Origin of the sequence: Paenibacillus sp. NRS-1782 (assembly GCF_050467685.1) — a bacterium.
Lineage (GTDB): Bacteria > Bacillota > Bacilli > Paenibacillales > Paenibacillaceae > Paenibacillus > Paenibacillus terrae_A.
The window spans coordinates 1-57671 of the sequence record NZ_JBITPH010000003.1 but is presented as its reverse complement, the minus strand read 5'-3'; the positions used below and the strand labels follow the sequence as shown (position 1 = coordinate 57671).

Sequence of the window (57671 nt, the reverse complement as noted above, 5' to 3'; positions counted from 1 at the left end):
TCAGATTAGCGAGGTCTATCAGGATGAACTGCCCAAGCTGCTGAGCTATCGCTTTTACTTCCCGGGAACTGCACTCCTGATGGAAGACGAGCTTCCCAAGCCTGTTCAGGTAAACAGCTCGTTTAACTTAAAGCAGTTCACGGAAGAGATGAAACGCGAGCATTTTGATACGGCCTTTCAGGACTTAAGATCTTATGTAGCTGCCATGTCCCGCAACTATACCTCCACCGCTTTTGAATTCAAATCTCTTCTCGGAAACATCGTGTTTAACATTACGACCTTGCTCGGGAATCAGGGGTATGATATGAAAGAGCTGGATGCGGAAAAATACTCCTATTTCAAAGCCATAAATGATACACCTCATGTACATGAAGCTGTGCGATTGCTGGAGACCTTTTTAGAGGAAGCGAATATGCAGATTTTGGCTAAAACGCAGCAAGGAAGCAGTGCGAGCATGAAGAAGCTGCTGGAATATATTGAGGAGCATCACGCCGAGACGCTCAATTTGACGACACTCGGTCAATATTTTCATTTTAATCCCTCCTATTTGTCGAGCTATTTTACAGCGCATCATACAGAGGGCTTCAGCGAGTATTTAAATAAAATTCGGGTTGAAAAGGCTGCGGAGCTGCTGCGGTCGGGTACGATGTCCATTTCGGATATTAGCAGCACTGTCGGCTATTCGGACCCCAGCTATTTTACCAAGGTGTTCAAAAAGGTGACGGGTTACTCCCCCAGTCAATACCGCCGAGAGCATCTCCATTAGAGAGCAAACGCATATTTGCCAACAGAAAAGAGATTGAATATGAAAAGGTATATGCATAAAATCAAATATCAAGGTCTGTTCTTTAAAATATTTGTCGTTATGGTGGTCAGCATCACTGCGGTGTCCTTGCTGACCTCTTTGGTGACGATTCGAATGTCTGAACGACTCTTTGCCGAGACATTCAGTATTACGAATGCCAAGGTACTCAGCCAGATTCAGTCCAGCTTTGAGTCCTTCAATGACTCGATTGTGAATGCCGTAACCCATGCCTCGGAAAACGGGACGGTCAAAAACTACCTGACAGGCGGTCAATCCGATTCCATTAACTCGGCACGCATCTACTTCGGTATGGCACAGCAGATGAAGCAGATTAAATCAAATGTCGACGCCTATGATGTCAGTGTCGCCATAACGGGCATGAACGGCCGAAGCTTCTATTCCGACTCGTCCTACTGGCCGGTAACTGCGGAGGAGCTCAGGAACAATTTGATTACAGCCCGAAGCTCCGCACAGCCGACACGGCTTATGTATCAGTTGGATACGGATTTACTTCGTCAGCAAATAAATAATACCGGGCAGAAACCGACACCCTATATTATCGCCTCCAAGGCTTTTATGGAGCGAACTAGTGGTACGTTGTATGGCATGATCTACATTGCCATTCGCGAGCCGGAATTCCGCCGCTTCTATAATAACTTCACAAGCAACGGCAATGATGTACTCATTTTGGACAAGTCAGGACTGATTGTATCGAGCAACCGTCAGGATCTGATCGGACAACGTTCCAATGAGCTGCTAGGCTATGCCACAAAAATCAATGAGCAAGGGCTAAATTACATTAATGCGAACGTGATGAACAAGGAAAGTATCCTCCTTTCCAACTATATTCCTTCGTATGATTTTTACCTGGTTAACATGATTGACAGGCAAACCGCAATCGGACAAATTATTGACGTTAAATCGGTTGTATTGATCTGCATTGGCATCGTGCTGATTGCTTTGTTGATCGTTTTTCTGATTTCCCGGCGTTTAATTCGTTCTTTGACTCGGCTGGTCAAGCAAATGTCGACTGTCCGCGAGAAAAATTTTGATAACTATCTCCCGGTAACGGGCAGCTATGAGGTCAGGCAGTTGAGTCATGCCTACAATTACATGCTGGATGAACTGAATGACTATATTCGCAAGCTGCTGGAGACGCAAAAAGGACAACGGAATGCAGAGCTGGCTGCACTGCAACGACAGATCAACCCGCATTTTCTGTACAATACACTGGCTTCGATCAAAATGCTGGTGCTCAAAGGAAACAAGGAAACCGCCGCTGAGACGATCAATGCGCTCATTTCCCTACTACAAAATACAATCAGCAATGTGAGCGAAACGATCACCATCGAGCAGGAAATGGCCAACATGCAAAATTATGTGTTCATTAATCATGTTCGCTACGGACAGCGGGTACAGGTGAATTATTTTGTATCGCCGGATTGTCTGGAGTACCATGTGCCCAAGCTGATTATTCAGCCTTTTATCGAAAACTCGTTTTTCCATGCATTTAATGAGAAAACCGCGGGGCACATCTATATACTGGTGTCCAAAACGGATGATACATTAATCTGCGAGGTGGCTGATGACGGAGACGGTATGGATTTGGACGGGCATACGGCAAAGGACGGATTGCCTAATCCTAAAAGCAAGCGCCAACTGTTCACGGGTATCGGCATCCAGAATGTACACAACCGCATTACCCTTCTTTATGGAGAAGAGTATGGCGTGACCATCTCCAGCAAAAAAGGCGAGGGTACCAAAGTGAAAATGACACTGCCATTGATCGTAAAACCCGCCTCTCCTATCTAATAAAAATATAGGCTGAACTAAAGACAAAGAAGGTGGAACAAGAACGGAGTGGGCGGAATGGTGCTGTACAAGCGTAGCGGTCGCCTAAAAGCTTTCCATAGGAAAGCTCGCATCGGAAGCATAAGCTGTATCCGGATTTCAACCTTATATAATTTGAATAAAGAAATCTGGATACAACAGCGATGGGAAGCACCATCCGACCGCGCAGTGGCGCTTCGTGTACAACTTTAGTTCAATCTAAAAAAAATACCTAAATCTAAAAAAAGAACAAATGTAAGCGGTACCTTTTTTGATAAATCATAATAATAAGACAAATCCGTATAAAGATATTCCTAACTGCCCGCAGAGCAAGGATGATAAACTAGATTCATAAACAAGGTAACCGCTTTCAATAAATTTTAAATGATTATAAAAAAAGAGTAGGGGTTGAACGAAATGAAAAAAATGACTTTCCTTCTGCTGATCGCAAGCTTGATCTTGCTATCTGCATGTTCCAGCAATTCCGAGAAAGCCGCGACCACCACGGATTCCGGTAAGAAAGAAATCACGGTCTGGGCTTGGGACCCGAACTTCAATATCGCGGCCCTAAAGCTGGCGAAAGATCGCTACGTCGCCAAACATCCTGATGTAAACGTAAACATTGTTGAATATGCTCAAAATGATATCGTGCAAAAAATGAATGCCGGTCTTAACTCCGGTTCTACCAAAGGATTGCCTAACGTGGTTCTGATTGAGGATTACCGGGCACAAAACTTCCTGCAAGCCTATCCTGATTCCTTCCATGATATGAGCAACTCGATCAAAGCATCCGACTTCGCCGATTATAAAATTGGACCGACCAGCTACAACGGCAAGCAATACGGTGTTCCATTCGACTCCGGTGTTATGGGTCTGTATGTAAGAACGGATTATTTGGAACAAGCTGGCTACAAAGTAGCTGACCTGACCAACATTGATTGGGACAAATTCATTGAAATCGGTAAAGCCGTAAAACAAAAAACAGGTAAAGATATGCTGACTCAAGATCCAAACGACCTCGGTCTGATCCGTGGTATGATCCAATCCGCAGGTTCATGGTACCTGAAAGAAGACGGTAAAACACCAAACCTGGCAGGTAATACAGCTCTGAAAGAAGCGCTCTTGACGTACAAATCCTTGTTCGATGCGAACATTGTTAAAATGAATGCCGACTGGAGTCAATTCCTGGCAGCCTTTAATAGCGGTGCAGTTGCTTCCGTACCAACAGGTAACTGGATTACACCTTCAATCAAAGCAGAAGCTTCGCAATCGGGTAAATGGGCCGTTGTTCCTTTCCCTAAATTGAAAAATGTACCTGAATCCGTGAATGCTTCCAGCCTCGGCGGCAGCTCCTGGTATGTCCTGAATACAGATGGTCAAGATATTGCTGCTGATTTCCTGAAAGAAACATTCGGTTCAGATCAAGATCTATATCAAGATATGCTGAGCAAAATCGGAATTGTCGGTTCATTAAACGCAGCTTCCAGCGGTAAAGCTTATGACGAGACAGATCCGTACTTCGGTGGCGACAAAGTCTACAAGAAATTCGCAGAATGGACCAAACAAGTTCCAAAAGTCAATTATGGCATGCACACTTATGCCATTGAGGACATCATGACCGTTGAAATTCAAAATTACTTGAACGGCAAAGATGTAGACACCGTTCTGAAAGATGCTCAAGGACAAGCAGAAGCACAGCTTAAATAAGACAGTCCATCTAGCCAAGGCTAAACAATAAAACGATAAGCACTTAAAACCTTGGGCTTGCGAGTTCAAGGTTTTAATGCTGCATAGGGAGTTGATATGGTTATGAAAACAGCCGCACCCAAAATGACGACATCGCGTTTCAAGGCAGGTATGACAGGATGGTTGTTCATATCCATCGCAGTGATCATGATTGCAGCCTTTTATTTCTACCCGATGATCCAGGCGCTTATCTTGTCCTTCAAGACAGGCACGGGGTCTAATCTGACCTTCAACGGCATTGACAACTACAAGCGTCTGTTCACAGATAAAATGTTTATAACCGCCGTGAAGAACACATTTATCTATCTGATTTTCCAGGTGCCATTGATGGTGATTCTGGCTCTGTTCATTTCAGTATTGCTCAATGATAAAAATCTTAAATTCAAGGGCTTTTTCCGCACAGCCATCTTCTTGCCTTGTATTACATCGCTGGTAGCCTATTCCGTTGTGTTCAAGTATTTGTTCTCGGCTGACGGACTGGTAAACTCCTTATTGCTGAATCTGCATGTGATTGGCACGCCGATCCAATGGATTACAGACCCTTTCTGGGCCAAGGTTACGATTATTATTGCGATCACATGGCGCTGGACTGGCTACAATATGATCTTTTACTTGTCTGGTCTCCAGAATATTGACAGCTCCATCTATGAAGCGGCCCGTATTGACGGTGCTTCCCCTATTCGACAGTTTTTCAACATTACGGTTCCACTGCTTAAGCCGATTATCCTGTTCACCTCGATTACATCGACGATTGGTACACTCCAGCTCTTTGATGAAATCATGAATATTACCAAGGGTGGGCCGGGGAACGCTACATCGTCTATTTCGCAATATATCTACAACCTGTCCTTCAAATATTCATCCGACTTTGGTTATGCGGCGACCGTATCCTACTCTATCGTCATTATGATCATTATCTTGTCGATCATCCAGTTCAAAGTGGCAGGTGAGAAAAAATGATGAAAACGAAAAGATTATTTACGTATGCCTTTCTGATCATTATGTCGTTCGTTTCGATCTTCCCGTTCCTGTGGATGCTATCCAGTTCTACCAACCTGTCGGTCGATGTGACTAAAGGTAAGCTTCTGCCCGGCTCCCACCTGATGGATAACATCCATCATCTGATGGATAAGGTGGACATCGTCACTGCGCTGAGCAATTCGGCGAAAATCTCGATTTCCACGACACTGCTGGCGATGCTGATTGCCTCCCTGGCAGGCTATGGCTTTGAAATTTACAGAAGTAAAGCCAAGGATATTGTCTTCAATATCCTGCTGATGTCTATGATGATTCCGTTTGCGGCGATCATGATCCCGCTCTATCGGATGTTCGGCAGTATCTCCAACACACTGCCTTGGATCGGCATTGATACACTTTCGTCTGTCGTCATTCCGACGGTGACTACGGCGTTTCTGATCTTCTTTTTCCGTCAAAGCACCAAGATGTTTCCCAAGGACTTGCTGGAAGCTGGTCGCATGGACGGATTGTCCGAGCTGGGTCTGTTCTTCCGGGTGTATATGCCTACGATGAAAACAACCTATGCCGCTGCCGCTATCATCACGTTCATGTCGAGTTGGAATAACTATCTCTGGCCTCTGATCGTGCTGCAAACGCCGGAAAATCAAACGATTCCGTTGTTGATTTCGAACCTCGGCTCCGGCTATGCACCAGATTATGGTGTGATTATGATTGCTATTGTCCTGTCCACCTTGCCGACTGCACTGGTATTTTTCCTGATGCAGAAGCATTTTGTAGCGGGTATGGTAGGCTCGGTAAAATAACGGGTTCGCTGTTGTGAAATCCCTTCATATTAATTTAAAAATAAGGAGTGTTCGCCTTGACTATTCACACCCCCAGCCTGGATTGGCTAACCGACGTAACCAAGTTTGCAGTACATCGGCTGCCTGCCTATTCCGATCATAAATATTACGCTACACTTCAGGAAGCGGAGCGTCATGCCGATATGGCTTGGCGTCATAGCCTGAACGGTAGCTGGAAATTCAACTATGCTACGAACCCGGTCAGCCGTCCGGTTGAGTTCCATGCCCCTGATTTTGAATACGGTGGCTGGAGCGACATCCAGGTACCGGGTCATATTCAGACGCAAGGCTTCGGCCAAATGCAGTACGTGAATACGATGTATCCGTGGGACGGACAGTCCGACGTTCGCCCACCACATATTCCAGAAGATCACAACCCGGTCGGAAGCTATATCAAAAGCTTTGTTTTGCCGGAGCATATGGCTTCTGACGGTCAGCCTGTGTTCATTTCCTTTCAGGGCGTCGAGTCGGCCTTCTATGTGTGGTTGAATGGGCAATTTGTCGGGTACAGCGAGGACAGCTTTACACCGTCCGATTTTGAACTGACACCGTTCCTGCAAGCTGGCGAAAACAAGCTGGCGGTTGAGGTATATCAGAGAAGTACAGGAGCATGGCTGGAGGATCAGGATTTCTGGCGTTTTTCCGGTATTTTCAGAGAGGTATATCTGTACACCATCCCATCTGTTCACGTACGTGATCTGCATGCCAAGGCCGATCTGGACGCCCCGTATGCGCAGGGCCTTCTGGAGCTGGAGCTGACCTTGGAAAAAGAAGTAGCAGCCTATGCAGCCGTCGATGTCAAAGATGCTACGGGCCAGATTGTAGCTTCTTTGAAGGCGGATTTTACAGATGGCAAGGCTTCGCTGTCAGCGACACTGGATCAAGTCCAGCGCTGGAGCGCCGAAAAGCCTTACCTGTACACCTTGTTCATCCAAATTCACGAGCCGGACGGGACACTGGTGGAGGTCATTCCGCAGAAGATCGGCTTCCGCAAGTTTGAACTGATCAACAAGGTGATGCATCTGAACGGCAAGCGGATCGTCTTCAAGGGCGTAAATCGTCATGAATTCAACGCCCGCACCGGACGTGCGATTTCGCGTGAAGATATGCTATGGGATATTCGTACACTCAAGCAAAACAATATGAACGCGGTTCGCACCTCTCACTATCCGAATCAGACCCTGTGGTATGAGCTGTGTGATGAGTACGGGGTGTATGTGATCGACGAAATGAACCTGGAAACACACGGCTCCTGGCAAAAGCTTGGCGCAGTCGAGCCTTCGTGGAATATTCCCGGCAATCTGCCTGAGTGGCAGGATATCGTTATGGACCGCGCCATTTCCATGCTGGAACGAGACAAAAACCATGCGTCCATCCTGATCTGGTCCTGCGGCAATGAGTCCTATGCGGGTGAAGTGCTGCGGAATGTAGCCAATTATTTCCGAGCCACCGACCCAAGCCGTCTGGTGCACTACGAAGGCGTATTCCACAACCGCACGTACGATGATACCAGCGATATGGAGAGCCGGATGTACGCCAAGCCCGCAGATATCGAGCAGTATTTGAACGACAATCCGCAAAAGCCGTATATTAGCTGTGAGTACATGCATGCGATGGGTAATTCCGTAGGCGGTATGCACAAATATACAGAGCTGGAGAATAAATACGAGCTATATCAGGGCGGTTTTATTTGGGATTATATTGATCAGGCGGTTATGAAAAAAGATCGTTATGGACGCGAGTACCTCGCAATCGGCGGCGACTTTGACGACCGGGCCACAGACTATGGATTCTGTACGGATGGAATCGTCTATGCAGATCGGAAGGTTTCACCGAAGATGCAGGAGGTCAAATTCCTGTACCAAAATCTGAAGCTGACCCCGGATCGCACAGGCGTGACGATTCGCAATGAAAATCTGTTCGAGGGAACGGATGACTACGAGCTGGTATACAGCCTGCTGCATGAGGGCCGGGAAATCGCACGGAACGTGATTCAAGTGGGCGTAGCCGCACAGACAGAAGCTCATATTCCGTTGACGCTGACAGATACGGCTGGAGTAGATGCGCCCGGTGAATATGTTATTCACACGTCTCTGGTCTTGAAAGAAGCTACACTCTGGGCGGAGGCTGGATATGAAGTAGCCTTCGGACAGCATATTTTCATCGTGGAAGATACCCGTCCACAGACTGTTCCTGCCGGCAGCATTCGCATCGTGCATGGTGATGTAAACATTGGCGTTCACGGTGCAGATTTCAGTATCATGTTCTCCAAAGGAGCAGGCAGCCTGACTTCACTGCGCTACGCTGGACGCGAGATGATCGCCATTCCTCCTGCCCCATTGTTCTGGCGTGCAACCACGGACAATGACAGAGGTGTAGCGCTTGGGTTTGAAGCGGGCGGTTGGTTTGCTGCGAGTCTAACACGCAAATGCGTGGGAATTGAAGTCACGGAGGAGCAAACTGATCACGTAACCGTTACGTTCCGCTATACACTAAGCATTCATGCAGACGTACAGGTAACCGTAGCTTATACCGTCTTTGCCGATGGCAGCCTGAAAGTGAAATCCACTTATGAAGGCGTATCCGGGTTGCCTAATCTGCCGATCTTTGCCCTTTCTTTCAAGGTTCCATCAGACTATCGCCATCTGGAATGGTACGCTATGGGACCGGAGGAAAACTATATCGACCGGGCCTTTGGTGCAAGACTCGGCGTATTCCACAACGAGGCAGCGGACAACGTATCCGGTTATGTCGTGCCACAGGAATCCGGTAACCGTACAGGCGTACGCCGTGTCGATATGACCGACGATTCTCAGCGAGGTATTCGCATTACTGCACCTGCAACCGCGCCTGTGGAATGCAATATTTCACCATACACAGCATTTGAGCTGGAAAGTGCATACCATCAGTATGAGCTGCCCAACGTCTACTACACCGTTGTTACTGTAGCCGGCAAGCAAATGGGTGTCGGCGGCGACGATAGCTGGGGCGCTCCCGTACACGAGGAATACCAAATGGCAGCCGATCAGAAGCTGGAGTTTGAGTTTACCGTACAACGGGTGTAAATAAGCACGCTCACCGGATAGACAAGTAAATATAACAAAAGCCCTTCCACTGCTTCCTCATGAGAAGCTAAAGCTGGAAGGGCCATTTCTATTTCAAAATAACTTCAATATCACGTCCAGGATCACTGTACTTGTAGATGCCAGGATTTAGTTCCAATTTTCCGTCTAATTCAATATCTTTGTAACGGTCAACATTAACTCCTGTGGATATCATCCCCTTCGCAATGATCTCAGGCACTACTTCTTTACCGTTAATTCGCATCGTTGTTTGGTTGACGCCTTTGAAGCCAGGGGAACCGGATTTCGATTCGACAATCAAATCTTTTCCCTCTGTATAGTATGTGAAATCAATTTGATAACCGTCCGCATTAAGCTCTGCGAACTGTTTTTCTTCTTTAGGTTTATGAAGAGTGATCCAATTCTTGGACGTATCACGTTTCTCAATGACAGCATCTTTCAATATAAGTTTCATTGGAACATCAGACCAGTTCTTATACCACTCTGGAGATTCGAATTGATATAAGTGTTGATAATTTTCAGGACCAGCTCCTTTAATATTCCATCCTCCGCTAATTTTTTTATCCCCTATAACCAGTTGAGCAGTTTTATAATGAACATTTCCTTTTTTAAGTGAATCACGCTCTGTTACTAGAATTTCAATATCCAATGGGGTAACAATCAGTTGGTCTAAGGTAGTGCCTGTATTTTCTTGGAATTCGGCGCTGGTATGCAGCTTCTTGGAATAAATCGCTTCACTTGCTTTTTTTCCATCCGCTTCAAATTCGAACTTCCAAGTACCTTCAATTCGTTTTGCTTCCTCAATGTAACAAAAATGAAGGTTTGCCTTTTTCCAATCCTGTGCAGTCATGTTGAATACCTGCTCAATATGCAAGTCTGAGCTGTCGCTAGGTAGAATGGTTGGGATGGCGTCTGTCTCTTTGTCGCCCACTTTCATTACCAAATGCGGGTTCCCACGTCCTAAATCGGATGGTGCCGCAGCAACTCTAAAACGGACAACAGTCTTGCTGTTGGTTTGTCGAACGGATTCTATATAAATGTTAGGATACTGCTTGCTCCCGGTAACAAGGGTATCCCCAGCCTGATGATCCGTCTTTAAGAGAATATCCTGGTTACGATAAAAAATTAGATTCCGTGCCTCAAAGGTGTAATCTTTTTTACGATCCTTTAAAGTATCAACCGTTTCATAAATGCCGAGGAGCTTCTGGCTTTGAGGATCGTAATTTAAATATCCGTGTGCTCGTTCCTTGGTATCAGAATTGCTAGTTACCATCGTGTTCTCTATAGCAAACCCAATATAACTGGTTGGATCGGTTCCTGGATCCAGAGAGATCAGCATTTTCATTTTTTCGCCATCCGTTACAACACCATTCAAATTCATCGTAATGCCTGCACTGGATGCTTTTAGATCATACCGCTGGCCAATACCATTATTTAGCGCAATGGTTACACTACGTCCGCCTATTCTATCCCAATTGATAGCCACACCAGCGAATACAGGGATGGCAACGAGCAGAAAACATGAGAATACGATACTCGCAGGAACAATTTTTGCTCGATGCATAGGTGCTTCCTGTGACTGTTGCAAAGCTGCTTTTCGTTTGGTTGCTTCCTGTTCTATATTTACCCACATTGCATCATAGTCAGGTTGAGGAATGTGCTGTTCTTTTTCATCATATCGACTCACTGCTACTCATCTCCTTTACTTGGGATACCATCATTTTTTTTAGCAGTTTAAGCCCCCGATTTAATCTGGATTTAGCTGTTCCTTCGGGTATATTTATAACTCTAGAGATCTCCGGCACAGTCAATTCGTTTACATAACGAAGGACTACGACCATTCGAATTTTATCTGGAAGCTTGTTATATAGCTTGTGTAGCTCTGTCTTCGTTTCTCGATGATATAAGCTCTCTTCCACCGGATTAAATGAATGAGGACGTGACAATAAAAAAGTTCGTATTTCCTTCATCAGCCCAATTTTCCGCCTTCTAAGTACATTGTTGCACTCATTGGAAGCAATTCGTAAAATCCACGATTTGAGATCTTGTACCTTGGACCTATCGGCCAAGAGTGCTTTGACAAACACTTCCTGGCAAACATCTTCTGCATCTGCTTGATTTTGCATCAGATAATAACAAAAATAATATATCTGTTCCTTATATAGCTCAAACAGCTCTCGATCAGTCATATACGCGCACCTCCCTTGTTGTGGTCTCATCTATTAAGACTAATAATAGAGTACAACCGTTCATTTATATCGAAAAAAGGCAGCCCTATATATAGGACCACCTGTTATGGATTGTTCGATTCCCGACGTTTGACCAGCCCTCAATGAAAATCATTGCTCTTTACCGCAAGCACCTGACGGGCTATTAGCATAAAGGCATCAAAGGAATGGCAGTGCTTTAATCGTTCCAGCGTTTCTTCCTGACGGATCAGTTCTACAAACAGATCGTAAATCCCCATCGCCTGCTCGTAATCCTCTTTACAGATCGAAAGCAGGAATACAACATGGACCTCATGGTTGGCATCCCATTGAATCGGCTTTTCCAGCAGACACACGCTTACGACCGTCCGGTTAGAGCTAAGCTCCAAGGGATGGGGAATCGCCATACCTCGATCCAGTGCCGTAGATCCCAGCTTCTCCCTCTCCATGACTGCTGGCAGGAACTTGTCAGTCACAACTCCCTTTTGCCTCAAAATACCGCTCATTTCTTCAATCAGAGCATCCTTTTTCGGCCGATCGGATCGGGTCATAAACAAGTCTTGGTCAAAATACCGCAGCAGTGAAATTTCCTGCTCCTCATCGCTCGCACGCACCATCCGTGTGATCGTCTCCATATCCCGTTCCGAAGGAATCGGACTAATCACCGCCGACGGCTTATCCTTACGCTGCTGCAAGTGGATGGTCGATACGATCAAATCCTCGTCGACAGTAAGCATTTCCTCGTATTCCCGAAGTGAAACCACTCGGGATACATCCAGCTCGGCGAACAGCGAACGCAATCTGGATTCCAAAATCCGGGCGGTTCCATAGCCGGAGCCGCACACTAGCAACACGGTTTTACGACGCCGATGCGGAATATTGTATTTGCGTTCCAAGGCGGCTCCGATATGAAGCGCCAAATAACCGATTTCGTTATCGTTGATGTCATACGGAAATGCTTTTTGCAGTTCTTTTACCGTACCGACCGTGATTTCATAAGCAAGCGGGTAATATTTGCGGATATGTCCAAGCAACGGATTACGCATGTTCATGCCATGCTCCAGCCGGGTCAGCATCGGTTTCAGATGCACAAACAAATCCCGGGACAGCCGTTCATCTTCACGCAAATCATAGGTGAAGCGCTCGTAGACAAATGTCAGCATCTCGCGGACAGCCAGGAAGAGACGGTCAGACTGGAGACGCTCCCACTCGGTTTCGGCCATCTTTTTGCTGACGATGTGCAGCAGGACATAATCCAGTTCCCCCAAAGGACAGGTGATGCCAAAAGCCTCTTCCAGCTCACTCAGAATGGTAGTAGCCAGCTCAATATCCCGCTGACCGCCTGCCACCTTTTCAAAGCGCTCCAATCCATGCCCTTCCTTCACTCGCAGTACCATAACCGCCAGATGGGTGATCAGGTCCTTCAGCGCCAAATCCGCCATCTTGATGCCGTTGGGCCGCAGATGCTTCAAAATAATTGCACGGATTCGCGGTAAATCCAGCCCCTGAAACAGCTGTTGCTGTTCCAAAGGCATACCGCTGCGTTGTCCTTCTTCATCGCGTACATCGGCATACTCAGCGAGACAGTAACGGATACTCTTCTCTTCCCCGACCACCTTCACGCCATATCCCGGCTTGGTGCGCAGGGTGAGAGCATAATCATCCAGAATCCGCCGAATAATTTTAAAATCATTATTCATGGTCGCCCGGCTAATATACAGCTCGTCGGCGAGGTCTTCCATCTTCACGTATTCTCCCGTATTCAGCAGCTTGAACAGCTCATACCGTATGCGCTCTTCCGGTGCTCCCGGCAGCCGCCCGCTTACCTCCGTTTCTTGCTGACCTTCCTCAGCGAAAAAACGGTATCTTTCGGGATCAACGACCATGATTGTATAGCCGCTGCCTCTCTTGGATTCCAGCCGTGCTCCATATTCATTCAGAATACCGCCCAGCTTTTTGAGATCGTCGCGGATCGTCCGCTCTGTGACCTCCAGCCGCTCAGACAACGCTTTGGTGGTCCAAGACCAGCCCTGTTCGTTTCCACTGACGAGCTGGTACAGCTTTTTCAAGCGTTTGTAGGGAAAATTCATGTAGCTTCAAGACCTCCTTTCCGATAAAGCATGTTTTGTTTCTGTGTTACTTCGATTCAGGCGTAACCAGTACCGTTAACAGCTTGCAATGCCCCAACTCCGGCAATGGTGCGCCTTCGGCATCCGATGAGGCCAATGCTTCTCCCTTGGAGCGCTCATCCAGTGAAGCCAGCTCGTAGTGAGCCGATACACCGAATGCGATGCGTCCAATTGCATTTTTATCCAAATAAGGATTAAATACACGCACAATATATCCATCATTATGCTCTGCTTTCTTGAAGGCACTCAGGATCACATTCGAATCCTCGCTAAAGGATAGCAGGCTGTAGCTTTGCTCGAATATTCTTTCTTCGTCACGGAAGGCGAAAATTAAACGACCATTCAGGAAGTCAGACAGCTGATAGCTGGTCAAGGGCGTTAAATATTCCTTGGCCGCTTTAGCTATATTGGCTTCATCAAAACCGGACTCATGCACATGCAGGGCAAACGTAAATGAAAGCTCGCCAATGAGCTGTGCATCCGGCGTTTCTACGATCTTTTCTCCCGATGCGCGTCCCGGGCGGTACAACAGATTTTCCTTGCCCATAAACCCGAAAGTACGGAATAACGTCAGCGCTATTGTATCATGTTCTTTGCCAATGACCTCATATTCTCGTACTCCTCCGGTCAGCACCGCTACTCCACGAGAACCATCGTTCAGCGCAGCATAGCTTTGCAGAGCCTCAATCGTGATCGGTTTTTCCGTCCACTGCTCACGTTCCCACACCTCTACTTCTTCCAGCGTTGTCGGACGGGCAATGACTCCGAACGGTTGATCCGCAATAGAAAGCCTGGAGGCAATCCCGGTGTCAAATAGCACCCGCAGACGGTGACTCAGCACCTGATTGTCCACATCCACCGAGAAGCGTATCAGGCGCTCTCCTTTACGCAAGGAGACCGTTGCCTGTAATGGCAGTTCCGCAGAGGTTATGGTAGCGGCGCGTTCGTTTAAGTCATAAGGAACCTTTAGCTTCAATCGAAGGGACAAATCCTCGGCTACCGGACCTTTGGTTGTCACCGTCTCCACATCAGCACCGAGCGAAGAAATGGTAAGGTCACGTTCCGGCGGAGAATAGTTATAGGAATCTCCGTCATCCCCATTTTCCTCAAACACCATCTGATCCGCGTACACACGTCCCGAGATTTTATCCGTAATGCTCAATGCCCCGTTCTCTTGTACAGCTACGCTATAAAATTCGTTTTCAATACGGTTCCCGTTGCTGCGCTCTGCCGTGGCATCCCCGGTCGAACTGAAATCAAATACAATTTGCGTATATCCCATAGCAGGTACTTCCTGAAGCTCTACCAGCAGCTTCGCACGGAATACACGTTCAGGCAGATACACCTTTTTGCTCGGATTCAGGTAAATATGCTGGCCCAGCACATAGTCTGTCTGTTCCACTTTTTCGGTAATTGTATACGGAAGCTGCTGTCCGTTCGTATCCCGAATGACAAAGCTTCCCTCCGGTAAATAAGCATCAATCTCTGTAACGCCCTTACGCGGATAGGGCAATGTGTTAAAGATGGTGAAGGCAAAGGTCTCCTCCTGTTTAATCTTTGAAGCAATCATGCGCTTATGCAGCTCCAACAGATTTTCCGCGATATCGCGCGCCTGCTTGTAACGAAAAGCGACATCCCGGTTCGTCGTGTCACTGTTGCAGCCACCGATGCTGTCGTGAGCCGCATTTTCAAACATCAGCTTCCAAATATCCTTCACGATGTGATGCGGATAATCATGTCCTAGCGCATAACTGATTGACAGGACAGGCTCCAGCGTATTGACGATGAAATTTTCAATATAGTTATTTTGCTGCTTGAGATCGGCCCGCGTAGAAAAGATCGACTTATGGATACGCATATGCTTCGCTTCCATAAGCTCTCCTTCCAGCACAGGAAGATCGCTGCTGTCCTTTTCAATTTCTTCAAGGAAACGCTCCGGCTCATTCATCACATATTCCCGTTCCGGGTCAAGCTCGTTGAACTTGCGGATCAGCTCTGGCAGGTTCAAGCGGACAGGCGCTTGGTCGAAGCCGTTCGGAAAATAAACATGGCGAGTAGACGCCTTTTCCTCCAGCGCACCGATTTGGCTGTCCAGATATGCTTCAAGTTCTCCCGGCTCCTCTGGAATATTGCCGCCATAGTAGTACCCGAACGGTATTTGGACCGCAAACACCTGGCTTCCATCCGAGCCCTTCCACAAAAATTCGGTTTTCGGGTTCGTATTGTCTGCCACCCCGCGCCAGAACAGAAAATGGCGAATGCCAAACTCCTGATAAATCTGCGGCATCTGTGCCGACTGACCGAAAGCATCCGGCACATAGCCGACCTTCATCGCGTGACCATATTTCTGCGCTGTCTCCATGCCATAATACAGATTGCGGACCATGGATTCACCGGAAATGACTAGCTGATCCGTCTGCGTATACCAAGGCCCAGTCATCAGGCGCTTGTCCGTCACAAGACGGCGAATGCGTTCCTCGTCTTCGGGGCACCATTTGATGTAATCATCCAACAGGGACCCTTGGGCATCCAACAGATAATATTTAAAACCATCCCTATTTTCTAACGCATCCAGCACTTCTTTCACATGCTTTACCAAGTAAACTTTGGATCTGGAAGTGGTAAAGTACCACTCCCGATCCCAGTGAGTATGTGGAATGACATGCACTTTCGTACGGTTCATATCTCTATCTCCCTCCGTGTTGTCTATCTTCTATCTAGTGAAGTTCAGGAATAATTTAGTCAAATACCAGTTCGATGTCTTCTCCATTTTTCTTGACGGACGCTTCTTTTGTATCTGCCTGTTGCTTTTCTTCCTCACGGAAGTTGACGAGTAGAGTTCCCGCTACAATGATTAAAGCTCCCGTAATCCCTCCTGCGAGATAAGCAAACGGAGTACCTACAGATATCGCGCCATACAGACCGCCGATTGGAGGCATGATGACATGTGCGCCCAACAAAGCTGTCAATGCCGCACCTGCCGCACAGGCAATCATGTTCAGTGGAATCAGCTTGGCAGGGTTGCGCAACGTAAAGGGAATAGCCCCTTCGGTAATTCCAATAACGCCCATGATGACCGAGCCTTTTCCAGCTTCCCGATACGTTTTGGAAAAACGACGTTTCAGAATCAGAGTCGCAAGTCCATAGCCCAATGGTGGAATACAGATAGCAATGTTTACGAAAATATTAGGCAAATACACACCTGACAGGAATAACGCATTTCCCGCCATCCAGGCTGCTTTATTGACAGGACCGCCAAGGTCGAACCCGATCATGGCTCCCAAAATCAGGGCAAGCACGAGGGTGCTGGTTCCGCTTTCACTCATATGCTTGATCCAGTTAACCAGTCCTTCGTTAATGGCACTGAGCGGTCCACCCAGGATGACGGACATGAGAATCCCCGTTAAGCCCACCGTAATAAGCGGCAGAATAATCAGTGGAACAGAACCCGCGGCCGGGCCTGTGATTTTCACTTTATTTTTCACCCACAGGGTGAGGTATCCGGCAAAGAACCCGGCAACGAGCGCGCCCAGAAAACCAGCGTTCGTTTCCTGTGCCAGTACGCCACCAATCAGCCCCGCAGCAAGCGCAGGCTTATCGGCAATCGAGTAGGCGATATATCCGGCCAGCACCATGTTCAGCAGCCCGATTCCGCGCCAGCCGACATTTTCCATCAAGTATAAAATATGAAGAAATCCGCTTTTATCGGCATAGGGGCCGAAGTCCGTGACCCCCATCGTCAGTCCAATAATCTTACACACCGCAACAATCAGGGAACCTGCAATAATAACCGGCAAGAGGTAGGAAATGCCTGTCATTAGATGCTTTCTAGCTTCACTCAGCCATTTTTTCATCATATTCTCTCCTATCTTGAATACTACTGTTGTCCAAAGGCTAATCGGTTGTTATTGAGCCGAGATGGCTTCCACCGCTTTGGTGAGAACCGCTTCCGCATTGTTGACCGCATGACCGATTTTGACACGAACGATTCGTTTATCCTCAAAACGCTCCGCTTCCTTTACCGTCTGGTCCGAGGCAATCAGTACAAAGTCCGCTGCTGCAATCTCTTCCTCCGTAAGCTTGTTTACCTGGCCTAGCGCACCCTGCTGTTCTACTTTAATGTGGTGACCGAGCTGTGCTGCTGCTTTTTCCAGTGCTTTTGCCGCCATGGGGGTATGAGCCAAACCTGCTATACACGATGTAACGCCTACAATTTTCATTTTATGACACCAACCCTTCTGTATATTGTTCGAGCAAATGATACACATCGTCGCCGCTCTTGGCGCCCGCCACCGCTTCTTTGAAGGAATCCTCCAATAGCAAGGTTGCGAGTGAGGAAATAATTTGCAAATGGGATACATCCACAGAGCCTTTGGGCACCAAAATACTGAAAATATACTGGACAGGCTTACCGTCATGAGATGCCCAATCAATACTATCTTGTAATCGAATGACCAGAACTGCTGGTCTTGTGACTGCTTCGCTCTGCGTATGAGGTATCGCAAACTGATCCTGAAGGCCCGTCGAATATACCTTCTCCCTTTCCCACAAATCCTGCACCAGCTGCTCTCTATGGACGGTGACACCCAGTTTCTCAGCCTCTTGGGCAATAAATTCAAATACAGCCGATTTTGTCTCCAGCTTCTCATCCAGATAAATCTGTTCTCTAGTAATCATGGTGGATGTCTCTCCTCCCTTCTATCTATAAGTGAAACGCTTACAAATTCATTCTAGCCGACTCTCCTCTAATGTTTTACCTATAAAATTTCCCTAACCAAGCGGAAATGGTTTAGAGTTAATTTTTGGGAATGAAAAAAAAAAAAGCGCACCCGGCGCTTTAGCTTCTCATTAGACTTTGTTCATAAATGTTTTATGATAGGCATTCCGGTACTGCGAAGGGGTCATATTTACTATTTTTTTAAACATACGCATAAAATACTTCTCATCCGCATATCCCGCTTCTTCTGCGACCTGCCTAATGCTCATATCGGTACGGGAAATCAGCTCCTTGGCTTTATTGATACGGATGCTATGAATGAACTCCAAGGGCCGCATACCTGTATTTTGCTTGAACAAACGGGATATATAATCCTTGTTGTAATTGAATTTTCGGGCTAAATCCGTCACGGTTATCGGTTCTTCGGCGTGAATACGGGTCCACTCGATAATCTTGTTGAAGCCCACATTCCCCTGCGGGCTGGCGGGGCTGGAGATCAAGAGACTGAGAGCCAGCTCGGATATCTCAATCAGCAGCGAGGTGAATAGATAATTTACACTGTGATGCGTAAGATAATGCGCATTGGCTACGTGCAAAATCTGATTAACGATAATATGAATGCGGTCTCCGTTGCCCGCACGCACGCATTGCGGTAGATAGATATCCCGTACAAAGCCATGGCGCTGCAAATGAGCATCCATAACACGGGTCTCCTGCTTCATTTCTTCATTAGATAATACATTGGGGGGCGTGGAAACATCGAAGTGAAACCAGTAAAATGTAACTCCCGGCAACGATTCCTCATACCCTCCATGTGTACGACCGGGATAAAGCAACACCATATCTCCCTCCCCGATCTCAAAATGCTCCTGTTCCTCCCGTATATATACCGTCTCCCGCACACCAAGGATCAGCTCGAAGTTCTCTATAGAACGACTCATATGCTTCCAGGGCACCTCGGAAATAAACTCACCTGCCGAGATAAGCTGAACGGGTGCATCCACGTTTACTTTCAGATAGGTCATGTTATCGCCTCTTTAGGGTCATGTTCGGATTTGTCCACCTATTGTATGGTTAAGCTACTGACATACCGCGATGTCAATGCTAATCTAGTGGAGAAATATACACTTTCATCTTAGCTAAGGAGCGATAATTTTGAAAGCAAAAGCTTTTGACTTGCATAACGTAAGCATTGATTCTGGCCCGCTTTACCATGCTATGGAGCTGAATGCGGCCTATCTGCTGAGTTTGGAACCCGACCGTCTATTATCACGCTTTCGTGCATATGCAGGACTGGAGCCCAAAGCGGCTCACTATGAGGGCTGGGAATCCCGTGGCATCAGCGGGCATACCCTCGGTCACTATCTGTCCGGCTGCTCGCTGATGTTTGCCTCAACGGGAGACGAAAAGCTGCTTGAACGAGCACACTATGTCATCAACGAGCTGGAAATATGCCAAAATAGTCATGGAAACGGATACATTTCCGGTATTCCGCGTGGGAAAGAGCTTTTCGAGGAAGTGAGGGCTGGCGATATACGCTCGCAGGGCTTTGATCTGAACGGAGGCTGGGTGCCGCTATACACCATACATAAGCTCTTCGCAGGCTTGCGGGATGCCTATCTGCTCGCGCATCATCCCAAGGCTCTGGCGATGGAAATCCAACTCGGCGAATGGCTGGAGGATGTATTTCAAGGGCTGAACGATGATCAGGTACAGCAGGTGCTGCATTGCGAATTTGGCGGCATGAACGAGGTACTGACGGATCTGGCGGAGCATTCCGGGGAAGAGCGCTTCTTGAAGCTGGCGGAACGCTTTTATCATGGGGAAGTGCTGAACGATCTTGCAGTAAACCACGATACGCTGGCAGGACGACATGCCAATACGCAAATCCCCAAAATCATTGGCGCTGCACGGCAATATGAAATGACCGGAAAACCGCAATATGCGGATCTCTCCCGCTTTTTCTGGGATCGGGTTGTTCACAAGCATTCCTATGTCATTGGCGGCAATAGCTATAATGAGCATTTTGGTGAACCGGGAAAGCTGAATGACCGTCTGGGCGAAGGTACCTGCGAAACCTGCAACACCTACAACATGCTGAAATTAACGAGGCATATGTTCGAATGGGACACATATGCAGCGTATGCGGACTACTATGAACGGGCAATGTTCAATCATATTCTGGCTTCACAGATGCCTGTCGATGGGCGTGTATGCTATTTTGTATCGCTGGAAATGGGAGGACACAAATCCTTCAATTCTCAATATGAGGATTTTACATGCTGTGTCGGGTCCGGGATGGAAAGCCACTCCATGTACGGCACTGCGATTTATTTTCACACGCCAAAAACGATCTATGTTAATCAATATGTCCCTTCTACTGTGACGTGGGATGAGATGGACGTACAGTTAAAACAAGAGACTCTCTTTCCGCAAAATGGTCGGGGAACGCTGCGCGTCATCAGCAAGGAGCCCAAATGGTTCACGATCAAGCTAAGATACCCGCATTGGGCGGAACAAGGTATGATCATCAAAATCAACGGGGAAGCGTTGGCTGCGGAGGCTTGCCCTACCAGCTATGTTGTAATTGAACGGGAATGGAACGATGGAGATACGGTCGAGTATGACCTTCCCATGACGGTGAGAGTCGAGGAAATGCCGGATAATCCGCGCCGGATTGCTTTTATGTATGGGCCGCTTGTGCTGGCTGGGGACCTTGGGCCTGTAGGACAGGAGCCCAACGAGGAACGTCTGCTGGCGTCTGTTCTAGTCGGGGAGACCGATTCGCTGACCTCGAAGCTGGTCCCTGACGGGAACAAGCCTAATGTATTCCATATGAACGATGTAGGCTATGTCAGAGATTTGGAGCTTCGGCCGTTTTATCAGATGTATGATCGTTCCTATACCGTTTATTGGGACCTCTTTTCCAAGGGAGAATGGGCCTCAACAGAGGCGGAATACCGCACCGCGTTAGCGTACCAGTTGGAGTTGGAACGACGTACGGTGGATGCTGTGCAGCCTGCCGAAATGCAGCCAGAACGGGATCATGCCTTTACGGGCGAACATGTGAGTTTAGGGTCCATCTATAACCGTAAATATCGCGATACATGGCCTGGGGGCTGGTTCTCTTTTGTCATGAAGGTGCTTCCGGATGAGCCTGTCCAATTAGCAGTGACTTATCTGAAAGATTCGGATCGCTCTCATCGTGACTTTTATATCACCGTAGATGGTCAGATTTTAGGAGAAGGCAAGCTGGAATCCGAGGAAATGAATAAATTTGAAACGTTCGCCTATGAGCTTCCACTGTCTGTGACGGCTCAAAAGGATGAAGTTACGATCCAGTTCACAGCCCATCCACAAGGCAAGGTGGCGAAGGTCGCAGGATTGCGAGTGATCAGACATTCAGGCTTGTAGTCCAATAAATATTCTTCAAAATATTTTCCACAAAATAGGAACCTAAGATTATAGCCCCAGGTTCCTTTCAGGCGGTGAACAAGGTGACAGCATCAAGGGCTGTTAGCTGCGCCTCTTTTAAAAAAAGAATAAAAGTGTGGCCTGCTGCCTTGGTAATCGATACACCAAAGCCATCAGTCGTAATCGGTTTTATATTCTTAGCTGTCCGCTCCTCCACTTATGAAAGTTGAATTCGTTATCCTCGTCTATAGCTTCAAGATATATTGAACAGATGCTGCACTCTTAAAATGTTGAATATTTCCGTCAGGTAAAATGAGCGTCAATGGCGTTTGTTCCGGTCCATCCACCCAGATTATAAACTCCCCTTCACTTCGGTGCCACTCTACTTTTACCAGTCCTTTCGGAGTAGCAACCTGTCCTTTTGCCCATGTCAGATGATCTACTCTTGGGCGAACCCGAATGCTACCATATCCGGGTGTCTCGGGCTGCACGCCTAGAATTTCCGAGGTGAACTCATAAAGAGGTACAGCTCCCCACCCATGGCAGTCGCTTCGTTGACTCACGGTGTCTTCCATCCATGTAGTCAGGTTTTGATCAACCATCTTTCTCCACGGCTCCCATAGTGAGTGTACACGATCATACAGATTAGTCGCTGCCAATGCGCGGAATAAGTAAAATGACATGGCAAAGGAGCTTTTAGGAATGGAATCGTTTGCTAGCGTGATTTCCATAAGCTGCTTCGCTTCTTCCCCTTTTACCGTTTCAGACAAGACAGCCCATATTTGTGTTTGCTGACTAAATAGTTCTACACCGGGCCCATCGGTAAACATACCTGAATTACCTATGGAACGACAATTTGCAACTACAGCTGTACAGATACGTTCTGCTCTTTCTCTATATTCGGAAGCAACTCCCTCCCTGCCTACAAAGGCTGCCATCTCCGCAGCTTTCCGAAGGGCCGCCGCGTACATAAGACTATGAATGGTAAGTAGTCCATGATGAGAGGCGGTAGGAACACCAAATGATTCTTTCCACTCATCTGTCCAATCAATGAACGACCAATATTGGCTTGGCATTACGCCAACTAGTCCACGCTCGTCAAGCATTCGGTCATAGTAATCTAATACGGCATCCACCGAAGACCCGTATCTCTTCATTAATTGAACATCTCCGTAGTACATCATATGGTCGTGAAGCATATGAATCCAGTATAACGAAAAGCCGGGGATAACCTGTGGTGCATGAGATGGATAGCGAGATTGTGTTAACCCTTGAGGAAGCAATGAGCTATGGAAATCATAAAATGTCTTCCGTGCCAGACGGTCATCTCCCGATACATTGAACGTGAATAAAATCTGGGAGCGCGTATCCATAGCATATTGTAACTGTTCGTAATAAGGGCAATCTTCATAGCTCTCATGCATACACAGCTGAAGCGTCCGTAAACTAATATCCCATAGCTTCGAGTATGAGCCATCTGAGCTATTAAAATGACCCATGACTTCAAGGGGATAACCCGTTTCACGATAATCTAGCTGATGCAGCGTGAGCGGTTGTCCCTTGGTTTCAATTTCAATACGTACATAACGAAATGTCCGAAACCAAAACGGTTCATAGGTTTCAAATTTATCTCTCATTCCCGCTACACAATATATGTCGTAATCTCCGCATAAGGAGCCCGTTTCGCTATCTGTCCGGTCTCCCTTATCGCGCATCCAAGGTACCAGTTTAGGCTCTTGTTCATAGCATTCAGCACACAACAAAGAGATTTTTGTCTCTGCCCCCTGACTCATGGCAAGCTGCAAAAATCCGGTTGTCAGTTCCCCGGCATCCAACTCAGCAATGACCTTACTGTGAGCAGGAATCGTCAATGGAACATCACGATACAACAGATCGAGCCACGCCTCACTTGAAACCTCCGAATCCATGACTCTCTGAACGTTTGAAAATCGCCGGTTTTCCTCCTTCATCAAAGGAATTGCCCTTTCTGTTAACACCCAAGGCTTCAGAACACCATGTAACGTATCAAACTGGTAAGCGGAGGCAGAAAGCCAATCACCATCATCGTATCCGCTTACATTCCATTCAAAGGGAAGATTTAATCCATCTACTTCCTCCGTAATACCCAAAAAAACGGTATATATACCCTGAGAAAGGGAAATAGCTGTATCCTTCATGCAGCGCCAAGACTCATCCGTATGGAGTTGATTGACCATATGACCAGCAGAGTCTCTGATGATGCCATGTACATATAACCCAGCCAAACGTGTTCTCCACACGGACTCGTTACCATCCTGCACAGGCGAATAACGTAAGACTTGAGCCGCTATTACATTTTCTCCTGCCCTCAAAAATGAGCTAATATCAACTGTTTCATAATACCAGGTGAAACGATCTCCTTTACATGGACCGAAGCTAACAGAGACTCCGTTAACAAAGAGGCGATATCGACTATCCGCTGACACCTTGATTTTGGCTTGATGGGGTCCGTTTTCCAAATTAAACGTCTTACGAAAATAAACGAAGCTTCCTACCTCGTTTTCATCATCTATTGTCCAATCAGGAGTCCAAATCCATTTAGCTTCTTCTTCCCAGTTTACTAGCATCTCTTTAACCGCTCCTTCTACATAAAATCCTTAGATGGTTATTCCTTTACACCGCCAGTAGCTACACCTTCAATAATTCGATCCGACAAAAAGAAAAACGCAATTAAGATAGGGATCGTGGCAAGAACAGAAGAGGCTAAAGCGCTGTCCATATTCATCATAAGATTACTTGTATACTTCATGATAGCAAGAGGGATTGTTTTTACATTGTCATTTTGCAACAGGACGAGCGGAACAAAGAAGTTATTCCAAATACCTACGGAAATGATAATACACAAACTTACAATAATTGGGGATGCTAACGGGAACATAATTCTCCAAAAAATTTTCCATTCTCCAGCTCCGTCTATCTTTGCCGATTCATACAAGGCACGGGGCGATTTTGCAAAAAAATGAGTCAGCATAAGAACAGGCGTAGAAATTCCCGCTGCCATAACCAACATAACTCCCCACACACTATTCATCAGTCCCATGTTTTTAATAATCAAAAAAATAGGTACAATGCCCAACTGCATCGGAAACATTAATCCAAGTAGAAAATAAAGCATGATTCCTTGTCTAAAACGAAACTTGTATATCCCTAGTCCATATGCCACCATGGAAGAAAGCAGAATGATAAGCACAATGGCACCGACCAAAATGATAACGCTACTAAAGATGTTGTATTGAAAATGGTCCTCTTTGAAAATATCAATATAAGCTTGAAGGCTCCATTCCTTAGGCCATCCTATGGTATTCGTTAAAACATCTTTCTTTGTCCGAAACGAGTTCCACACTAAATACCCTAGAACAAATACAGTAAATGAACAGTACAAAAACAGGATCACTTGGCTTACATATTGCCGTTCGCTTCGGAACATATTAGTTCTCCTCCTTACCAGACAAAAGTTTAAGTTGAACCAGAGCCACAATAAGGATTACTACAAACATTACACAGGCAATTGTAGTTCCCATTCCTATGGAGTTGGCACTGACGGTTCCTCCCATAGCTCCGTTAGAACCAAAAGCAACTCTATAGAAGAAGAGAGTCATAACGTCCATTGAGTGGTCAGTACCTCCAGATACGCCACCTAGCATATAGTTATAATCAAACACTGTCATTGAAAAGATGTAGCTAATAATCACCACATTAATGATGCTCGTTCGAAGCAACGGGATTACAATGTGGAAAAATCTTCCCCAATACCCGGCTCCATCTAAAAATGCAGCTTCAAAAATTTCTTCAGGCAGCATTTTCATGGCTCCGATAAAATAAATCATGCTAAAACCAATACCACTCCAGGTACTAATCAAAAATATGACATACATCTCTTTCCCTGGAATACCCAACCAATTTTGTACCCAACCCTCTAGTCCCACCAATGTTAATATATGGTTAAATATTCCGATATTTTGATCAAAAATTAATGTCCCCATAAAAATAACAACCGTCGAGGTAATAAATTGTGGCGCAAATATCATTGTTTGAAAAAAACGATACCCACGTATCTTTGTATGAATCAAATAGGCCAGATACAGCTGTGCAGGTAAAACAAGAACCGTATTTAATACAAACAAGAACACATTATTCTTAAAGGCATTTAAAAATTGACTATATAGCTCTTTAGTAGTAAATAATTCAATGTAATTTTGAAAGCCAACAAATTTGGAATCTCCAAATCCGTTTGAATAGTACAGACTCATGATGGCTGCTGAAACAATGGGATAAATGACAAACATGGAATACAGGATGAAGCCCGGTGCGATAAACCACATGTATGGATGTCTCTTAAGCCATTCAATGATGGATGATACTTTTCCAGTTTGAACACCAAATTGTGAATCGGGTGCATTCTTTATGGATTGCATATGCTTCGTCACTCCCTAAGATAGAAGGACTCGGCCTGAACCGAGCCCCTCTACATAAAGTTTATTTCGTTTTTGCTAATGCAGCATTCAATATTTCTACTGCTTCCTGCCCTGTAATTTTGCTTGTCAGCAGCTTAGGCATTACTTCTTCCAAAAAGATATCAGTGAGCTTGACTTCGTCAGTCGAAACATTTGTCAAAACCGTATAAATATTATCTCCAAGGCCATCATAGGCAGCCATTTCCTTTACACCTTCATCTTTTGGCTTGATATCATCAATAATAGGTACTGCGCCCGTTTCCGTTGCAAAAATTTGCTGCGCTTCCTGGCTTGCCAGATATTTGATATACTCCGCAGCTTCTTTCGGATGCTTTGTATTTGCCGAAGCTGCGTAGGTCATTAAATTACTCAAGCTTTGAGGTGCCGTTTTCTTACCATCCGTCCCTGGAATATAAAAACGTCCAAGATTGCTCATCGAACTTTCGTAAGTTGAATTATTCCATGTTCCATCTGCAATCATAGCTGCTTTTCCGTTCGTAAAAGCCAGCTGAGCTCCAGCAGCATCTACGGAACCCAGGTTGTTTGAAAAATAACCTCGATCGGCAAAATCACGAATCGTTTGGAACGCTTTAATAATGCCAGGATCGGAGAAATCTCCTTTTCCATGATTAACAGCTTGAAGCGCATCATTACCTAACGCAGGAAGTAGACTAAATGCGATCCACAACCTGGACCAAGCATCTTTGCCTGGCATAGCAACAGGGGTAATTCCTTTCGATTTTAACGTTTCGGCAACTTTCACAAATTCATCAAAAGTCTTAGGAGCCTCCAGGTTATATTTGCTAAAAATATCTTTGTTGTAATACATTAATTGCGAATCCATAAAGGAAGGAGGCGAAGTATAAAGTTTTCCGTCCACTGTTCCATATTCAACAGCTTCTTTTGGATAACGGCTTGTATCCAACTTATAATCGTTCAAGGGAAGAAGAGCACCGCTTTTTACATACAAATCCATTTTGGGCGTTTTGTTTCCCTGTACATAGAAGACATCTGGCAAAGAGTTAGCTTTTACAGCAGTATCTATAGTCTCTAACGTGCCTGTATATTGGAAATCTATCTGAATACCCGGGTTATTCTTCATAAAAATTTCATTGATTTTTTTGAATCCCTGTTCAGTTACGGGTTGGTTGACTTGATCGCCCCATACTTGTAAAGTCACTGCATTGGATTCATTGGCTCCCTCACTTTTTGAGCTTGTGTCTGAACATCCGGCGAGCCCCACAGCTGAAGCAATAACTAAACTTAAGAATGCGCTTCCAATTTTTCTTTTCATAATAAATCCCCTTTTGGATTATTGACATGTTGTTCTTGTTATTATGTTAGTCTTTATGAGTTCTAAATCACATGGTCAAAATTTTGATTGCGCTTCCATTTCTCCAGCACTTTTTTTATTTGTTAAACAAAAATCCAGCCTTTCCATGGGAGAAAGGCTGGATTGATTCCAATTCTTCAGTTTAAAATGCCAATTCTTCAGTTTTTTTGAAAAGTCCGATATTCTGATATGGTAGTCCCCGTGATTTTCTTAAATACTTTGACAAAATAGTTCGCATTAGGATACCCGATTCGGGACGCTATTTCCTCTGTTGAAAGATTCGGATTCTCCAGCAACTCCATTGCCTTCTCAATACGAACCTTAGTAACATATTCCAGGAAAGTAAAGCCCGTCTCATTACGAAACAACTGGCCAAAGTAATTGGCATTGAAATTGGTAATCTGCGCTGCATCTTCCAATCGAATCGATTCAGCATATTGCTCGTTAATAAAGGTTATCACTGCTTCTAGCCAGGGACTTCTCTTTTTGATAAGAAGAAAAACGCGATCCCGCTCTTCCATCATAGTGCGTGTAATCCGAAACAACTCAGACCAGGAAGAAACAGATTCGGATATTTCAAAAGTAAGTACAAGAGGATTCATTTCCTGATTTAAAGTATCCTGATCTACTAAAAATGTTTCCGTTCTAATTTTAATAAACTGTCTATACACCATCTGAAGAAATCTGACTGCCTCCTCTGGTGTATACCTCTCTGCAAACAGCTTTCCCACTTCACTCATCCACGTATAAATGCTATCCCGTTGTTTATCCTTCAAGAGTTCCAAAGCCCTCTTTTTCAAATCCACCCATTCTGAAGCCACTATATTCATCATCGGACGTGTAGAATCGTATTGATATATTCCCGCACCCCAATAAAAGGACTTACACACAGCGTCTTCAGCCTGCTTGCGCATCTTTATCATTTCTGTTAAAAATGCTCCTCTTTCACTCATACCTATTACAATAGGGATATTTAAGTTTTGTTGAACCGTATCTGAAACTTCTGAAAAAATTTTATCGTCCAAAATATCAGCTTCTGATTCAAGGAAACATTGGACATGGAACAGATCTTGATCCATTCCGATGTAAACGTTCTTACAAAACCGTTCAATCAATTCCTGCAATAAATAACCCAGGGCTTTACATTCTGAATCTAAATAACCGTTTGGACTAGGCAGTGTTCTAATAGCAACCCAACACCCGTGAATCCCGTTACTATTCCATTTTTTCAGCAAATTCGGATAACGAGCAACTTCTATACCCGTTCCCTTCATTGTAATTCCCGATAAAGTTCTCGTTTCGCGCAGCAGCAATTGTCTTTCTAAATCCAAATCAGCAACAACGATTTGTTCTTCTATAGATGCTTCTGTCACATTGGAATAATTCAACTGGTCGAGGGTCTGAATTAACTCATCAGGATCAAACAAATGCTTCAGGATATAATCTTGGACTCCTAGTTGTATAGAGGTTCTTAAGTATTGGAATTCCTCATGACTACTAAGGATTAAAATGTTCATAACAATGTTGTTCTCTCGAATTCGACGTATAAGTTCCAGTCCGTCCATTTCAGGCATCCGAATATCTGTCAACAATACATCAGGCGGACCTTCTCGCTCTATCGCCTCCCAAGCCTCCAGACCATTTCGGTAAACACCGGATACATGGTAGCCGTGATTCTCCCAGTCGATGACGGTTTGAAATCCTATACGAACAAGTGATTCATCATCAACAATCATCACTTTCCTCATGAGTCTACCCCCACATCTGTTATTAACGGCATAGTTATTTCCATGGTAGTTCCGCTGCCTTCCATACTCAATATCTGCAAACCGTATTGAGAACCATAATACATCTGAATACGCTCTTGCACGCTTCTTAATCCGATGTGATTATTCTCGTTCTTTCCGGCCAATATTTCATGAATAGATGATAAACGTTCATTCGATATACCCGTTCCATTATCAATGACCTGCATGATGAGTTGATTATTATTCTCCTTGATGGACAATTTAATTTCACCAGGTCTGTCAATACTAGATAAACCATGAATCAAGGCATTCTCAATTAACGGCTGTAATAAAAACTTTAGAATTTTTACATTTTCCAGCTTGGCTTCTATATGAGTTATAAATTGAAAATTTTGATAACGGACCTTTTGAATTTTCACATAGTCTTGCATAACAGACAATTCATCCTTTAGCAATACCAGTTCTTCAGCATTATGCAGTGAATAGGTCAATAAATGAGTTAAAGCATCAACCATTTCACGGATATGATCCTGTTTCCGAATAAGGGCCATCCATCGTATGGAGTTCAATGTGTTATAGAGGAAATGTGGAGAGAGCTGATTCTGGAGCAGCTTTAGCTCTGCTTTTCGTTTTTTCTCCTCATTTTTTTTCACATCATCAACCAAATTATAAATTTCGTATAAGAATGAGATAAACAAATCGTTCAACTCGCAAATTTCCCTTGCGCCCTTGAATTTTATCATCAATTGAGGTCGGACTCCCTTTATGCCTTGGTACATATTTCCTCTAAGTCGTTTTATAGGTATAACTAAATCAGTTACAACAATATAGGTTGCTACTAACCCTATCACAGTACAGAGCGCAATAAGCCCTACCGCAAAACCGCTCACACGGTGTACAGTTCCATAAAGCTCAGCCAACGAGAATGAAGCAAAAACACTCCAGTCGTTCTGCTTTATTTGAGCTACGATATCGAGAGTATTATCTGATGTTTTGGCCAGCTGCATCTCTTTTTTAATGATTACTTGATCCCTCGAATCTCTCACAGCTAATTCTACCCCTGAACCAACTTGGGATGACGTTAAAGTATTCTGAAGCCAACGTGAATTTATAACCAAATAAGCAATCCCAATCGGCTGAAAGTTATCATCTTTTATGACCCGGCCTAAGCGAAAAGCTTGCACCTCTCGATTCCCAATATGAAATTCACGAGGGTTGGACCATACTGGCGCACCATTACTTTTTTCAACATTATCAATAAATGTCTGTTCGTTATCATTGTAATAATCAGTACTATCATTACCTACCACAAAACGTCCGGATTTCGTTACAAAAACGCATGATATAATATTATTTATATCAATCTCCCCAATCGCAGGACGAATATCCCCTTCCAATTTCCTTTGAATTCCCAGCATTTCAAATTGATTTTCGGGTATAACTTTAAATAATCTAATAATTTCATATTTTGTAAACAGTTTTAAACTTATGTCATTATAATCGGTTATTTGTGTATCAATTTTATCTCTGGTTAAACTGATTATTGTTTTAGAATAATGACTAATCACTTCTTGTGAAGTTTGATTATAACTGTTTGTTAAAATGGTAAGACCTACCACAGAGGGCAAGATAATAAGAGGTATATAGATGATCATTAACTTATACTGTAGTTTCCAATTTCTCCATTTATACCACTCATAAATCGACATACAGTCCTCCTTTTTAAAATGTAATCTCTCACTTGATATCAATAAAACCTCGGATACTTCATTCTTTGGTTCTAACAACATTATATCTTACAGATTCTAATATGACGTGCGATAACTACTGGAAAACATTAAAAAAAGACACAACTCACTATATAAAAAAATCCACTACTATAAAATGCCTTCATCCAGAAGTCAATTTTATGGTAGTGGACCTATTCAGTCGATCAAACGATGCTGGACCCATTTGTTACCGCGGAAGCGCCAAAGGAAAACAATCCCCCGCACGCCCCATTCAATATCCATAGCCAGCCAGACCCCAACAATCCCCAGATTGAAGACGATGCCCAAAATATACCCGAGCACCACCCGGCACAACCACATGGACAGCATCGAGGTGAGGGACGTAAATTTCGAATCACCTGCTGCTCTAAGCGCAGAGGGTACGATAAAGGCGATGGACCAGAGCGGGATCTGGGCCAACGTATTAATCAGTATCACAATGAAAATGTCATCTACGATTTCAGCAGGTGGATGAAACAGACCCACCATCGGCTTGAACAAGGGCATAAGAATGAGACCCATAACAATAAAAGAAAAAGACGACAGCCAGATAAAGGATTTGGTAAACTTTCTGGCATCCTCGACATTTCGACGACCGATACATTGACCGACTACAGTCACAATCGTCAGAGCCAGGGCATTCGCAGGAATTTGGAACACGTTAGCCAGGGATGAGCAAATGGCATTCGTCGCCAACGCATTGGTTCCCAGGCTCACAATGAAGATTTGGGTTAAAATTTTACCCCCATTAAAAAACATCTGCTCTGCTGCAAATGGAAGCCCGATGAACAGAATCTTTTTAAGCATAGCTAGATTAAAATAAAGCATATCTCTAAGCTGAACACGCAAGTCGTCATCTACCCTGACCAAATAGATCAACGCGCAGACTGCCCCTGCGTATCTGGACACGTTTACGGCAATCGTCATGCCCAGCACACCCATATCCAATACATTAATGAATACTACATTTAAAAGCACGTACGAGAGGTGCATGATGAGAGAAAGAGCCAGCGATGCCCTTGTCTTCCCGATCCCCCTCAGTGCTCCACACACCGCCTCAACTACTGCAATCCCAACGAAGGACATACAGCTTCCCAGCAGATACACCTTGCCGTTAGCTAATACATCCGGCGAGGCGGAGCCAAACAGAATACTTAAAATCGGATTGTACAACACGATCATAAACAAACTGATAGCCAGCGCCAGCAAGGAAACGGAGGAAATAGTGCCGGATGCAGCCTTAGAGACCATGAGGTCGTTACCGCTCCCCTTATACTGCGCAACCACAACCGTACCCCCGGTGGACACAGCAACAAACACATTTATCAGAAAAATATTCAGCGAATCAATCATATTCACCGCGCTGACCGCCGCCATACCCGATGAGCTGATCATTGCCGTATTTACCAAATTAAGACCAACAATAAAGGCCTGATCAATCAGAAGCGGAATAAAGAGAGCAATAATCTGTCGATAATCAATAGACGCTCCCGAAAAATGCCGATTCAGAAAGCCATGGGTTCTCATTCTTACACTCAGTTGACTCATATCATCACATTCTTTTTATCAAATTAAAAAAAACCCTTCAACAGAAGAGCTTTCATAGAAGTATCACTCCAAAAGAAAATCCTGTCAATAGTTTTACTCACATTTAAAATAGAAAAAACACAAAAACCTGCTCAGCTCAGTGAACAGGTTTTGAAGTGAAATTAAATCCCTTTTATAAGGTTATTAAAACCTTGTTACATGCATTTATATTATCTTCTCGCAATTAAATCCTGTTGAATGGAAGCTTCGTTCTTTTCGAATTTTTTATACAAGAACATAGGAATGATGCCGATCAGGAAGACGATAAACGGTAGCCAGATAAAGCTGAACTGAATTCCAGACAACGCAGTAGGCGTTTGGACCTTCCCGGCGATGTAACCGGTGCTGCCCATGATCCATGCCGGCAATAATCCGCCGATTCCGCTACCCGCTTTAATACAGAATGCGCTTCCAATGGAGGTCAGGAATCCACTTGCCCGAATACCATTTTTCCATTCCCCGTAATCGACTGTATCTGATAACATCGCAAACGGCATAGAACATGCAAAGCCTGATCCTAACGCACCAATAATCCAACCGATAATAATGAGGGTTAAGTCCGTACTTCCCATTAAAATTACAACCTGACCCAATGCAGCCAAAATCAATCCAATAATCATGATGCTGTTTTTACTTAATTTTCTGGCGAACAACGGAATCAGAACCATCGAGATCAATTGTAAAGAGGTCAGTCCGTTGATTAAAGGTACCAAGTCCTTGCTATCCAGATTGTATTGCAGATAAAAGATAAGCGTCGCTGAACGGATATTCAAGCCAATCCAGTAGCACAAATTAGCAGCTACGACGAGCATCCAGGGCCAATTTCGTTTGATGGCTGTAAAACTTTTAGCAATCGGAACGGATTTCGTTTTAACCGCTGCATTTTCACGCAAATCGGCAAACGCTATCAAAAACATGATAATGGCCATGATTCCAAATAAAACGAGCGTTAACGAAAAACCTTTTTGATCATTCCCCTGTCCAAAGAAGGCCACCAGAGGCAATGTAAACGTCGTAGCTATGAAGAAGCCCACATTCCCCCCGACCATACGGAAGGAGTTCAGCACGACGCGCTCGTTAGAGTTCGTACTCAGGTTAGGCAGAATGGACGTAATGGGCGTACTGATTCCTGTATACAGGATACCGGCTATGATATAAGTGACCGCCGCGTATGCAATTTTTCCAGACTCACTCCAGTTGGGTGTTGTGAACGTAAGAACCATGAACACCGCAAACGGGATACATAACCATAGAAAATAAGGTCTACTCTGCCCGTATTTTGACTTGGTCCGGTCAATCAGGATGCCCCAGATCGGGGCATCAATGGCATCAATAAAGCGGGTGATAAAAAGCAGCGTCCCGGCAATTCCAATAGAAAGACCAAATACATCCGTATAAAAATACAATAAATAGCTGGAAATGACACAGTATAAAAGATTGCCCGCTGTATCCGTTAATGAATAGCTGATTTTACGATGAAAAGGAACGGTCTCGGGTGGTTCTGTACTCACAATTCTCGTGCTCATGATCTCTTCTCTCCCCATGTGAATGAATTATGATTCATAAACCCACACACGCATTTCTCCTTTATCCCGGTTGCACCAAGCATAGTAAGGAATTGCAGTGATTTGTTGAGAAACCAATTCAGGGGGCTCCGAGCTATATAATGCAGTGGAGCTTTTCACCCGATAACCCTCTGTCTTCAGCTTTACAATGCCACCAAGCAGGTTTTCGCTAAACTCTTCCGTAATGAGACTGTCCTTGGGCAATCTTAATCCCGCCAGGTTCTCCCCGTTATCCACTTCTTCCAGACAAAACACGATTGGACCACGTTGGAGAGCGACCTGCTGCTGATTCATGGAAACAAGAGCGTTGCTCCGAATCCGTTCCACCGGCATAGCCAAATGCAGGGTTACCACATCACCATCATTCCAGGTGCGCTGAATCTCTACATAGCCTTTTTTCAGATGGTGTAATGAAATGGTTTCGCCATTCACCTTCACCTCTGCCTGCTTGCACCACCCCGGAATCCGCAAAACCCATGTAAACGAAGTCGGCTCTGCTGCATGAATGGAAAAGGTCAGATCCGCATCCCATGGATAATGATGAGTCTGTGTAATTTCCACCTCTTGACCAGACAGAACCATGTTTACCCTGCTTGCAATATACAGATGTGTATACAACGTATCCTCGGTCTGGGTGTACATATTATCTTCGACCGATGCGATCATGCGGGCCAAATTGGGCGGACAGCACGCACAGAAGAACCATTTTTGCCGTTCTATTTTTACGTGCTTCTGATCTTTTCTGGATTTTTGAAAAGCATTCACTTCCAGTGGATTGACGTAAAAAAATCGTTTTCCATCCAGATCCATCCCACTAATGGTTCCATTGTACAGCGCACGCTCCAGCACATCGGCATATTTGCGGTCTGGTGCTAAGCGCAGCATACGATTGGCCCAAAAGGCCAGCCCTACAGAAGCACAGGTTTCACAGTACATGCTGTCATTCGGAAGATCATGACTGCAAGTGAACGCTTCCGCGTTTACAGAAGATCCGATGCCAGCGGTAATATACATTTTTCGGTTCGTCACATCATCCCACAGGGCTTCACAGGCTTTTAAAAGGGAGGCATCTCCTGTCTTCGCAGCCAAGTCTGCCATTGCAATATACAGATACACCGCTCTTACGGCATGACCCACAGCCTCCGTTTGTTCCCGGACAGGTTGGTGTGCCTGCTGATATTCGAAGCCTAAGCCAAAATTAATGTTGTTATCATCATTCCAGGTAGGCTCTGTTTGAATTTGTTTTCTATTTTCCCGTTCCTCTTCAAAGTAAATCGGGTGCTGCCCCCGCTGTTCAATAAAATATTGTGCTAATTTGAGATATTGATCCTTTTCAGTCACATCATATAATTTGATCAAAGCCAGCTCGATTTCTTCATGCCCAGGGTAGCCTTTTCGTTTCCCCGCTTCCGTACCAAAAACCTGCTGAATCAGGTCCACGTATTTCTCCATAATGTGGAGAAATTCCGTTTTGCCTGTCGTTTCGTAATAAGCAACCGCCGCTTCTATAAAATGTCCCGCACAATATAGCTCATGGTTATCACGTAAGTTGGTCCAACGATTGTTGGGCTCTTTCAGCAAATAATACGTATTCAAATATCCATCTTCAGCTTGAGCTCTTCCCAGCAAAGCAATCACTTCATCCGCCCGTTCTTCAAGCGCAGGGTTCGGATGATCCCTTAAACTAAAGGCCACCGTTTCCAGCCATTTTGCAATATCACTATCTTGGAAAACGGTTCCATAATACTCCCCGCTGGACTCACCAGCCGCAATTTTAAAGTTTTCAATCGCATGACTGGGTTCTGTATCTGGTAACTCATCATTTAATGCTTTCCACTGATAAGGAATGACCTCTTCTGCCACAACCTGCTTATACTTTTTCCAAAATGAATCCTCAACGGCGACATGTTTTACTGGCTTAGCTGTTTTCATTGGATACACATCCCTTCCTGGAAATAGAACGCTTTCATTTTTGAAAAAATAAGGATAAAGTAATGATACATGCCCGACCTAACAAACCTGGGTTTCCCTTGCTACAGTCCTTATTTTATCAACCTGAACTTATAAAAAAAATCGCAATCTTTAACTAAAAGTTATACGATTTCACACACATAAAGGAGCTGACTTCCATGAGCAAAACAAACTTTCTATCCTTCCTTGTCCCTCCATTGCCTTATTTCATTGAGGGGAATGTTACTACATACCAAAAAGGGGATTGGCACCCGAATCGTTATAACTTGGGCTATTTTGACGTTATTATCATCAAAGAAGGACTGCTGCACATAGGAGAGGAAGATGAAGTATGGAAGGTGGCTGGAAATTACGCACTGATTCTTGAACCGGATAAACACCATTTTCCCATTGAGGCATGTACAGAACTAACCTCCTTTTACTGGTTTCATTTTCAAGCCAGTAGTATGTGGTGCGCCCAAGCTTCACCCAATCTGATCACACCAAGCTCACCCATACCCGAGTTGCATTTTCATTCCGAGCACACAACAATCCATTTACCCAAATTTCAAAAACTAATCAATCCCCATGAACTGTTTTCTAAATTAGACTACTTACTAGCCTCTACCTTAAAACCTAGAAAGCTGGCCCTATGGGAGGCCCAACAGATATTTGTGAATATTTTTCATAGTTTGGAATATGATGATAATCATAAAAGCAGTTCCTCCAAGTTAGCAGAACAAATCGAAATCTACTTAAAACAGAATTACAAAAATGCGATCACCAACAAAGACCTGGAGGCTCATTTTCACGTACATCAAAACTATCTCGCCAGATGCATGAAGACCGCTTTCCACCGTACGCCGCTTGAATATTTAATGGATTATCGTCTGGATCAGGGGCGCAGTCTTTTGCTGCAAACCGACTGGTCCGTCCAACAAATCACAGAAGAAACAGGGTTCTCCCAAGCCAGCTATTTCTCCAAATGCTTTAAACAAAAATTCGGGATGTCCCCGAAAAACTATAGACAACAATACTGGAAGCCGGCTAATTGAATCGTAAAATATATAGGCATTACATCTCCTTTACATTTTTAACATACTCCCGTTATATTGTTCCTTTATACTGAGTCTGCTACAGATTTTACATCGTGAAAAGGGGTATACATATGAAGACAACTAAACTAGCCCTGTTGACAGTCTTGGCCGGGGCTTTGGTATCACCTGCTGAAATAACCAAGGCGGCAGACATGCAGCCATCCGGGTATGCACCGCTACGAACACAGGCAGACAAAATGGGAGCGGTCATTACCTGGGACAGTGACGACAAATCTGCTTTGGTCAAGCTAAAAAATGGCATCGTCGGAACCTTTACCGTCGGTGAGAAGCAATATCGCCTAGCTGGCCAAACGGGGGAAGCGGATCGTGAAATTAAGATGGTCGGTGGAAATATTTATCTTCCTACAAAGCTGCTTGTCACGCTTGAAGCAGAAAACAGCAAATATGCTGATCCCAAAGACGCAGTTCCTACCTACAAAGTTGTTCCTACTGCTGAGACAGAAGCAGTGGAGGATGGAGATGACGCGGCCGACGACCCTGCGATCTGGCTCAATCCGACCGACCCGGAGAAAAGCAGACTTGTAGCGACCAATAAAGGCGGCGGAATTTTGGTTTATGATCTGCAAGGCAAGCAATTACAAAACTATAAAGTCGGCAAAATGAACAATGTGGATATCCGGTACGGTTTTACACTGGGCGGCAAAAAGATTGATATTGCAGGAGCAACCAATCGCACCAACAACACCGTTGATATCTTTGCCATTGACGGAGTATCAGGAACGTTAACAAACGTAGTTGACCAGCCTATTAAATCATCTATGAAGGAAGTGTATGGATTCAGCCTGTACCATAGCCTCAAGACAGACAAGTTTTACGCACTCGTTTTGGGCAAAGAGGGTGAATTTGAACAATATGAGCTGAAGGACAACGGAAATGGCAAAATAGCTGGTAAGCTGGTCCGCCAGTTCAAGCTCGATACGCAATCCGAGGGCATGGTGGCTGATGATGAATATGGCACGGTTTACATTGCCGAAGAGGATCACGCCATTTGGAAATATGATGCCGAGCCAGACGGTTCCTCCGAGCCGCTACGACGTGTGGATGTTGCAGACGGGCGCAGACTTCAGGATGATATAGAGGGACTTACATTGTATTACGGCAAAGACGGCAAGGGGTATCTCATCGCCTCCAGCCAAGGAAACAGCAGCTATGCGATCTATGAACGACAAGGCGACAATGCTTATATAAGCAACTTTACGATCAGCGCCAGCCCTACAGTCGACGGCACCTCTGTTACAGACGGTATTGATGTTCTGGGCTATGGATTAGGCAAGAACTTCCCGCACGGTATCTTCGTTGTACAAGATGATGAAAATCTTCAAAATGGCAAAAAGCTGAATCAGAATTTTAAAATGGTACCTTGGGAGCAGATCGCCAAGGGCGCACGCATCCCGCTAACGATAGACGATGGCATCAACCCACGTGAATTGGTGAACAGAAGCACGCAGTAATACCCGTCAGAAAGAGTTGTGTTCAACATCCTATCTGTATGAGAAATTATCTAAGTTCAACGATCATTGGTGAGCCTAGAGGTTTAGTTAACACTGACGGGACTGAGTCCGAATTAACAGCAGCCAATGATATTTGGATATAGCGTCTGTTAGAATAATGAACTCGTTCGATTACATCGTTAAAACTACGGGAGTCTAGGACTTTTTCAACACTGGTTTCATCCAAAGAAAACCCGCTCAGTGAGCGGGTTTTTCAAATTTTACACACATGATTACGTGCCCCAGTTTACCTATGCTTTAAGATCCAGCATCAGTACATTCACCGAATTAGCGGGTAATTGCAGAAGGATCGCGTTATTACTGAGCGAAACCTGCTGCTCGGTAGGCACTACCTTCTCATCATTCTTTTTATTCACATTAGGTACATGAACCAGAGAAGCATCGCCAGTTAATGTAACCAGCTTGGCGCTGGACTCCACACTCAATTTCTGAAGGTTCAACTGCATTGCCTTATCCACGTTATCGGCATTCACAAGCTTCACATATACATGCTTCGCATCTTTGGTCACCGAGTTGAACACATCTCTGTTGTAAGCCTCCAGCTTGTAGTCCAGCACTTTGCTGCTTGTCACTCCGTCGGTGTAAGAGCAGATCAGGCTGTTGCCCGTTTCACCGCCGTAATTCACCGTGATGGTGTAATCCGTGTTGTCAGCAAGCTCTTCATAGCTGGCCGCTCTCAGGTTGCCTGCCGCAGTGCTAGAAGAGTAGTCACCTAAGGTATAGCCTTCCACCCCTTGCTTGTACACCTTCACGCCCGTTGCCTTGCCGCCATAGCCAACGGCATATTCGACCACGTCCTTTTTCTCTGCGGAAATATCCGTAAGACCCGCACCCACATAAAAACCGTCCGTGCCAGAAATGCGGGAAGCCACAACCTCCACCTTATAATCCGTCCATTGGTCGTCCAAAATGTACAGGCCGTTCAGACCGCTGGCTTGAACTTGGAGGACAAGCCCCTTGCCTGCCTCCACCGTAGATCCCACGGAGCCCGGAATGACCTGCCAAGCTGGATTCAACTCTTGGGAAAAGTCCTGATCCAGCAGCACGCAGCCATCCTTGTTGGACGTGACTGTCACACGCTTAACGATCACCTCGGCGTTGCCTGTCGCAATTTCGATTCCACCCTGCGGAATGAGGTCTATTGGCTTGCCGTTTTTGTAAGTGGAAAAAGAGGTCGCCAGTACTTTATTGCCCAAATATTTGGCATACATCTGCTGTACATAGTAGTTCGGTGTGAACCACACGGTTTCGTCATCGAACCAGATGCAATCCGGCGTCCATCTGTAGGTTCCGTCCGTCAGCACCTTGTTGAACAGCGGCGCATAGGCAGCCAACAGAACGACATCGGCGTTATTTTCAAAGCCTGTCATCACCGCTGCCTCTGCTACTGCGCCTGCCAATGTATTTTTATCCGTAGACGCATACTCGCCCACGAACACCTTGGATGTTTCCTTCCAGTCTACGCTGCCGTCTGCGTTATACGCTCTATAGTAATAATTATATCGGTCCGCGTTATGAAGCAGGTACTCGTTGGAACGGTAGTAGTGCTCATCTGCAATGGTGTCCATGTAATTTTTTTGCTTCTCATACCATGTCACGGTTTCCTCGGTTACTTGGGCACCATCTGCAAAAGCGACCTTAGCCGAACCGGTTATATTACCACTCAGGAACTTCCAGCCCTGCTGATATGCATCGTCATCTGCTTGAGCGCCAACCGTGGAGATGATATGCAGCTCATTGCCTGGATAGTTTTCCTCCATATACGCATCAATAGACGTTTTGAACACTTCAAAGTTGGCAAAGAACTCGACGCCCCAATTTTCGTTCCCTACACCCAGATAGTGCAGATCGAACGGAGCTGCATGGCCCATTTTTTTACGCATGGCGGCCCATTCATTGTTCTCGAAATCCACATTAATCGCAAAGTCGATCAGGTCTGTGAAGTTCTTGATATAGTACTCTCTTAATGCGCCTCCAGCCGGATGAGCATAATCGGAACGAGCTTGGCAGAGAACGCCGCAGGCCATAACCGGAAGCGGAGCTGCATTCAGATCTTCGGCCAACTGGAAATACTCCATATAACCAAGGCCCATGGACATCATATAGCCCCATACATTAAAGTTTTCCTTGCGCAGCTCGATATCACCAATAGATTCCTTCCAGTCGTATACGTTTTCCCAAATAAACGAACCTTCAGAGATACAACCGCCCGGAAAACGCAGGAACTTTGGATGCATATCGACCAGCGCGTTCACCAGATCTTTTCTCAGTCTATAGTTGGGATTCCCTTGGAAGTTGGCGTGTGCCGATGGGGATCGCGTCTCCTCCCCTGCACCCCACACATCCTGTGGGAACAAGGAAACCATATCTATTGAAATCTCACCGTCAAACGTCAGCGCCAGTTGCCCCAGAACCGTAGCCGATCCTGTCAGCACCAGTTTGGAATCTATACCGTACTTTTTCCACGTGTTGCTGCCTTCCACCTGTACGGTTACTGACTCACTAATCCCCTTCTCATTCGCATCTTGCAGTTGTAGCGTGATTGTGCCCGCCGACTCAGCCTTCACCCAGATGGTGAAATCATACTTGTCACCCGCTTGGATAGACATGGCGCAATTCTGGTTAGAATCCGAAAAGCCCTTATTTCGAATAGTCGCACCATCCGCTACCGTCACATAATAAGAGTTCACATCTTTGTCTTTAGCACCTAAAAATTCATTTAATCCGCCGCTATTTTGCGGAGTCATCTTGTCCGTATCACCGGACCAGGCAAACAAAGGGTTACGGTTACGCCCCGTAGAGCAGCCGCATTCGCCGGAAGCATGGGAATAAGTATCGAACACGAAGGACTCGAAGGAACGATTCTGAACAAGCTCCGCATAAATTCCGCCATCCGCTGCGTTATTGATATCTTCGTAGAACAAGCCGTACATCACTTCGCTAATATCCATGACTTCCCTGTTTCCATGAATGGTCAAAGTGTAAGGAGGTAGCTGTTCTGGAAGGACGGATACTTCAAAACTTTTTTCAATACAGCTTTGGCCCTTCGTCAAAAAGGCTGTCACGGTTACCCCCTGTGAGGAGGTAATTGTCTGAACCTGACCGTTGTCAGAGAGTATCTCAGGGTGGCTGGATTTCCAGGTCACTTCTACTCTACCGCCCATAAGGACCGTTGGCAGGGACAAGTCCTTGGTTACAATCGTCGTTGGGAAGGACAAATACTTATCGCGAGCGAGCTTCACAACCTCTTCGTCTGTCAACGAATCGCACATGACTTCAATGACTTCGTTTGCTGACAAACCCGCTTTGTATACACAAAAGTCGGATAGTAAACCGGAAAAATCCACATCCGCTGCATGCTGGGAACGACCAATAAAATTGTTGCTGTAGTTGGACGAGTCTGTAAACGTTTCAAACCATTTGCGCAGCTTGGCATAGCTGCCGCTGGAGGTTTGGCTGATGGAGCCGTCCGCTACGACTTCGCCGTTCACATACACAATCGGACCCGCACTACTTAATGTGCCGCCTTTTGTGCCAATCACGGACATGGCTATGTGCATCCACTCATCCCGGACAAAACCTCTCCCCGGATCTACAGCCAGATCTGCCTCGGCGAAAAGAGTCCCGCGCAGATTCCGTGTCATGAACATATAGGGTCCTGTATGGGCTTTGCCAAAGTCAAAAACACGTTCCCACATATCCGTGAATCTACCGAAGTTGACCCAAGCAGTCACTGTGACACCCGTGTTATCGCTTACATCTTTAAGCAGATTGGAAGGAAGCTGTATATATGATGTACCGTTAGGACCTCCCGCAAGCGTCAAAGCCGTTCTGCCGCTGACATTGGAGATTGTGGGTGCTACTGTGCCAGAAGCAACCCCGTCATTACCTTGCCCTGAGCTATCTTTGCCGACGTTCCCCGCATCCTCAAACTTGTACTGCGCAATGATTTGATCTTGGAATTTGGTCATCTTCGTTGCTCCTATACATATATTTTGTTAATGTAATAACTAATTATTAATATTAATATAAATATATACTATATAACTATAGTACCTTATCCTACGCACATTTTTCAATCCTTTATAGTGACAAAAAAACCGCTCAATGAGCGGTTTTTCAGAGGGGCCATCCTTGTTAGGGTAAATTGTTCACTCCATTGATGAACTGCTTTAATTCTCTATTGGAAACAATTTTTTTGCCCCAAAGATTTAGTCAATATTCACTCCTTGGGACTAACCACTTATTCAGTATTAAACAAATTTATATCCGCTTGTTTTAATGTAGTATCAATTTGCTTTTCCGTGTAGTTCACGGCCGTGTACTCTGACACCGCAGACTGAATATAAGCATCAATATATTCCTTCACTTTTTCTTTCACTCGCGGGAAAAGCTCCTCGTCGTTATAACTGTATTTCTCCGCAATGTAGCCGGCAAGATACGGGGTTTTAAAGCTTTTTAGCTGATCGTAAGGAAAAGGCTCTAATTTATCCATCAGCTCGTCGTTCATTTTCTCCGCGGCATCAATGGGAACCTTCACATAATTCAGACGGATTTTCCGGTATACATCAAAATGCTGCGTTTCCGTATACTCGTAGTCCCCGCTCGTATAGGTTCTCACTTTTTTGCCCTGACCCTGAACCTCAATTTTATTATGTAATTCATATAACCAAAAAGGCACATACATCCCGGTGATTCCCTTGATTCGATCTGCTGTCATGAACCGGCTCGGCGTCAGACGACCATTCTTGCACCATTTTCGGAAGGCTTGCATGGCTTCTTCCTTACTGATCGAAAAAGGAATGACCTGAGCGGGAGCCAGTTCCCCAGTCAGTCGATCGCCAAGAACCACGGCTGAACCGCAAAAGCTGCAAACCGTCGCACTTGTCTCTACTTCAGTCATAATGACTGCTCCGCAGCTGGTACAATGGTACTCCTGAGCCTCGTCTTCTATAAAAACATGATTCGTCAGAGGATCTGGAAAATACTCAATATTGTCCTTTCTTCCGCAACTATGACAAGAAAACATTCCTGTTTCACTGTCAAAGACCATGCCACTGCCGCAGTTTGGGCATTTGTATTCGATAACCGGCATCTGCTCACCTCTATCATAAAGAACTGTTATTTCTGATCTTTCAGTTTTTCTTTGATCCTAGCCAATTCATCTTCTGTATTCGTGCTCTTTCTCAACCTGTGCGAATAAATCATCCAGATCGTCCTTCGTCCCTGCCCGAAGCTCGGCTATAGCCATTGCTTCATCATAAGCCCTGTTAACCTTCTCTTCCATAGCTTCGAACATGGAATCCTGGCCGCCCATAGCATTCAAGGATTGCTGTACCTTGGCAGCCGCTATTTTCCCTTTTAGCTTGATGCGACGTACTTCCAATTGGTCCATATCGGACGCCAGTTTATCCTGCATTTGTTGCATATTTTCGGCGTTTGAAGAAGCCACGTCATAGAAGGCTTGTAATTGTTCCAGCTTCTCCGCCTGCTTTACTTTTCTCTCCAGAAACTTTCGAGCTTCCTCATCATTGCCAGCCTCCACTGCCTTCATAGCGTAATGCTGAAGCTTTTTGATCTCTGCTCTGCATTCATCCAAAGCTCTCTTCGTTCTCTTCTCATCCGCCAACACCGAAGCGGTTTCCGCTTTAACTCTGCCCAGGTCGATGTTCAGGTTCTGCATGTAATCGTCAATTGTCTTCTCCGGATCTTCCACCTTGTCTAATAAGGCGTTAACATTCATTTTCATAATATCCCTAAATCTCGATAGAATCCCCATCATGGTCTCCCTTCGAAAAGATTACATTCCACCATATAATACATCAAATCTGGAAAAAAGGGTTCATTTCCTTTCCAAATCAAAAAAAGTGCCTGATCCCCGTGGAAATCATACGTTAAGACACGGGGGCAGGCACTTGTACCGCAGTAACCAATCATATATTCCAATTCATGCTTGCTTGTTCTATACAATGTTGAAGTGGACTTTGTTTTTTATTTCAAGCTTTTCCATACCCAGTTTTCTACCTCTGGTAAGTCGATGCCTTCTTCACGAATGAATTGATGATGTTTCTTAACCGTAGCATCCATTTCATCCACAATGTTGGTGTACTTCTCAGCGTCAGGTAAGTTTAGAACAGCTTCCTTCACTAAGTCAAAACGATCCATTTGATTCAATACACGCATATCAAATGGTGTCGTAATGTCGCCGTTCTCACGGTAACCATGTACATGCAGGTTATGATTGTGACGATCAAAGAACAGATCTTTGATGAGATCAAGAATTTCATCGGCAGCTATCTAGAAAAGGTGATCGTCTACAAGGAAATCGTAGAAGTCATCTTTAAGCTACAAGTAGTCACACTTTTCATCTCACCTGAGTCACAAAAAACTTTTCAATTAACTTTTATATATTTAGAGAAATGGGAAAGTATAGTAATAGAAATATGTAGGAAGTCAAAACATAGGAGGAAATCATGGGCCGACTAGTTCATTTCGAAATTCATGTAGATGACATGAAACGTGCTAAGAAGTTTTATGGCGAGGTATTTGGATGGACATTTGAGGATTGGAGTGATTATGCTGGAACGCCTTATTTTGGAGCTGTGACAGGCGATGCAAATGAACCCGGAATCAACGGAGCTTTGATGCAACGTCTAGGTGCTTCCCCCCAACCCGGCCAGGTTATGAATGGTTATGCATGTACTATGGGAGTGGAAGATTACGATTCTACTGAAGCACAAATTCTTAATCTTGGAGGCAAACTTGCACTGCCAAAGCATGCACTGCCTGGAATGGCATGGCAAGGGTATTACATGGACACAGAAGGGAATATTTTTGGTATTCATCAGCCAGATGAGCATGCAAAATAGAATTATACAATTCACATTCAAACAAAACTAAATAAACCAGTTGCCGGTTCAATTCCGGCAACTGGTCACTTAAACTTGAATGTGTTTTGATCCCTGTCTCATCAATGAGGGGTAGTCCTGAAGTACAGTTGGCTATCTTTTTTTATCATAACAAGCCAAAACTCATCAGATAATCTATTCCAATTCCATGTAATAAAGATTTGTAGGATTATCTTTTGTAATGGTATGTGCGCCAGGAGCAAGTGATACGCTGACAATACCATCAGTCATTGGATAATCGGTTCCATCAACCTTGATTTTTGTTCCGTCTGCTGAATCAAACACTAATGTTAATGTTGAAGCTTCCGTAGTAGTAAACCCAATACTGGTTGAATTCTCGATTTTTAAGCATTGAGTTAGAGTCACACCATTATACTCCACAGTTCCCTTATTTGCCGAAAGACTCCCTTTAATATCAAAGAAGTCGCTGTTGATTCCAGCTATGGTAAAGTTATGAACTTGTTCTCCGGGTGTTGGTACCGGAACAGGAGTCGGTGTTGGTTCTGGGGTTGGCTCCGGTGTTGGCCCTGGTGTTGGTTCTGGGGTTGGCTCCGGCGTTGGCCCTGGTGTTGGTTCTGGGGTTGGCTCCGGTGAGATTGAATTACCCCCTACAGATACAAGTTGAGTTGTGTAGCTTTTTATTTTAGCCATTAGAGCCGAATTGAGTGCATACGACGTGTCATCAACGGAATTATCAAATTTCCATGTAAAGTCTCCGTTATTCAGGCGTCCAGCTTTTGCAGTAACAATTTGTTCAACATCGCTTACGTTATCAATGTCAGCACCATTTACTCCAGTATCGATGCTTGTATCAAAGTTGTTATAAGCTGTTCCTCCTTTTAATGCTTTGTATGAGCTTGGTACGATTTCATTTCTCGACGAAGCTAAATATGCATCAAAAGAGTTTTCATTTGCCAGAACTGTGCCGCTATTGGAGTTTGCATAAATCAGACTGGCCGCATCAACTATACTATTGTTGTAGGCCTTAATCACACCTCCGTTTTCGCCTGAAAATGTACCTTCCCCTAAAGCATCCGTACCTTGCAAGGAACTCAACATTGGATATTTAGCATGTCTAAAATAATTAGATTCTACAAAAGCTGAAGCTCCCATTGTAGCACCGACACCATATTTTGAGATTCCATCAAAGAAGTTATTATATACATGAACAGATGCCACTCTTATACGTGGATGACGGGAGTCTGAATGATCAAACCAGTTATGGTGGAAGGTGACAAAGAATTCTGACGATTCACTTAAGCCGACCAGAGCCGATTTTCCTGAATCCCAGTAGTGATTATAAGAGATTGTAATATACGTCGATCCATTTTTAACGTCTGAGGAACCATCGCCCTTTGCTTGGTCAGCATCTCCTCCTGCAGATCCATAGAATATATCATTATTATGCACCCAAACATTTGCATTTCCTGTATCCATTGAAATACCGTCATCGGGGAACAACATCAGACCCAGGTTTCTCACTTCCATATTTCCGACATATCTAAGAAGTATTCCCCATCCGTAAGCATAAGCATCATCTCCGATACCTTCAACCGTCATATTCATTTCCGAATAATTTTTTTTGCCTTTTACTTGAAGATATCCACTGCTATTAAGTTGTCCTCTCATATCATCTGCTGTAACTTTTCCAATAAATCTGATTGCAAGTGGTGCTGTATCATAGCCTTTTTGTCTTAATGCCAAAATCTCGCCTAGACCAACACCTGTTTGAACACGACCTGAGCTATTGATTTTCACATCGAGGGTCACTGTTTGGGCAGTCTCGGATGTTACATAAAGAACTTGGGCGCCATTCTTAAGTGTTCCGTCTTCATTATAAGCACCCGAGCCTGTGCCATATAGCGATTTTGATGAGAAAGCAAATCCAGATCTATCATATGACGCTACGGATAGCTTATTTGAAACGGCACTTACCGTTGAACCGTCTGATAGCCTAGCTTCAACTTTCATTTCATAATCTCCAGCTGCAAGACCTACGGCATCAGCTCTCCAATAGGAAGGGTATTTTCGAATCAATTCGCTATCAATTTGTTGGTAGTAAGAATCTGGTGCACTTACAGGTTTAACATATACATTATACCCCTCTGCATTGCTTTCAGGTGACCATTCTACATACGCAGTTTCATTCCAGCCTCCATCGTCGATGATCGAAAGACCGGCTGCATAAGCTGTGGTATTTTGCAATCCTCCTGTTATTAAAGATATTGCAAGTGAAAACAATAAAACAATGCCCATTACATTTGTAATCCTCTTTTTCATTTCTAATCCTCCCAAGTTTGATTTGTTGCATACACCATTGAAGCGTTATCAAAATGCCGTCAAGTTTCTCGATTCACCTCCCCTATGTAATCATATTAATGGTGCATGGTATGGCTTCGATTCATAAGCATGATGCTAGACCTGCTCTTTCCTACATTTGATGAAGTATCGAAGCTCAAACCCAAAATTGCATTCGTCCATTCTGTACGTGCAACAAAGTAATACAAATCAATGAAACATCTATACAAATTTTATAATGAGAAAAAAATTACTATGATGAGTAAAACGAATGAGACTTACATTCAAATACAGAGTCTATCAATAATTTCGAACTAATTCGTCAATATCCCCTTCCTTTTAATATTCTAAATTATAGCATGTGATACAAAATATTTCCTGTATTTTTTTTACTTTAAATTAATTTGATAAATATTCCTACGTATAAAGATTTGACATTAACCAGTGCATTTTTCATGGCAATAAAAGATCAAAAGTTTAAGATGACATGCCGAAGACTTCACGGTAATGCCCTCCAAAGTCGAGATCACCAAAATAATAAAGTTCTTGCTGTCAAATCCGATGGAAGGATTGACTGCCAACATCAAGGGATCACTGACAGGCACAACTGTGAGTTGCTCCCACACTCCTAGACGCTCCAGCAAGGATTGCCCTCCGTTTTCCGTAATCCACTTCTTGTCTCTCCTCATGTTGTAAAACAAAAGTGTCCAGTTTAGCATAGTTCGTGACTGTATCAATCGCATCGCCGTGCATGTACTTGCGTACCATCGTTGTAGCGACTGTCCCTGATCATCCAATTGTTGGATTAATCCAGCTCCTGACCGTCATTTTCAATTCGGATATGACCACAATACAGACACTGATGGGTACAGTTCTGTGTTAAAGCGGGCTGCCCCTCAATCCTCATATCGCTTTTCCCGTTCAGCCACGGCATGGTCAGGACAGGAACACACGGGGCTTTCTTCACACCATAGATGTCCACCATGTCACTGGCTTGCACAGCCGGGTTTAATAGACTGGAGCAATTCCCAAAAGATTGGATGTTCACACCCGGCACATAATCTCCAATGTTCATTTGTGCTTTGTTTTTCACGTAGACCCCATGGCTAAAAGGGCGTTTCAAACGGGTAGGCTGCGTGCCATTACTACAGCTCAAAATCGCTCCTGCCACGACATAGCTCTTTTTCGCACCGGTTCCCGGTTTCACTTGCGCTTCTTCCACTTGCTTCATCCTCCTTAGTGCTCCATCTCGATTCGTTGTACTCGAATGCCTGTAAAAGATCGGCGCAGCAGACTTTCCGCCACAGCCAGATGGATATAGATATGGGGTTCGATCAGTCCCGCAATCCGAAAAACAGGCGATGGGATATCCCCTTGTTTGAGCACCAAATGCTTCAACGTATCATTGGGATACCACTCCGTTTGTGCGGCCAGGCAATCCACTATTGGCGGTCGAAGCAACCAATATACATCTTGTCTGGCTTGCTGAAAATCAGTGAGAATAGCGGATTCCCATTCCAGTCCTGGCATATATTTCTCCAATATTGCTTTCAGACGATCCGACACCAGTGGCATAGGAAATTCCAAAAAATCGGGGTATATCGTTCGTTGATCAGTATGTACAGCCAGAAAAAGAGGATCATCCTGCTGTTTCTGTCCCTGAGTCCCTGTCAGGATGTCTTCTACTTGCAAGGGAGAGAGCGCAGCAGGTTCTACCCGATGTTTTACCCGCTCATCCACCATCAGTCGGAAATATCTCAATGCAACCACTCCCTTTTCCTAACGCCATCCCTCGCCTGTGAAGATGTAGAAGGCTCTTCCCACGAATGGAATACCTCAGGGGATACACATTCCAATCCAATGGCCTCCCTGCGCTGTTCATCGGTAAACATGACTCCTTGCACATTTGCGCCTGTAAAATCGGCCCGGATCAAACAAGCTCCCTCAAAGGAAGCACCTGACACATTCGCTCCCACAAAATAAGCATCTGTTAGATCCGCTCCATTCAAGGACGCTCTTTGCAGCAGGGCATCTTGAAATACAGCTCCTCGTAGCCGTGCATCTTGAAACCGAGCTCCTTGCAAGCTTGTCCCTGTGAAGTCTACACCTGCAAACCCCAATGGCTCCCAGTCTAAAGAAGCATCCGAACCGTATCCGGCGTTGCCCGTAACGGCATCCAATATCGCCCCTCTCATGGAACAACCGCTAAAATCGGCTCCATGGAGCAAGCTGTACGTGAAGTCGATCCCATCGAGTCGACTTCCCTCCCATATTGTTCCAACCAAGACACAGCCATGTAAGCGACTATGCTCTATCTCAATCTGACGAAAGGCCGTATAACGAAAATCCAACTGGCTATAATCGCCGTCCGATAGCTGAATGCCCTCCAACGCCTGATAGCTGTAGGCCTGTTCTTCTTTTTCCTCCAGCCACGACTTGATTACGTTCGCATCCATCTGTCTGCGGTCTTCTTTATACACAGACACACTCTGATCCAGGTACTCTCCAACACGAATCTCGAATGTTTCCTCTCGCTCAAGCTCCTGAAATTCAGGTAAGCGCACCGCCTGTTTCATCGCCAGACGCATCATATTCACCACTAGCTCATGAATATGTATCGCTGCCTCCAGCATGATCTGCTCCCATTCAAGCTCCGATAGAGAAGTTTGTTGTTTCTCTACCTCCGTTCGCAATTGCCGCTGCAAATCGCTCCAATAGGAATATGCCCAGCCTGTATCCCATTCAAATCGCATCGGTTTAGGATCAAGCATCCATAGAGCGTCTGAAGCCTCCACAAGATAAGCAGGCTGCTCCTCCAGCCATGTGGTACGTAGCATGGAGTACGTGATATAACCGATCTTTCCTTTTTGTCCTTGAAGCTGCTCCTGCCGAACCTTCTGACAGTATCCTCGGAACGCTTCGACACAATCTTGAATCCGTTGTTCTTGCATCGCCTTGAACTTCAGCGCCCAGTCTCTGCGAATCAGAAACCACGCCTGATTCAAAATGACTTGCCGCTGCTGCGGGTCTAGTTCATCTATAGGCTTCTCCATCTGCTTTCATCCACCACCTAAAACTCGTCAATATGCCATATCATCATGTTGCCGCCATTCAGCAGCCGCCCTACAGCCTAATTCGACTTCACTTCACTGCCCTTCATATCCGCTGATCCGCTCAATTGAATATGACTGCCGTTGCAATCCATACGCAGCTCACTGCCTGCGGACAGACTCATCGTTTTACCAGCAGATAGACTCAAGTTGCCACCCGCCGAGATACTTACCTGCTTGCTGCTTACGATATGAATACCTTCCTTGTCATCCAGCTTGATAAAAATAGCACCGTCCTTGCCCGTCACGACTAGCTCATCCGGCCCCAAACGAATCTCCTTGCCATGAGGCGTTCGCCATATTTTCATCTGCGGATTGGAGAAATTGTTGTGTCCGCTCCCTCTGCCTGCACGCCTAATCGCACTCCCCGCAATCCCATCTTCTTCACGACTGCCTGGAAAATACAGCGATACGGAGTCTCCTTTTTCTGGCATGACGTACCAGCCTGTATGCCCTCCGCCACTATACACCGTCGAATAGTTGAACCAATGCGCCTTATCTTTATCCTGCTTCTCATCACAATCCAGATGGATGCGCACCTGATCCTGACGCACGTCCACAACCACACCGCTTAACGAGGCTCCCGCCAGCTTTTCCTGGTAGTAGCTTTTTTGCCGTAAGCCTTTGTACGAGGCAAGCACATATTGATGTCGCAGCAGTCCTTGCCTCATTTCGGTATACGCCTCAATGACGTACAAGCTGTGTCCCTGAAAGGTCATCTGAGCTCCCAAATCCAGTACCTCGTCTGTTTCTACCTCATAGAAAATAAAATCATTTTCCGTTACCTTCGCCTGCTCATTTTCCTGAAAATAACGGAAAGGCAGCATTTGCTTGCGCACAGTATAACGGGTATGATCCAGCACCACCTGTGCAGGGCTATCCTCAATACCAAAATAAAATTTTGGACTGTCAAAGCGAGCCACAGGCATCAGGCTCGTATGATACCGGGAGGCCATACGTCTCAAGAACGCCCAGTCCGTCTCCTGATACTGGATGGCCAGCCTTCCAATCTGCTCTCCACCTGTCGCTCCATCAATCATATCCAGCCCTTCGTAGTCCTTGCCGATCTGCTCCAGCATCTGAGGAATGGTCATTTTTGTATATTGAAAAGAACGGGTACGCTGCTGGATATCCATCCGGTAGGTATGGGAAATCGCCTCTACCTCCAGATAGTACACGTCCCGCACGACCTTTACTTCGACCGATAAGGCAATCCCGCTGAACAGCGGCTTACTTTCGCCCGTTTCATCCCGCTGACTCACCTCGATGACAGTGTTCTTTTCCGTCGTTTCCACGTAGCTGTCCTGCATCTCCTCGGGGATGATTCCTGTAAAATAAAGCCGGGTATGCTCGTTGATTTTTTTCGTGAGGTTAAGCTGCTCCAGATCAACCAGCACATAGGGGTGAATTTGAATATTATCGTAGCCCAGACTCATAGTGAATCCGCTCCTTTCTCATGTGTGGGATGTGAGGGAATCGGCAGCCTATGGAGGGACTGCACTGTATTTTCTGCCACAGGCAACCACACTTCCATGTCCGATTCCATACAGTTAAACGTACCCATCGTCACCTGTCCCTCATGGACAAACAGCAGTATTTCATTGTACAAATTCATATCCACACCTGCTGCCACAAAACGGACCAGCCCGATGGACAACCCGGAACGATTCACAATCATTTCGGTACCGATCCAGTTACGAACGGGTTGTACAGAGCGCAAAACATCCGCCATTTGTTCTACAAACACGGGAAGCTCGTCCACCTCCAAAACCGATTCTGTCAGATTAAAGGTGATGTTTACCTCGCCGTCCAAAGAGGTATAAATGATCTGTGGACGATGATCCGAAGGATATTTAAATCGGGCTTGCTCCAGTGGCATTAAGCTAAAAGATTTTGGGATGCTAAACGCCAGTTGTCCATCCAAAATCGGTTTCCATTCCAACGGGATCAGTTCATCACCCATCCGCAGCGCCCTGTTTTGTTCAGCAACAGAGTTATCCTGATCGGATACAGCAAGTTGAGATCGATTCGTATTTTCGTTATTAGATGCTACATCGTGGTTAAGCTTATTTTGGAGACTTAGGATATGCTCGTCCATATAATTCATAGAGGTAGTCCCTTCTTCTTAAAAGATGAGAATTCACTTCAAAATACGAAAGTAGGAGGGGATATTTAACAATAGCCCATCTTATGTATGTATCGGCCAGAATAGAGATTATGTTTACAGAAAGAACCATCCCATGTGTTATTTTCAATGTATTTTTCTGAAATTAATATGGAAAAGAGGATGATGTTCCTTTTCTTTTTAAGGGCAAATCATCACCCCCTTTGAACCTCAAACAACGACGGTACCGACGAAAGCGTCATTCTACGCCAATGTCGGTACCGTCGCTATTTTTCTATAGAAATGGAGCAAATTCCATATCAACCTGCTTGCCAAACATTCTTTCTACCTGCTCTATTCCCCTTCAAATTTAGCTTGTACAAATGAAAGGTCCATACCAATGATTTGTGTCCAGTCCATAACATTTTTATAATCCAAGTTTGTAGACTTGATGTCTACAAGTCCCAGTACAATTTGGCCCTTAATCATTTCATGTTTACATTTGGTCTACATTTTAACTCCATAAAAAGCAAAAACCCGCTCAGTGAGCGGGTTTTTTAGATGGAGGCGAACCGTGGCACGGTAAATCCACAATTCGGCGTGTTGCGATGTTCAGGATGTTTGGTCTTGTTGCATAAACGACAAACGACCAAGCCTTAATTTCTGAAGGGTTCCACTGGCAGCCGGTCTTAAGTGCTCTTATAAAGCTACTTTCAAACATTCCGTTATTTATCTGCTTCTGATGCATTATCCAGATCTGCCATCTCTTCTAAAGCGTCGCGAAGACCTTGTATCATATGTTCTTCGCTTGGCAAGCGAATCTGTTGACGTTTGCGAACTTCATTCTCGATGTCTGGCACTATTAAGTTATGCGCGAACTCGGTTCTATCGGTACTTGCAAACATATCTTTAAGCGTAGCTCCCGTTAGCACTTTTTTAAGGGCTTCGATAACTTTTTCAGCTTCAATTTTATTTAGTAAATAATCATTAGCCAAATTCTTGAATACATCTTCAATGATTTGGACCATCTGATTCGCATCATCTTCAATAAACATACCCATCAATGAATCAGAGGCTTTGCCAGCGAGACTCCCACCAGCAAAAGCTCCAGCTAAACCGCCCACGAAGCCACCTATTGCTGTTCCTATGATTGGAACTGCCGAACCGATCGCAGCTCCAGCAGCCGCACCTCCAATCCATCCTGCAGTGCCGCCACCTACAGAAACTGCCGTATTCGTAATATTTTTGAACAACTGTGTTCCTGATATACGTCCTCTAAAAATGTTTACCACATCAACAGAGGATAATACGACAATCGACACACCAGCAGTGATAGCATTCGATCGCAGGAGCTTAGCCGCACTCTTCATTGCTGCAGCGCCGTAAATATTCGTACCACTTCTAAAAGCATTTACGAGCATAGCAGATGCTTTCGGCCCAATTGCATTGACAATTACTTCTGAACCACCAACTAACAAACTGTTTAGCCCGGATTTTGACAACTGACTCGATATCACTGCAGTGACAAAAGTCATGCCGCCTACATTCAAACCTGAATACGATGCCTTTTTAATTGCACTTTTAAAATCCTCACCATTCCATACACAAACTGCAAAGGAAAGCACCGTGCTAATACCAAATGCAGAAGCAGATACAATGGCGCCGTTAAGAGCATCATAAACTATGGACTCTACTGTTCCAAATCTCGTGATGTTCTTTGCTTGTTCATAAGTAAAGTGACCTTTTCTAATAATATTTTTAGCTTCCCTCAGATCGGTTACTCCTGGCACTTCCCCGTTTTTAATGCGGTTTTCCATTGCTTGAACGGCAGCATCGTATTTATCCAATGGAACTTCGATTTGCATCGGTGAGCCGTCAGAATTGATATACTTCAGCCTTCCGTTCTCAAAACATTCCTGAATACATTTTGAACCACTATTACAATATTTAGATTGTATATTTAGACCATTTACAACTCGATCAGCCCCGTTCTTGACATTGCTATCTCCAATGATTTTCGCATCATTACCAGAAAGCTTATCGTACAAATGATTGGCTCGTTCTGCGGCGAAACCGTGGCCTCTTGGCGTTCTAAATTTGTCCTGTCCATAGAGTGTACTGGCATTACTTACGTTCCCATAAACCATTCCAGCAGTTAGGTCAGCGGTAGATTTATTTGCTTTTTCTGGTAATTCTACACCTTTTATCCGACTCAAGTCTTTATCATCAAAATCCATCAGCCCGGTCGCAATCTCTAAGAATATCTTGATGTTTCTTTTACTCCAGATAGGTGTATCAATGTAATATACACTGTTATTGTGAGTAGTAATTTTTAATTCAACAGAGTAAGTATTGTAATTCAACTCCCTAATTTCGTTATAGCTAACCCTAAATGTCTTGCTTTTGTTTTTCGGGGAATTCACATAGAGTGCCTTGTCCGAAAAAAAGATACCCTCCGCTACATTTCCCCAATCGCCTAATATACAAATTACATCAGAGCGCCGTTCTTGAATCAAGGACTTTTTCATAAGCGCTTCCATGAATTTAATACTTCTAGATTGATTATAGGAAAACCCCTGAATTGGCAATGACCAAATCTTGGATGTCAAGAAAAAAGGACTTGCCTGATTGATCTGGAAAATTATTTTCTCCAAATAATTTTTTGAATGCATCTCTCAACACCTCATTATTAAGACATCACTACTTACTACGCACTTTTCTTTTCGTTTTAGGGCAACTAATATAAAGAGCTTCAGTAGATGAAGCTCGTACAGCGCATAGATAAATGAACAAGGAGTTTAAATAACTAACTGCGGAGTAATCATATGGGCAACCCTTCCGTTTTCCAGCATGGCATATCTCACTAAAAAAATGCATTAACATCATTTATTTGGCCTACATTTGATGTCAAGGGGAAAAGTGTGTTATCTACGGTAAATCCACAATCCCCCTTTGAAAACAGAAAGTTAGGTCGATTTAAAATAATATTTCACGTTTCTATTTGGGCTCTTTGCAATGCAAGTTGTATAACTAATCCGGTTAAATTCACTGTATAAAAAGTCGCAAAAAGAAATAAGAATATTTCTAAAGAGAATACTGCAGCTATCCCAAAAGGCGATCCAAAAACTTGGATAAATACAATAAATAAACACATTACAATATTAATAGACCAGAGCAATACTACAAACCAAAAAGGAAACAAATATCTATGAAGAAGGTTATGCTTAAGCATCACTGGAAGTAATTTTTGATGAAATAAGGTTATCGTTAGTGTTAAAGATGCGATAACAATTCCAAATATCGCAGCAGATGCACTGAGCAAAGTTGTTGCTGTCTTATCAGCAACAACACTAAGCTTCTCAAAATCCTTCTCAAACAAAACATAAGCTATCATTAATAGCGTAAGTACCACTGCCCAAAAAGAAGACCAATTCTTTAATGGTTCTAGTTTTACAATTTTAAGCAATCCTCTAAAAGTTGTTTCGTCGTAGCTCAGCATTCCATTATTGTTTGAATGTCCTTGTGTTGTCATCTGCCTCCCCTTTCGCAGAAGCCTTTTCTCTAACATCAATGATAAAATTTAAAATCCTTGTTATTAACCCGTTCTGCGAGTATTCATTCGTAGTAATTTTTCGTACAGACCTATTAGAAGAAAAGGTTCGTTTCTTCTTTCTTTTCTTGGACTTTTTCCCCTTACCCGGGAGGGTTACGATATCAAAACCCTTAATTTCCACTGAGCCATAACCTGATTCTACCAAATGTATCCCATTTTCAATGGATTGTGTATACTCTTCATCCTTACTCTCCTCAGTGGAAACGGTTTCTTGCTTCCTCTCTTCAATCTCATCAAGTTCGATATAAGTCGATAAAATTATTGGCTCAAAGTTGTCCCTTTCAGTTAATTGCTCTACTTTAGGGAGAGCCTTGAGTTGAAGACCTTGATTATTAACCATTTTAATATCAAGCTCTTTTAACTTATTTTCATGAATAATCTGATTGTATAAATTAAAGTCTTTTTTCCCCGGATTTGGATGTATAAGTTGGAAGTGTACTGAAGTGATCGTTTGAATTGACTCAAGTTCCGTTCTAATCTGATAAGGCTCAGGCACAGGTTTTATTTTCACTTCCCCAATCAAGTGATCTTTGCTCAAGAACTTCGTAAAGAAAACTCTAAAATCTGTATCTTTTATGGAGCTATTCACTTCATAAACGATTATCTCATTTTGAGGATGGTAAACAAAGAATGATGTACGAGCCAGTTCATATTCTGATCTCACTACACCTGTGGTGGAACCAATGCGAACTTTTTGAGGCGCGTGTTTTGACTTTGTTATATTCCCTACAATAAGTTTGTTTTTCTCATGCTCTATTTCTTCAACATCAGTAAATGAGAGGTTATATGTGTTAACACGCCTGTTGATTAACC

General features: G+C 44.6%; 38 protein-coding genes and 3 pseudogenes (1 of these 41 running past the window's edge). 10 read left to right on the top strand and 31 right to left on the bottom strand.

Annotation, left to right across the window (positions count from 1 at the left end; genetic code table 11):
• The 6 genes from ACIFQM_RS00605 to ACIFQM_RS00580 form a co-directional block, all read left to right on the top strand.
• Window positions 1–766, top strand: the end of a protein-coding gene (locus ACIFQM_RS00605) for a response regulator transcription factor (protein ID WP_430064775.1). Its footprint begins 794 nt before the window's first position; the window shows 766 of its 1560 coding nt (coding positions 795–1560); the start codon falls outside the window, past its left edge; its stop codon occupies window positions 764–766.
• A 39-nt stretch (window positions 767–805) separates the two neighbouring features.
• Window positions 806–2617 carry a cache domain-containing sensor histidine kinase gene (locus tag ACIFQM_RS00600; protein ID WP_430064773.1) on the top strand — a complete coding sequence of 604 codons (1812 nt, stop codon included), beginning with the start codon at window positions 806–808 and terminating at the stop codon, window positions 2615–2617.
• A 435-nt stretch (window positions 2618–3052) separates the two neighbouring features.
• Window positions 3053–4342, top strand: coding sequence for an ABC transporter substrate-binding protein (locus ACIFQM_RS00595; RefSeq protein ID WP_430046272.1), 1290 nt, complete (start codon window positions 3053–3055; stop codon window positions 4340–4342).
• Window positions 4343–4444: 102 nt separating this feature from the next.
• Window positions 4445–5341 (top strand): carbohydrate ABC transporter permease, encoded by an 897-nt coding sequence (locus tag ACIFQM_RS00590; RefSeq protein WP_430043508.1) that lies wholly within the window; start codon window positions 4445–4447, stop codon window positions 5339–5341.
• Window positions 5338–6162: a carbohydrate ABC transporter permease gene (locus tag ACIFQM_RS00585; RefSeq protein ID WP_430043506.1), complete on the top strand. Its 825-nt coding sequence runs from the start codon at window positions 5338–5340 to the stop codon at window positions 6160–6162. The genes ACIFQM_RS00590 and ACIFQM_RS00585 overlap by 4 nt, the downstream gene beginning before the upstream one ends.
• A 56-nt stretch (window positions 6163–6218) precedes the next feature.
• Window positions 6219–9266: a glycoside hydrolase family 2 TIM barrel-domain containing protein gene (locus ACIFQM_RS00580; protein ID WP_430043505.1), complete on the top strand. Its 3048-nt coding sequence runs from the start codon at window positions 6219–6221 to the stop codon at window positions 9264–9266.
• Between the two features lie 88 nt (window positions 9267–9354).
• Here ACIFQM_RS00580 and ACIFQM_RS00575 read toward each other — a convergent pair whose 3' ends face one another.
• From ACIFQM_RS00575 to ACIFQM_RS00540, 8 genes are all read right to left on the bottom strand, one after another.
• Window positions 9355–10971, bottom strand: coding sequence for a DUF4179 domain-containing protein (locus tag ACIFQM_RS00575; RefSeq protein ID WP_430043503.1), 1617 nt, complete (start codon window positions 10969–10971; stop codon window positions 9355–9357).
• Complete coding sequence (locus tag ACIFQM_RS00570; RefSeq protein WP_430043501.1) at window positions 10958–11473, bottom strand: RNA polymerase sigma factor; 516 nt, start codon at window positions 11471–11473, stop codon at window positions 10958–10960. The genes ACIFQM_RS00575 and ACIFQM_RS00570 overlap by 14 nt, the downstream gene beginning before the upstream one ends.
• A gap of 140 nt (window positions 11474–11613) precedes the next feature.
• Window positions 11614–13581 carry a BglG family transcription antiterminator gene (locus ACIFQM_RS00565; RefSeq protein ID WP_430043499.1) on the bottom strand — a complete coding sequence of 656 codons (1968 nt, stop codon included), beginning with the start codon at window positions 13579–13581 and terminating at the stop codon, window positions 11614–11616.
• A 46-nt stretch (window positions 13582–13627) separates the two neighbouring features.
• Window positions 13628–16303, bottom strand: coding sequence for a mannosylglycerate hydrolase (mngB, locus tag ACIFQM_RS00560; RefSeq protein ID WP_430041531.1), 2676 nt, complete (start codon window positions 16301–16303; stop codon window positions 13628–13630).
• Between the two features lie 55 nt (window positions 16304–16358).
• Complete coding sequence (locus ACIFQM_RS00555; protein WP_404520912.1) at window positions 16359–17474, bottom strand: PTS fructose transporter subunit IIC; 1116 nt, start codon at window positions 17472–17474, stop codon at window positions 16359–16361.
• Window positions 17475–17525: 51 nt separating this feature from the next.
• The gene (locus ACIFQM_RS00550; RefSeq protein WP_430041534.1) at window positions 17526–17840 is read right to left on the bottom strand and encodes a PTS fructose transporter subunit IIB; all 315 of its coding nucleotides are present in this window, start codon (window positions 17838–17840) and stop codon (window positions 17526–17528) included.
• A 1-nt stretch (window position 17841) separates the two neighbouring features.
• Complete coding sequence (locus ACIFQM_RS00545) at window positions 17842–18297, bottom strand: PTS sugar transporter subunit IIA (protein ID WP_014279234.1); 456 nt, start codon at window positions 18295–18297, stop codon at window positions 17842–17844.
• A 171-nt stretch (window positions 18298–18468) separates the two neighbouring features.
• Complete coding sequence (locus ACIFQM_RS00540) at window positions 18469–19362, bottom strand: AraC family transcriptional regulator (protein WP_430041536.1); 894 nt, start codon at window positions 19360–19362, stop codon at window positions 18469–18471.
• Between the two features lie 130 nt (window positions 19363–19492).
• Between ACIFQM_RS00540 and ACIFQM_RS00535 the strand changes: the two genes are divergently transcribed.
• Window positions 19493–21751 (top strand): beta-L-arabinofuranosidase domain-containing protein, encoded by a 2259-nt coding sequence (locus ACIFQM_RS00535; protein WP_430064771.1) that lies wholly within the window; start codon window positions 19493–19495, stop codon window positions 21749–21751.
• Window positions 21752–21996: 245 nt separating this feature from the next.
• On the opposite strand, the gene ACIFQM_RS00530 is transcribed toward ACIFQM_RS00535, so the two are convergent.
• From ACIFQM_RS00530 to ACIFQM_RS00490, 9 genes are all read right to left on the bottom strand, one after another.
• Complete coding sequence (locus tag ACIFQM_RS00530) at window positions 21997–24357, bottom strand: alpha-L-rhamnosidase C-terminal domain-containing protein (RefSeq protein WP_430064769.1); 2361 nt, start codon at window positions 24355–24357, stop codon at window positions 21997–21999.
• A 38-nt stretch (window positions 24358–24395) separates the two neighbouring features.
• The gene (locus ACIFQM_RS00525; protein WP_430041541.1) at window positions 24396–25217 is read right to left on the bottom strand and encodes a carbohydrate ABC transporter permease; all 822 of its coding nucleotides are present in this window, start codon (window positions 25215–25217) and stop codon (window positions 24396–24398) included.
• 1 nt (window position 25218) lies between these two features.
• On the bottom strand, window positions 25219–26205 hold the full coding sequence (locus tag ACIFQM_RS00520) for a carbohydrate ABC transporter permease (RefSeq protein ID WP_430046264.1): 987 nt from the start codon (window positions 26203–26205) through the stop codon (window positions 25219–25221).
• 61 nt (window positions 26206–26266) lie between these two features.
• Window positions 26267–27538: an ABC transporter substrate-binding protein gene (locus ACIFQM_RS00515; protein ID WP_430064767.1), complete on the bottom strand. Its 1272-nt coding sequence runs from the start codon at window positions 27536–27538 to the stop codon at window positions 26267–26269.
• 197 nt (window positions 27539–27735) lie between these two features.
• Window positions 27736–29325: a response regulator transcription factor gene (locus ACIFQM_RS00510; RefSeq protein ID WP_430041547.1), complete on the bottom strand. Its 1590-nt coding sequence runs from the start codon at window positions 29323–29325 to the stop codon at window positions 27736–27738.
• A complete protein-coding gene (locus ACIFQM_RS00505; protein WP_430041549.1) occupies window positions 29322–31034 on the bottom strand; it encodes a histidine kinase in 1713 nt (570 codons plus the stop codon). The genes ACIFQM_RS00510 and ACIFQM_RS00505 overlap by 4 nt, the downstream gene beginning before the upstream one ends.
• Before the next feature lie 216 nt (window positions 31035–31250).
• The gene (locus ACIFQM_RS00500; protein WP_430064765.1) at window positions 31251–32642 is read right to left on the bottom strand and encodes an MATE family efflux transporter; all 1392 of its coding nucleotides are present in this window, start codon (window positions 32640–32642) and stop codon (window positions 31251–31253) included.
• A 209-nt stretch (window positions 32643–32851) separates the two neighbouring features.
• A complete protein-coding gene (locus ACIFQM_RS00495) occupies window positions 32852–34207 on the bottom strand; it encodes a glycoside-pentoside-hexuronide (GPH):cation symporter (protein ID WP_430064763.1) in 1356 nt (451 codons plus the stop codon).
• A gap of 27 nt (window positions 34208–34234) precedes the next feature.
• The gene (locus ACIFQM_RS00490) at window positions 34235–36178 is read right to left on the bottom strand and encodes a glycoside hydrolase family 127 protein (protein ID WP_430064761.1); all 1944 of its coding nucleotides are present in this window, start codon (window positions 36176–36178) and stop codon (window positions 34235–34237) included.
• A gap of 197 nt (window positions 36179–36375) precedes the next feature.
• Between ACIFQM_RS00490 and ACIFQM_RS00485 the strand changes: the two genes are divergently transcribed.
• Window positions 36376–37251: a helix-turn-helix transcriptional regulator gene (locus ACIFQM_RS00485; protein ID WP_430041556.1), complete on the top strand. Its 876-nt coding sequence runs from the start codon at window positions 36376–36378 to the stop codon at window positions 37249–37251.
• A 113-nt stretch (window positions 37252–37364) separates the two neighbouring features.
• Window positions 37365–38765, top strand: coding sequence for a phytase (locus tag ACIFQM_RS00480; RefSeq protein WP_430041558.1), 1401 nt, complete (start codon window positions 37365–37367; stop codon window positions 38763–38765).
• 290 nt (window positions 38766–39055) lie between these two features.
• Here ACIFQM_RS00480 and ACIFQM_RS00475 read toward each other — a convergent pair whose 3' ends face one another.
• The 4 genes and pseudogenes from ACIFQM_RS00475 to ACIFQM_RS00460 form a co-directional block, all read right to left on the bottom strand.
• On the bottom strand, window positions 39056–42796 hold the full coding sequence (locus ACIFQM_RS00475) for an alpha-L-arabinofuranosidase C-terminal domain-containing protein (protein WP_430064759.1): 3741 nt from the start codon (window positions 42794–42796) through the stop codon (window positions 39056–39058).
• Between the two features lie 296 nt (window positions 42797–43092).
• A pseudogene (locus ACIFQM_RS00470) lies at window positions 43093–43920 on the bottom strand (TFIIB-type zinc ribbon-containing protein); the annotation flags it as partial.
• Between the two features lie 26 nt (window positions 43921–43946).
• Window positions 43947–44604, bottom strand: a pseudogene (locus ACIFQM_RS00465) (PspA/IM30 family protein).
• A gap of 212 nt (window positions 44605–44816) precedes the next feature.
• A pseudogene (locus ACIFQM_RS00460) lies at window positions 44817–45098 on the bottom strand (phosphoketolase); the annotation flags it as partial.
• Window positions 45099–45298: 200 nt separating this feature from the next.
• Here ACIFQM_RS00460 and ACIFQM_RS00455 point away from each other — a divergent pair.
• Window positions 45299–45694 carry a VOC family protein gene (locus ACIFQM_RS00455; RefSeq protein WP_430041561.1) on the top strand — a complete coding sequence of 132 codons (396 nt, stop codon included), beginning with the start codon at window positions 45299–45301 and terminating at the stop codon, window positions 45692–45694.
• A 174-nt stretch (window positions 45695–45868) separates the two neighbouring features.
• On the opposite strand, the gene ACIFQM_RS00450 is transcribed toward ACIFQM_RS00455, so the two are convergent.
• The 10 genes from ACIFQM_RS00450 to ACIFQM_RS00405 form a co-directional block, all read right to left on the bottom strand.
• Complete coding sequence (locus ACIFQM_RS00450) at window positions 45869–48013, bottom strand: pectate lyase (RefSeq protein ID WP_430041563.1); 2145 nt, start codon at window positions 48011–48013, stop codon at window positions 45869–45871.
• A 455-nt stretch (window positions 48014–48468) separates the two neighbouring features.
• Window positions 48469–48675 (bottom strand): hypothetical protein, encoded by a 207-nt coding sequence (locus tag ACIFQM_RS00445; RefSeq protein WP_430048870.1) that lies wholly within the window; start codon window positions 48673–48675, stop codon window positions 48469–48471.
• A gap of 161 nt (window positions 48676–48836) precedes the next feature.
• On the bottom strand, window positions 48837–49253 hold the full coding sequence (locus ACIFQM_RS00440) for a DUF4280 domain-containing protein (protein WP_430064757.1): 417 nt from the start codon (window positions 49251–49253) through the stop codon (window positions 48837–48839).
• Between the two features lie 14 nt (window positions 49254–49267).
• On the bottom strand, window positions 49268–49774 hold the full coding sequence (locus ACIFQM_RS00435) for a hypothetical protein (RefSeq protein WP_430064777.1): 507 nt from the start codon (window positions 49772–49774) through the stop codon (window positions 49268–49270).
• A gap of 14 nt (window positions 49775–49788) precedes the next feature.
• Complete coding sequence (locus tag ACIFQM_RS00430; RefSeq protein ID WP_430064755.1) at window positions 49789–51084, bottom strand: pentapeptide repeat-containing protein; 1296 nt, start codon at window positions 51082–51084, stop codon at window positions 49789–49791.
• A gap of 77 nt (window positions 51085–51161) precedes the next feature.
• Window positions 51162–52577 (bottom strand): phage baseplate assembly protein V, encoded by a 1416-nt coding sequence (locus ACIFQM_RS00425; RefSeq protein WP_430064753.1) that lies wholly within the window; start codon window positions 52575–52577, stop codon window positions 51162–51164.
• Window positions 52574–53248, bottom strand: coding sequence for a hypothetical protein (locus ACIFQM_RS00420; protein WP_430041573.1), 675 nt, complete (start codon window positions 53246–53248; stop codon window positions 52574–52576). The genes ACIFQM_RS00425 and ACIFQM_RS00420 overlap by 4 nt, the downstream gene beginning before the upstream one ends.
• A 722-nt stretch (window positions 53249–53970) precedes the next feature.
• Window positions 53971–55917: a hypothetical protein gene (locus ACIFQM_RS00415; protein WP_430041575.1), complete on the bottom strand. Its 1947-nt coding sequence runs from the start codon at window positions 55915–55917 to the stop codon at window positions 53971–53973.
• Between the two features lie 317 nt (window positions 55918–56234).
• Window positions 56235–56777 carry a hypothetical protein gene (locus ACIFQM_RS00410; protein ID WP_430041576.1) on the bottom strand — a complete coding sequence of 181 codons (543 nt, stop codon included), beginning with the start codon at window positions 56775–56777 and terminating at the stop codon, window positions 56235–56237.
• On the bottom strand, window positions 56749–57671 hold a 923-nt coding region (locus ACIFQM_RS00405; RefSeq protein WP_430064751.1), incomplete at its 5' end, for a hypothetical protein. The genes ACIFQM_RS00410 and ACIFQM_RS00405, both read right to left, overlap by 29 nt.

What these genes read in the sequence shown, in the direction of transcription:
- ACIFQM_RS00600 (WP_430064773.1), top strand. Translation starts at nt 806, where the DNA reads ATGAAAAGGTATATGCATAAAATCAAATATCAAGGTCTGTTCTTTAAA.
- ACIFQM_RS00595 (WP_430046272.1), top strand. Translation starts at nt 3,053, where the DNA reads ATGAAAAAAATGACTTTCCTTCTGCTGATCGCAAGCTTGATCTTGCTA.
- ACIFQM_RS00590 (WP_430043508.1), top strand. Translation starts at nt 4,445, where the DNA reads ATGAAAACAGCCGCACCCAAAATGACGACATCGCGTTTCAAGGCAGGT.
- ACIFQM_RS00585 (WP_430043506.1), top strand. Translation starts at nt 5,338, where the DNA reads ATGATGAAAACGAAAAGATTATTTACGTATGCCTTTCTGATCATTATG.
- ACIFQM_RS00570 (WP_430043501.1), bottom strand. Translation starts at nt 11,473, where the DNA reads ATGACTGATCGAGAGCTGTTTGAGCTATATAAGGAACAGATATATTAT.
- ACIFQM_RS00565 (WP_430043499.1), bottom strand. Translation starts at nt 13,581, where the DNA reads ATGAATTTTCCCTACAAACGCTTGAAAAAGCTGTACCAGCTCGTCAGT.
- mngB (WP_430041531.1), bottom strand. Translation starts at nt 16,303, where the DNA reads ATGAACCGTACGAAAGTGCATGTCATTCCACATACTCACTGGGATCGG.
- ACIFQM_RS00555 (WP_404520912.1), bottom strand. Translation starts at nt 17,474, where the DNA reads ATGAAAAAATGGCTGAGTGAAGCTAGAAAGCATCTAATGACAGGCATT.
- ACIFQM_RS00550 (WP_430041534.1), bottom strand. Translation starts at nt 17,840, where the DNA reads ATGAAAATTGTAGGCGTTACATCGTGTATAGCAGGTTTGGCTCATACC.
- ACIFQM_RS00545 (WP_014279234.1), bottom strand. Translation starts at nt 18,297, where the DNA reads ATGATTACTAGAGAACAGATTTATCTGGATGAGAAGCTGGAGACAAAA.
- ACIFQM_RS00540 (WP_430041536.1), bottom strand. Translation starts at nt 19,362, where the DNA reads ATGACCTATCTGAAAGTAAACGTGGATGCACCCGTTCAGCTTATCTCG.
- ACIFQM_RS00530 (WP_430064769.1), bottom strand. Translation starts at nt 24,357, where the DNA reads ATGCTAGTAAACTGGGAAGAAGAAGCTAAATGGATTTGGACTCCTGAT.
- ACIFQM_RS00525 (WP_430041541.1), bottom strand. Translation starts at nt 25,217, where the DNA reads ATGTTCCGAAGCGAACGGCAATATGTAAGCCAAGTGATCCTGTTTTTG.
- ACIFQM_RS00520 (WP_430046264.1), bottom strand. Translation starts at nt 26,205, where the DNA reads ATGCAATCCATAAAGAATGCACCCGATTCACAATTTGGTGTTCAAACT.
- ACIFQM_RS00515 (WP_430064767.1), bottom strand. Translation starts at nt 27,538, where the DNA reads ATGAAAAGAAAAATTGGAAGCGCATTCTTAAGTTTAGTTATTGCTTCA.
- ACIFQM_RS00510 (WP_430041547.1), bottom strand. Translation starts at nt 29,325, where the DNA reads ATGAGGAAAGTGATGATTGTTGATGATGAATCACTTGTTCGTATAGGA.
- ACIFQM_RS00505 (WP_430041549.1), bottom strand. Translation starts at nt 31,034, where the DNA reads ATGTCGATTTATGAGTGGTATAAATGGAGAAATTGGAAACTACAGTAT.
- ACIFQM_RS00500 (WP_430064765.1), bottom strand. Translation starts at nt 32,642, where the DNA reads ATGAGTCAACTGAGTGTAAGAATGAGAACCCATGGCTTTCTGAATCGG.
- ACIFQM_RS00495 (WP_430064763.1), bottom strand. Translation starts at nt 34,207, where the DNA reads ATGAGCACGAGAATTGTGAGTACAGAACCACCCGAGACCGTTCCTTTT.
- ACIFQM_RS00490 (WP_430064761.1), bottom strand. Translation starts at nt 36,178, where the DNA reads ATGAAAACAGCTAAGCCAGTAAAACATGTCGCCGTTGAGGATTCATTT.
- ACIFQM_RS00485 (WP_430041556.1), top strand. Translation starts at nt 36,376, where the DNA reads ATGAGCAAAACAAACTTTCTATCCTTCCTTGTCCCTCCATTGCCTTAT.
- ACIFQM_RS00480 (WP_430041558.1), top strand. Translation starts at nt 37,365, where the DNA reads ATGAAGACAACTAAACTAGCCCTGTTGACAGTCTTGGCCGGGGCTTTG.
- ACIFQM_RS00475 (WP_430064759.1), bottom strand. Translation starts at nt 42,796, where the DNA reads ATGACCAAATTCCAAGATCAAATCATTGCGCAGTACAAGTTTGAGGAT.
- ACIFQM_RS00455 (WP_430041561.1), top strand. Translation starts at nt 45,299, where the DNA reads ATGGGCCGACTAGTTCATTTCGAAATTCATGTAGATGACATGAAACGT.
- ACIFQM_RS00450 (WP_430041563.1), bottom strand. Translation starts at nt 48,013, where the DNA reads ATGAAAAAGAGGATTACAAATGTAATGGGCATTGTTTTATTGTTTTCA.
- ACIFQM_RS00435 (WP_430064777.1), bottom strand. Translation starts at nt 49,774, where the DNA reads ATGGTGGATGAGCGGGTAAAACATCGGGTAGAACCTGCTGCGCTCTCT.
- ACIFQM_RS00430 (WP_430064755.1), bottom strand. Translation starts at nt 51,084, where the DNA reads ATGGAGAAGCCTATAGATGAACTAGACCCGCAGCAGCGGCAAGTCATT.
- ACIFQM_RS00425 (WP_430064753.1), bottom strand. Translation starts at nt 52,577, where the DNA reads ATGAGTCTGGGCTACGATAATATTCAAATTCACCCCTATGTGCTGGTT.
- ACIFQM_RS00420 (WP_430041573.1), bottom strand. Translation starts at nt 53,248, where the DNA reads ATGAATTATATGGACGAGCATATCCTAAGTCTCCAAAATAAGCTTAAC.
- ACIFQM_RS00415 (WP_430041575.1), bottom strand. Translation starts at nt 55,917, where the DNA reads ATGCATTCAAAAAATTATTTGGAGAAAATAATTTTCCAGATCAATCAG.
- ACIFQM_RS00410 (WP_430041576.1), bottom strand. Translation starts at nt 56,777, where the DNA reads ATGACAACACAAGGACATTCAAACAATAATGGAATGCTGAGCTACGAC.